Origin of the sequence: Pseudomonas sp. P7779, from assembly GCF_013386315.1 — a bacterium.
Classification (GTDB): Bacteria; Pseudomonadota; Gammaproteobacteria; order Pseudomonadales; family Pseudomonadaceae; genus Aquipseudomonas.
This window is the reverse complement of record NZ_JACARZ010000023.1, coordinates 1-56,162: the sequence shown is the minus strand read 5'-3', so window position 1 is coordinate 56,162 and position 56,162 is coordinate 1. Positions and strand designations below refer to the sequence as shown.

Sequence of the window (56,162 nt, the reverse complement as noted above, 5' to 3'; positions counted from 1 at the left end):
GTCGGCGTAGTTGGCCCAGTGCCCGGATTTCTCCCACAGGCTGCGGTCAACGACTTGCGGCGTCTTGATCTCCAGGTAGCCGTTGTCGCGCTGAACCTTGCGCATGTACTGCTCGAGCACCTGGTACAGGGTCCAGCCGTTCGGGTGCCAGAACACCATGCCCGGCGCTTCTTCCTGGAGGTGGAACAGGTTCAGGCGCTTGCCGATCTTGCGATGGTCGCGTTTTTCGGCTTCTTCGATGCGCTGGATGTAGGCCGCCAGCTGCTTCTTGTCAGCCCAGGCAGTGCCGTAGATCCGCTGCAGTTGTTCGTTCTTCGCGTCACCGCGCCAGTAGGCACCGGACAGCTTGGTCAGCTTGAACGACTTGAGGAAGCGTGTGTTCGGCACGTGCGGGCCACGGCACATGTCGACATATTCTTCGTGGTAATACAGGCCCATGGCCTGCTCGTCCGGCATGTCTTCCACCAGGCGCAGCTTGTAGTCTTCGCCGCGGGCGGTGAACACGTCGATCACTTCGGCACGCGGAGTGACTTTCTTGATGACGTCGTAATCTTTTTCGATCAGCGCGTGCATGCGCTGTTCGATAGCCGCCAGGTCGTCCGGGGTGAAAGGACGCTCGTAGGCGATGTCGTAATAGAAGCCTTCGTCGATGACCGGGCCGATGACCATCTTCGCGGTTGGGTACAGCTGCTTGACCGCATGGCCAATCAGGTGCGCGCAAGAGTGGCGAATGATCTCCAGCCCCTCTTGATCCTTGGGCGTGATGATTTGCAGGCTGGCATCGCCGGTGATCAGGTCGCTGGCGTCGACCAGCTTGCCGTCGACCTTGCCGGCCACGGTGGCCTTGGCCAGGCCGGCACCAATGGATGCGGCGACCTCGGCTACGGAAACCGAATGATCGAATGAACGTTGACTGCCGTCGGGAAGAGTAATAGTTGGCATGGCGCCTCCTCTCCTAGTGGTGACCCCTACCAAAGGTCACGTGGGTTGGGATGAGCCAGTACAAGATCCAATACCAGGCCGTTCAGTGATGAACGCCTGCCTTACAGCGGCAGGAGCCTTTCGGCCAACCGATAATCGAACCAGAGTGACTGGAGTTAAACAAAAAAGACCTTGGCAAGGCGGCATAGGGCGCGCCGGAAAATAGCCAAGCGAAAGATGCTAGCACAGATGAACGGTCATGGCGCCGAAGCCGCTTCACGAAACGAAAATTCCCGGCTTTTAAGGGCAAAAGTGAACTTGAACTGTACGGCAGCCCTCAAACACACCGAGAATCGCCGTTCGTCCACGACTCCAGGAGCATTTGATTATGCGTTTTACCTCGACTTTCGCCCTTGCTGCATCCCTGACCCTCATGTCCCTGGGTGCGCACGCCGCAGCCCCGTCGAACTGGCCTGCCGGTGCGCGGGACAGCTTCATCAAGGATTGCAGCGCAGCCGCCCAGCAAAGTGTTGATGCCAAAACCGCCAAAGACCACTGTGAATGTGGCGCGGACAAAATCAATGCCGAATTGAGCAGTGCCGAAATCAAGGAACTCATGACCAACCAGAACGCAGATCCCGCGCTCAAGACCAAAGCTGTGACGGCTATTTCGTCCTGCAAAGTCGTGAAGAAAAAGTAATTTTTACACCCTGCCAGACCGGCTGAAGGACCAGAAATCGCCATGAAAACTGCCATTTCTCACAAATTACGCAGCTTTTACGGCTTTTTTTAACAGCTGATATTTCGCCTGAAAGCCCCGTAGATCGGGGATTTCAGCCAGCCAAGGCATGAAACACAACGCGATTGATTAGCAAACAATGCCTTGGGGGGGCTCCCAAGCCGAACATTTCGACTATGATAGCTCGGTGTGCCCAGTTGGCCTGAGCAGCACAGCACTACTGAAAATATATGTTTCTTGGAGATACACCATGTCTAATCGCCAAACCGGCACCGTTAAATGGTTCAACGATGAAAAAGGCTTCGGCTTCATCACTCCTCAAGGTGGCGGTGACGACCTGTTCGTACACTTCAAAGCTATCGAAAGCGACGGTTTCAAAAGCCTGAAAGAAGGCCAAACCGTTTCCTTCGTGGCTGAGAAAGGCCAAAAGGGTATGCAAGCTGCACAGGTTCGCCCAGAGTAATTCTGCGCCGAACTAAAAAAACCCCGTCCATGTGACGGGGTTTTTTATGGCCTGGAGAAAAGCGCTGGAGCAATCAGCCGCAATTGACCCGATTGATCACAAGGCTGTCATCGGTATTGAGGTTCAGGCGATCGGAGCGGTATTCCAGCGTGACCATGTCATCTGGCTTGAGAATGCGTGCGTTCTGCGCTCCGGCGCGGCTACGGGCCTGTTCCAGCAATTGTGGCGAAGCTTTCTGGCCGATTGCGAACTCGGCAGCCTTCGCCTCACAGCGGCTATGACCAGCATCGGTCACGGCAGTGTCTTTGGCTGGCTCAGAGGTACCCGGGGTGCTGCAACCCGACAAGGCGAGCGCAGCCAACAAAGTACCGAATGATGCGAGCTTCCAAGGCATGAAGCCTCCTTTGAGAAAAAATGGACAGAGATCGTGCGACCGTGGTTTGGCCGATTGGTTTCAGAATTGTCACAATTGGCTGTGGGCCAGTCTGCCTGAGTCGACACCGGGCGCTGGCGAATCAATCGTCACCAGATATGAACGCACTCAGTAGATGTCGATGTAATCAAACGGCGGGGTTGGCCAGTTCTGCTTGAGCGCGTTGAAAATCTGCATCACCCACACCTCGTCGCTGGCTGCGACGTTGCCGACATAACCCGAACCCGCCGCCCAGGTCTCCAGGCGGAACAGAAGGCCGTCGATATCGACGCCACCCACCACGCCCGAAGAAATGTAGGCAATGCCGGCCTTGGTAACGCGCAATTGGGTATGAACGTTGTCACTGGCGGACGCAAGCAGCTGCCGCACAGCGTCCAGCGTCAGGTTGTCGGGGTTGTTCAAGTCGATCTGCACGCGGTTTGCCCTGGCAATTAAACAGGCGGACAGTGTCGCACAGCCCTCCCCTCATGCCTAAGTAGCAGTGCCAAACACGGCGCAAAATGGTTAACTCCACACGCAGAACGCACTAACCGCCTTTCAGCCTCGCGAGACACCCATGACCATCGTCACGATCCACGCCGACATCAAAGCCAAGTGGCCCCACGGGCAAAGCTCCTACAGCCCGGGCAGCCCGGAGGAGTTGGCAATCATCGGTATCGACCTGCTGGTCAAGGAACTGGGCACACAGGCCGCGCAGGCATTCATCGGCCAGGTATTCGAGAAATACCCGGCCGATCACATGGGGGCGCCAGACCCCGAGCGCGAATAAGACCCGGCCGACGAACGTCGACCGGCAGGCTGTTTACTTCAGGCGACCAAGGCGTTCGGTCAGCAGATCGAAGAAGCCCTGGGCATCGCCATTTTCAACCCAGAACGCGTTCTTCGGTTGTTTCAGGCCATCGTACCAGTCGACGATGGTCTGGCCGAAGGTCGGGCCTTCACGGCTGTCCACCACCACGTTGACCTCACGGCCGCTGAACAGCGCAGGCTTGAGCAGGTAGGCAATGACGGTAGCGTCATGCACCGGGCCGCCCGGGATGCCGTAGTGCTCCATGTCGCCCTTGACGTATTCATTGAGAATATCGCCCACCACCTTGCTCGCGTTGTTGTTCAGCGCAGCGATTTGCTTCAGGCGTGCGTCGCTGGTCAGGACCTTGTGGGTCACGTCCAGCGGCAGGTAGGTCAGCTTGACGCCGCTCTTGAGCACGATCTCGGCCGCAATCGGGTCGGCGAACAGGTTGAACTCGGCCACCGGCGTGATATTGCCGCCGTTGAAGTGCGCGCCGCCCATCACCACCACTTCCTTGATGCCTTGAGTGATCTCCGGCGCCTGGGTCAATGCCAGCGCCAGGTTGGTCTGCGGACCGAGCATGGCGATGGTGATGCTGTGGGGCTTGGCGGTGCTGAGGGTCTTGATCAGGTAATCAACGGCATTGCCTTCGGCCAGGCCTTTTTTCGGCTCATGCACGGTGACGCCGGAGATACCTTCCTTGCCATGGATGTTTTCAGCGTAGATCGGCGTGCGCAGCATCGGTTTCGGTGCACCGGCATATACCGGGATGTCCTCGCGCCCTGCCCATTCGCGGGCCAGGCGTGCGTTGCGGGAGGTCTTGTCGAGGCGCACGTTACCGGCAACGGTGGTCAGCGCGCGGATCTGCAGTTCATCGGGCGAAGCCATGGCGAACAGCAAGGCAACCACGTCGTCGGCACCGGGATCGGTGTCGATGATCAGGTCGATTTTTTCCGCCGCGTGGGCGCTTGCAGCAGTTAGCACGGACAAAAGCAGCACACTCCGGAACAGGTGTCGCAGGGTTTGGGTACCACGTTGCATGACGCACTCCTTGTCGTTGGGGAATTCTAGAACGTTACGCCGGAAACCAGCGCGATATTGCAGTAGGGCTGGCACTCGCCGGTGCGCACCACCGCCCTCGCCTTGCGGCTGAGCTGCTTGAACTCTTCATGGCTGACCAGGCGGCGCTCGCCGAGGGCGGCCTGTTCGGCCAGGGTATTGAGATCCGCCAGGGCCGGCGGTTGCTTGAGCAGGATTTCTTCCGCGAGCACGTGGCTTTCCACCTGCATCTCGCTGAGGACGATGCGCAAGGTACTGACGAAATCCGGAATGCCTTTGGTCAGCGCCAGGTCGATCAGCTCGACACCCGGCGGCACCGGCAAGCCGGCATCACCGATCACCAGAATGTCGCCATGGCCAAGGGACGCGATCACCCGCGACAGCGCGATATTGAGCAAGGGAGTCTTTTTCATGAGGGCACAAAACCTTGGACGTCATGCAATGTGGGAATAGAGGGTTGCGCACCCGCGCGGGTCACGGACAGCGCGGCGGCTACCTGGCCGAAACGAATGGCCTCGGCCTCGCTCCTGCCGTTGGCCAGCGCGGCTGCGAAACCGCCGACGAAGGTGTCACCGGCAGCCGTGGTATCGACCGCCTTGACCTTGGGCGCGACCAGGTGCTCGAAGCCTTGGCCATCGGCAAACAACGCGCCTTCGGAGCCGAGGGTAATGATCACTTTGCCAGCACCGGCCTTGATCAGGCGTGTGGCGGCGGCCTTGGCGCTGTCCAGCGAGTCGACCACCACGCCGCTCAAGGCCGAGGCTTCGCTTTCATTGGGAATCAGGTAGTCGATGGCGGCGTACCAATCCTCGGGCAGCGGACCACTGGCCGGCGCCGGGTTCAGGATCACCGTCTTGCCCAGCTCGCGACCGCGCTTGAGGGCATGGCCGACAGTCTCCATCGGCGTTTCCAGCTGGCAGACGATCACGTCGGCAGCCTGCAGCACACTGTCAAATGCCTGTAATTTGGCTGGGGTCAGCTCGCCATTGCTACCGGCGACAATAACGATCGCATTCTGGCTGCTGTCATCCACCACGATCAGCGCCACGCCGCTGGAACCGTCGACGGTGCTGACGGCCTGGCAATCAATGCCCTCCACCAGCAACGCGTCGCGCAATTGCGCGCCATAGGCATCGGTGCCCACGCAGCCGACCATGGCGACCTCAGCCCCGAGGCGCGCCGAAGCGACCGCCTGGTTCGCGCCCTTGCCGCCGGGAACGGTGGAAAACGATTGGCCGATCAGGGTTTCACCGGCGCGGGGCAGCCGGCTGGCCCGGGTGACCAGGTCCATGTTCAGGCTGCCTATTACCACTACTTTTGCTGGCATACATCAGTACTCATCAATTCGGTTCAGCGGTATTGGGCAAACACACCGGCCAACGGCGCCGTCGACTCGCGCAGGACAATACTCGGCGTCACGATGCGTTGATCGATCGGCAATTGGGGTGTCGCAATTCGTCGCAGTAAAAGCTCGGCCGCCATCTCTCCCAACTGCAGGATCGACTGGCCCACGGTGGTCAGCGCCGGGTACACGTACTGGCTCATCTGGATATCATCAAACCCGATCACCGACAGCTCACCGGGCACCCGGATATTACGTTCGGCAGCGGCACGCAAGACGCCGAAGCCAATCATGTCGTTGCCGGCAAAAATCGCGCTGGGGGGATTATCCGCCAGCAATTGCGCCGCGGCCGCGTAACCACCGGTACTGGTGAAATCACTTTCCAGCACACGGCCGGCCGGCACTTCGAGCCCCGCCTCGGCCAAGGCGCGGTAGTAGCCCGCCATCCGCATTTGCGCCACGCGGGTATGACTCGGGCCACCAATGCAGGCAATGTCGCGATGACCCAGATCGAGCAAGTGCCGGGTCGCCAGGTAAGCACCCTGTTCGTGGTCGATGCGCACCAGGTCGACATCGATCCCGTCCAGTGCACGGTCGACGATGACCATCGGCGTGCGCACCGCCTTGAGGCCTGTCGCCAGGCCGCTGTCGTCGCCGCCCACCGAGGTCACGATCAAGCCGTCGATGCGTTTTTCCAGCAGCACCCTCAGGTAGCTGCGCTGCTTTTCGGCATTATCGTCGGAGTTGCAGAGGATCACGCAATAGCCGTTACGCTCGCAGTAATCCTCGATGCCCCGGGCCAGTTCCGCAAAATACGGGTTGAGGCTGTTGGGCACCAACAGGCCGATGGTAGCTGTGGTCTTGGCCTTCAGCGAGCGCGCGACCGCACTGGGTACATAGTCGAGCTGCTTGATGGCCGCCTCGACCTTGATCCGTACCGGCTCGCTGACCGGGCGCGTCTTGTTCACCACATGAGACACCGTGGTGTAGGAAATCCCCGCCAGCGCGGCCACATCCTTGATCGTTGCCATGGCTCAGGCTCGCCGACTGGCGCGCTGGCTGCGGTAAGTATCGAGCACCACCGCGATCACGATCACGGCACCGGTGATGATACGTTTGGTCGGCTCGGTGGCGCCAATCTGCGCCAGCCCTGCCGCCAATACCGAGATGATCAGCACGCCGAAGAAGGTACTGATGACCGAGCCACGCCCGCCCATCAGGCTGGTGCCGCCGATCACTACCGCAGCGATCACTTGCAGCTCCAGGCCGGAACCGGCGTTGGGATCGGCCGCTTCCAGGCGCGAAATCTGGAACAGCGCCGCCACACCCGCCAGCAGGCCCATCAGGCTGAACACCAGGATCTTGTAGGGCTTGGGATTGATACCCGCCAGGCGCACGGCCTCTTCGTTGGTGCCAATGCCGATCAGGTAGCGACCGAACACGGTACGGGTCAGCACCAGCTGCGCGGCGATGATCACCAGCAACGCGATGATGAACGAAGGTGAAATGCCGAACGCCACCGGGTTGGACAGCCAGGCAAACGAATCACCGATGTATGCGGTACGCGAGCCGGTCATCTGGTACGCCACGCCGCGCGCCATTTCCAGCACGCCGAGGGACACGATGAACGACGGGATCCGCCAGGCCACTGTGATCGAACCGGTAATGGTCCCGGCCAACGCGGCGCAGCCCATGCCCAGCACGGCTGCCGGCAACACACTCCAGCCCCAGCCGAGAATCGCCACGCTGACGGCCGATGCGGCCAGGGCCAGCACGGAGCCTACCGACAGATCGATGCCGCCGATGATCAGCACGAAGGTCATGCCGACTGCCAACACCATCAGGTCGGGAATCTGGTTGGCCAGGGTGCTGAAGGTGTCGTACGAGAGGAAGTGGTCGCTCAGGAACGAGAACAGCGCAATCATCGCCAGCAAGGCGCCGGCCAGGCCCAGGTAGGTGCCCAGGCCATAGAAGTTGCCGCCACGTTTTGCGGGGGAGGAAGTGGTTTTCATGGGGTATTCCTAGGCGCTGCGTCGTTGAGCAGCGCATCACGTTTCTGATAGCCGGCAAAAGCAGCGGCAAGCAATTCGTCCTGGGTCCAGCTGTCGCGCTCGAAGGTCTCGATCAGGCGCCCGGCGGAAAGTACGCCGATGCGGTCGCAGATCAGCATCAACTCACGCAGGTCGCTGGACACCACCACCAGCGCCTTGCCCTGGCGGGTCAGGTCGCCGAGCAACGCATAGATATCGAATTTGGCGCCGACGTCGATGCCTCGGGTCGGTTCATCGAACAGCATCACCGCGCAATCGCGCTCCAGCCAGCGGCCAATCACCACCTTCTGCTGGTTGCCACCCGACAGCTCGGACACCAGCTGCGCCGGACTGGAACTGCGGATACGCATGGCGTCCACCTGGCGCTTGGCCAAGGCCGTTTCGTCACGACTGTTCACCAGGCCACCGCTGGACACCTTCGGCATGTTGCCCAAGGCAATGTTGGCGCCGATGGATTGGGTCAGCAGCAGGCCTTCGCCCTTGCGGTCTTCGGTGATCAGGGCGATGCCATGGCCAACCGCGTCGACGGGCGAGCGAATGCTGACGACTTGCGCAGGTGTGCCCAGGGCCACGGTGCCGCTGTCGGCCAGGTCGGCGCCGAAGATCAGGCGCAGCAACTCCGTACGGCCCGCACCGATCAGGCCGGAGATGCCGTAGATTTCGCCGGCACGCACTTCAAACGACACGTCGCGGACCTTGTCCGAGCGGGTCAGGCCTTTTACCGTCAACAGCGGCGCGCCGATGGTGCGCGGGCCCAGGTCGATTTTCTCGCCCAGTTCGCGGCCCACCATCAGCGTGACCAGTTGCTCACTGTTGTAGTTGGCCATCGGCTCGACACACACCAGCTTGCCGTCGCGCAGCACCGCAATGCGCTGGGCAACCCGGGCCAGTTCTTCGAGCCGGTGGGAAATATAGATAATCGCCACGCCCCGGGCCTGCAGGCGGGTGATTTGTTCGAACAGCATCTCGACTTCACGGGCGGTCAGCATCGCCGTGGGTTCGTCGAGGATCAGTACGTGGCAATCGCCAATCAGGTTGCGGGCGATCTCGACCATCTGTTGGTGGCCGATGCCGAGGCTGCCGACCAGGGTGTCCGGGTCGATAGCGTCCAGGCCGACCTGGGCCATGGCTTCAATGGCGGCCTTGCGCAGTTGCTTGCGGCTGATCCAGCCACCGTGGCTGGGCAGGTTATCGAGGAACAGGTTTTCAGCGACCGTCAGGGTTGGCAGCAGGTTAAGCTCCTGCATGACCATGCGGATGCCCTGCTCTTCAGCCTGGGTCCGGCTGCCTGGCGTGTAGGCCTGGCCATTGAACTGCATCTGGCCGTCGGTCGGGGTGACCAGCCCGCCGATGATTTTCGACAGGGTGCTTTTCCCCGCGCCATTCTCACCGGTAAGCGCCAACACTTCCCCACGATTGAGCGTCAGGGTGATGTCGGACAGAACCGGTTGGGCATAGGTCTTGCCGATACCGCTGACCGAGAGGACAGCGTTCGGTGCGGAAGATGACATAGGAACGTCTCCAGGCGTCCGCTCGGGTGAGCGGACGCTGTTTTGTGCTGCCGGGGAATTACTTCTTGAGGATGAGTTCGACCGGGGTTTCGATCATGCCATCCACGGCATCGACTTTTTCACCCTTGACCAGCTTCAGAGCGTTCTGGATACCGAAAACGGCTTGCTGGGCAGCAGCCTGGTCGGCGGTGGCCAGGACACGGCCGTCCTGCAGCATCGGCTTGATGGCCTCGATGTTGTCGTAGCCTACGACCAGCACCTTGCCAGCCTTGCCGGCGCCACGTACGGCGGATACTGCGCCCAGTGCCATGTTGTCGTTACCGGCCAGCAGTGCCTTGATGTTCGGGTTTGCCTGGAGCATGGCAGCGGCAATCGCGTTGCCCTTGTCGATTTCCCACTCACCGGATTGGGTGGAGACGATCTTCATGCCGGCGGCATCCATCGCGTCCTTGAAGCCAGCGGTACGCTGCTGGGCGTTGGTGGTGGTGGACACACCTTCGATGATGCCAACCTGGTCACCCTTGGTGAGGTGCTTGGCCAGTTCTTCACCGACCAGGCGCGCGCCCTTGCGGTTGTCTGGACCTACGAACGGGATATCAAGGTTTTTGCTTTTCAGTACATCCACATCAAGACGGTTGTCGATGTTGACGATCTTGATGCCTTTGTCGGAGGCCTTTTTCAGCACGGTGACCAGGGCTTTCGAATCGGCGGGAGCAATGACGATCGCGTCAACCTTGGACAGGATCATCTGATTGACGATATCGATCTGCGCACTGGTATCGGTTTCGTTCTTGATCCCGTTGGTGATCATGTCGAAGTCGGCGGCGTGGGCTTTCTGGTATTCCTTGGCACCGTCCTGCATGGTGACGAAGAATTCGTTGGCGAGGGATTTCATGACCAGGCCGACCTTGGGTTTGGCGGCGGTCTCGGCAGCAAATGCAGAGGAAAGAGGCAGGGCAGCGGATGCGGCAGCAAGCACAGCGACAGCAAGAAGACGTCCAGCAAATGGCAGCTTCATGGGTTCACTCCGATCTTATGATTATTGTGAGCAACGCTTGCACCGAAGAACGCTTCGGCAGCCAACCCACCCGGGCGGCTGATACGAGCTTTCACGACACTCGAGGAGCACCCCGTGAAACATCTCGCAAACGTTTGCGTTAGGTCAAACTATGAGAAGCTTGTCGAGATTTGTCAACGGGAGAAAACAGCCTTTTGGTGAATCCGCTTTACGTCCTGCCCTCGAAGCCATCCGGTACCCCCTTTAAACATCCGCGTTGCTGGATCGTTCTCTGAAACGACAGGTCGCGGCGTGCCTCCTGCGTTTAAAACCAAACTTTTCCGTCATCCTTTTCGGACAACCGAACACCCGTGCACCGCTTTGTTCGGAAAGCCGGACAGAAGACCAAGCCATTTACTTACAAATCAAACAAATATAGATATAAATCAATAGGTTAAATTCTATTGCCAAACAAAATCCCGCTGGTACAAATCCTGCTCTTACTCAGCACCTCGTGGCGCTCAGAACCGCCCGGGTGTTTCTAGATGAACCTGCATCAGCACTCATCAAAACTAGAGAGAAGAATAATGAAATCTGCGTTGAAAACTTTCGTACCGGGCGCGTTAGCCCTCCTGCTGTTGTTCCCCGTTGCCGCTCAGGCAAAAGAAGCTGAAACCCAGCAAAAACTGTCCAACGTGGTGATCCTTGCCACCGGCGGCACCATCGCCGGCGCCGGCGCCAGCGCGGCCAACAGTGCGACCTACCAGGCCGCCAAGGTCGGCATCGAACAATTGATCGCCGGTGTTCCTGAGCTTAGCCAGATCGCCAATGTCCGCGGCGAACAAGTATTGCAAATTGCCTCCGAAAGCATCACCAACGAAAACCTCCTGCAACTGGGTCGTCGTGTCGCCGAACTGGCCGACAGCAAGGACGTCGACGGCATCGTGATCACCCACGGTACCGACACCCTGGAAGAGACTGCCTACTTCCTCAACCTGGTGGAAAAGACCGACAAGCCAATCGTCGTGGTCGGCTCGATGCGCCCAGGCACCGCCATGTCGGCTGATGGCATGCTCAACCTGTACAACGCCGTTGCCGTCGCCGGCAGCAAGGACGCCCGCGGCAAAGGCGTACTGGTGACCATGAACGACGAGATCCAGTCGGGTCGCGACGTCAGCAAGATGATCAACATCAAGACTGAAGCGTTCAAGAGCCCATGGGGCCCGCTGGGCATGGTGGTAGAAGGCAAATCCTACTGGTTCCGCCTGCCAGCCAAGCGTCACACCATGAACTCGGAATTCGACATCAAGACCATCAAAAGCCTGCCGGACGTCGAAATCGCCTATTCCTATGGCAACGTAAGCGACACCGCCTACAAGGCTCTGGCCCAGGCCGGCGCGAAAGCCATCATCCACGCCGGTACCGGCAATGGTTCGGTGTCGTCCAAGGTGGTGCCTGCCCTGCAGGAACTGCGCAAGCAAGGCGTACAGATCATTCGCTCTTCCCACGTGAATGCCGGTGGTTTCGTTCTGCGTAACGCCGAACAACCAGACGACAAATACGACTGGGTAGTTGCCCATGACCTGAACCCGCAGAAAGCCCGCATCCTGGCCATGGTCGCCCTGACCAAGACCCAGGACAGCAAGGAACTGCAACGGATGTTCTGGGAATATTGATCGCTCCCGGGCCCGGCCGGCAACGGTTGGGCCATCCCGCTCGTGGCGTACCGCGAGCGGGTCTGATTTCCCCCGCTTTATCCCCCGCGCAAAAAAACCTTTGAAAAACAAAGCGTTCCTACACCAAATCGGCAAAACCACTGTCAGAAGAACTTCTTGAATTTTAAGCAGTTGCGAAATTGCCCACAGTTAAATACTGTATGCACGTACAGCCTAATAAGGAATACTCCGTGGCAAAGCCTTCTTCCGCAGCACCCGCAGCGCCTGACGCCTATCAACGCCTGGCCGTTCGCGTGCAAAAAATCATCAATTCCACCAACGCCCAGAAGAACAAGGCGGCGTTGATCTTCCGTTTGCCGGAGGAACCGGAAGACGAGTGGGCACGACTACTGGAGGAGATAGCAGAAAACGATAACGTCACCCTCGCTTATCGCGATGACGGCGGCGTGCAGATTTTCTGGGTTGTGCCGAAGGAAGATTGAGTCAATGAGTGTCCGTTTTATCAGTGTGTTGTTCGTGTTTTTTGCTGTCACCGCTCACGCCCAAGCCCCCAGGACGTTCAGCGAAGCCAAGAAAATCGCCTGGAAACTTTATGAACCGCAATCCACGGAGTTCTATTGCGGCTGCAAATACAACGGCAACCGGGTAGACCTGAAAGCCTGCGGCTATATCCCGCGCAAAAACGCCAACCGGGCGGCACGTATTGAATGGGAACACATTGTTCCGGCCTGGCAGATCGGCCATCAGCGCCAGTGCTGGCAGGATGGCGGGCGCAAGAACTGCACCCGCAAGGACGCGGTCTACAAGCGGGCCGAAGCCGACCTGCACAACCTGGTGCCGAGCATCGGCGAGGTGAATGGCGACCGAAACAATTTCAGTTTTGGCTGGCTGCCGGTACAAAGCGGCCAATATGGATCATGCCTGACCCAGGTGGACTTCAAGGCCAAGAAGGTCATGCCCCGCCCTTCCATTCGCGGCATGATCGCCCGAACGTATTTCTATATGAGCAAGCAGTATGGCCTGCGCCTGTCGAAACAGGATCGCCAGCTGTATGAAGCCTGGAACAAGACCTACCCGGTACAGCCCTGGGAACGCCAGCGCAATCAAACCGTGGCGTGCGTGATGGGGCGCGGCAATGAATTTGTCGGCCCGGTGAACTTGAAAGCCTGCGGCTGAACGAAAAAAGCGGGAGCGCCATGGCCTCCCGCTTGTCGACTCTTTACTGCGCAACCTTGTGTTCGATGACCTCGGACACCGTGTCATTCTTCTTCGCAGTCGCCAGTTTCTCGGTCAACTGCGCTTGTTTCGCCTCGGCCTCGGCCCTGGTGCTGAATGGGCCCAGCAGCACCTGGTCCTTACCGTCTTCCTTCGCCAGATAGAAACTGAAACCGTGTTCCAGCAACCACGCGGTCAGGTCAGTCATCGCCTGCAGCTTGTGATCCGGCGGCCCCACCCATACATCCCATTCTTGAGAGGCGATCGCGCCGACCGCAGGTTGCGCCTGGGCGGGCGCCTCGGCAACGGCAGGCCTGGCCTTGGGGGCGTCGACACTTTTACCTTCACCGCAACCGGCCAATGCCAACACCGCAATTGCCATCGCTACTTTACGCACTACCCTGCTCCTTAGAGGATCAAAGAGGCGACTTTATCATTCACTGTCTATTCTGGCCGTCATAAACGTTGGCTTAAACAATGCGAATGATGTATCGCAGACCTGTATGATGGCGGCATGGGAATTAATGCCGCCTCTATGCGTCCTAAAAGAGGCAGCCACAGGGAAGCGCTTCGCAGTAAGCTCCACACATCCGACATCTGCCCTGTCTGAAACATGTGTCCTTCAAAGCAATCAAGGAGAAGTCCATGCTGATACTCACCCGCAAAGTCGGTGAAAGCATAAACATCGGTGATGACATCACGATCACCATCCTGGGCGTTAGCGGCCAGCAAGTAAGAATCGGCATCAATGCTCCAAAGGACGTTGCCGTGCATCGCGAGGAGATCTACCAACGTATCCAGGCGGGCCTGACGGCTCCGGATAAAAACCAGACACCTTGAAGCGCCTCCAGTAGCCAGCCCTTTCGTTCACTGTAACGGCTGGCGAAAACCTCTTTCAGCCTGTTCGCGGCTTCCCGCGGCCAGCGCGCCCTATTCCCTTGTTCCAGCGTCAGGCCAGCGTCATCCCAGGCCGACACCGCGTGCCATGCCACTCGCTGCAATCATCATCAGCACCAGCAGTAACGCCTGCACATGGCTGATGCGCGCAAAAAGACCTGCCTTGTGCAAATCGAGGCGCGTGCCACGCGCCAACGCGATGCGCCATTTGATAAAGCGAATCATCGGCGCGAGCTCCAGTAACAAAATTAATACAAGCAGCGTCATCTTCACGTGAAACAACGGCTGGTGCAGGTAATAATCACTGCCCTTTTCGTAGCCGCCGAAGGCCCGCAGGCCACCGGTTACCAATAACAACAGGGCACTGATTCCCCAGATGTTGTCCGCGATCAATACGCGGCGCAGGGTGGATGGGTCACTATCAGATACACCGCGCAATGCCTTGCCACGCGCAAGCACGGCCGACAATGCCATGGCGAATGCCAGTAAATGGACTGCTGCAAGAAACCACTGAACCAACATAAGGCGTACTCCCTTTTGTATGACACATGGCAGGAACACTTCTCAGTAATAGTCGCTGGCTGCGTTCAACGCATGAAACAGCCTGCAAACAAAGGGAACTTGTGGAGTTTTCCAGGGCCGAATCTCGTGACAAATCCCCCACAGTCTGCAGCGCGCCAAGGAGCACGTTGATGAGGCGTACCGTTAAACAGCCTTACTTATCCAAGTCTTGGTTGATTGTCACGCTGATCAGCGTGGCGTTTGTGGCGCTGGAGTATGGCCTCAAGTTCGAAATCGAAGGTTCCTCCGACAAAGCCTACTCATGGCTGGACCTGACGCTGTTCCTGAGCGCGTACTTGTTTTTCTTCTGCCTCAAGCCCATTCAGGTCGCCGTCCATCGCAGACTGTGCCGGCGCGCGCCTTACAGTGATCGCCGCAAAGCCTCATCCTGACGGCTTTGGGTTTCATCTTGAAGTTCGTTGCCCCAGCGCGGTGTATCCCGCAAGCGGGTTGAAACCGCCGCCGCAGTTGCTATCAGATCGCCGGTATTTACAGCTGCGCGACACAACCTATGCTTGGGCATGCACAGTCGGTGAAAGGTTGTAGCGCTGATGGACACACTGAGTAAAAGCGAAATCGAATCAGCACTGGCAGCGCGCCTGCCGAGCTACAAAATCGTCTGCACCCTGCATGCCGATGGCACGCTTTCCGCGATTCTCAGCGGCCCGGAAGCTGATCACTTTGCAGTGACCGGCATCGTCCGCGCCCACCATCGAGGGCCGGAGGCGATTGCCAGGCTTGCCAGCGAAATCCTCAAGGAAATGGTCTTGTCCCGCCAGGGGCTCAAGGGCAACCGCCTGCAGACGCTGACTGGAAACAGCTCCAACGTTGAACCGCCCCTTTACGAAGAAGGCCGAACCGGGTAACCGGGTCGGCCTTTTTTTACGCCAGGCGCTGTAGATGCAACAGCCCGGCTTCGTCCCGCTGAACCTGTAGACGCTCATACCCGTCAATCGACGGATGCGCGGTGACCATGGGCACAAGGTGGGTCGACGTCACCACCATCACATCGGCCCCCGCCGCCTCGCCGGCGCGAATCCCGACGCTGGCATCCTCAAACACCAGGCAGTCCTGTACCGGTACTCCCAGCCGTTGCGCACCGAGCACATAACAGGCCGGATCCGGCTTGCCGCTGGCGACATCCTCCGCGGTGACCAGCACCGCCGGCGGGTTGATCCCGGCCGCCTGCATACGGCGCAGAGCCAGTGCCTTGGGGGCAGACGTAACCAGCGCCCATTGATCGCCGGGCAATGCGTTGAGGAATTCCACCGCGCCCGCAATCGCCACCACCCCTTCCACATCCTCAAGTTCAGCCTCGGTAATCCACTGCGCCTCAGCCTGCGCGTCCACACCGGGCAACGCCTGGCGGGTGATGGTATCGATGGCCCGGGCACCATGGATGGTCTTCAGAAAAGCCTCGACATCCAGCCCATGGCGTTCAGCCCAGGTGGCCCATACGCGCTCGGCGGCGGCAATGGAGTTCAGGAGTGTGCCATCCATATCGAACAGAAAGGCGCGGTAACGGTGGGCGAATACAGCTGAATCGCGGGTGGACACTGCTCGGCTTCCTCTTGCTTTCGTCACCCGGTCTTGGGCGCTGACGAACCACTTGCCTGGTGCAATCTACGGATCGGCCCAAACGCTGTAAACCTTCCCGTGGTTTGTATCGGACTGTATGGGAACCCCGCCTGGATACGCGAACCCGCATTTCGCCACGCCTGGGCACACATGGCAGATACACCCCGGCGATTAACTACGACCACCAGCCAATCCGGCTGACTCACGCGTAGGAGCCTCATCATGTTCAATCTCTCGAAAGCTTCGTCCCTGGTACTCGGCCTGACTGTCATCGCGGGCCTCGGGCTGTCATCCATGGCGTCGGCCGACACCGACGCTGGCGCGGTCAAAGACCAGTCATCCCACCTGCTCGCCGAGGGCGGCGCAGATCGCCTGCACGAACGCGGCCTGGCGGAAGGCGGCGCTGAACGCCTGCAAGCAACCCGTACTGTCTGATGGGTCACCGTCCAACCAGGGCAGCCTTCCGGCTGCCCATTGCATTACAAACTTGTCATCAAGCTGTCAGTGTTGCCCTCACCCTCACTTCATACAGTGAAGTCGTCAGTCACCCACAGCGGGTGACCCAACTTCCCACTGAAAATGAAGCGAGCCCGCCCATGAAACCTGCAAGCAAACTCTGCCTGATCGCCGCCAGCCTGTTGATGCTGGGGACCGGCGCCGCCGTGGCCGGCCCGATTGCACCGGTGAAAGCCAATAACGTAGTGCTGGTACACGGCTCCTGGGCCGACGGTTCCAGCTGGTCCGAAGTGATTACCCGCCTGCAGGCCGCCGGCTTGCATGTAACCGCCGTGCAAAACCCGCTGACCTCGGTGGCGGATGACGTCGCTGCCACCAATCGCGTACTCGATCAACAGGACGGTCCTACCGTGCTGGTCGGCCATTCCTACGCCGGCACCGTGGTCAGCGACGCCGGGGTCAACCCCAAGGTCAGCTCCCTGGTATACGTCGCCGCCCGCGCTCCGGACGCCAACGAAGACTTCGTCGCCCTGTCCGCCAAGTACCCAAGCACACCCGTGCGGGCCGGTGTGGTGGAGCACGACGGTTACCTGACCCTGAACCAGGACGCCTTCCTCAAGTACTTTGCCGCCGATGTACCCCACGCCAAGGCCATGGAGCTGTACGCCGTGCAACAACCGATCGCCAAGACCCTGTTCAGCGGTCGCACCGTCAACGCCGCGTGGCACACCAAGCCGTCCTGGTATGCGGTGTCCAGCAATGACCAGACCATCAACCCGGACCTGGAACGCTTTCTCGCCAAGCGCATGAACGCCACCACCATCGAGGTGCCATCGAGCCACTTGTCCCTGGTTTCCCACGCCAAGGAAATCACCGACCTGATCCTCGAAGCGTCCGGCCGCCAGCCTTAAGCCCTTCATTACGATCTTGTCATCATCCTGTTGGCTGGCTGTTTGTGTCGCCTGGTTACTGTGAACTCACTGCCGGATACCGGCAGCCAACCCTTAAAGAGAGATACCGCCATGAAACTGTTTATCCTCGGCTTTGCTGCCCTCCTCGCCACCGGCTCGGCCTTTGCCGATACCACCGCCACCACCTCGGTGATCCATGACACCCCCGGCTTCTTCATGCACATGGACGTGGCCAAAGTACTGTCGAGCACCGATACCTACGGCCAGTGCGGCATTGTCCCTGCGCGCCTCGACTACCTCGACAGCCAGGGCCGCGAACACGTGCTGGACTATCAAGTACAGGGCATCGGCTGCCCCAATGACAATTGATCGGGCTACACTTGCGCCACGCAAGAACTGCACATCACCAGGGCGAATCCCATGAATATCCTCGTAGTCGAAGACGAGCCCAAGGCGGGCAACTACCTGCTTAACGGCCTGCAGGAACTGGGTTACTCCGTGAGCCTTGCCCGCGATGGCGTGGACGGTTTGCACCAGGCCCTGGAAACCCCGTTCGACGTGATCGTGCTGGACGTGATGATGCCGAAGATGGACGGCTGGGAAGTGCTGCGTCGCCTGCGCAAGGAAGCCGACACGCCGGTGCTGTTCCTGACCGCCCGGGACGATATTGCCGACCGCATCAAGGGCCTGGAACTGGGCGCCGACGATTACCTGATCAAGCCGTTTTCCTTCGCCGAACTGGTGGCGCGCCTGCGCACCCTGACCCGGCGCGGGCCAAGCCGTGAAGAAGAACACTTGCAGATCGCCGACCTGCAGATCGACGTGCTCAAGCGCCGCGTCAGCCGTGGCGGCGTGCGCATCACCCTGACCAACAAGGAGTTCGCCTTGTTGCACTTGTTCGCCACCCATCAGGACCAGGTACTCTCGCGCTCGCTGATCGCCTCAAGGGTGTGGGACATGAATTTCGACAGCGACACCAATGTGGTCGACGTGGCCGTGCGCCGCCTGCGCCTGAAAATCGACGACCCGTTCCAGCTCAAGCTGATCCATAGCGTGCGCGGCATCGGCTATCGCTTCGATACGCAACCATGAGCAAGCCCCGGCATTACTCCCTGACGCTGCGCCTGGCGCTGATCTTCGCCCTGCTGGCGTTCGCCCTGCTGGCAACCCTCGGCGTGGCGCTGTACCGCGACCTTGAGCGCGAACTGATCCACCGTGACGACGCTGCGCTGATCTACCGCGTCGACCAACTGCGCAACCTGCTGAACGACAGCAACACCCTGGACCTGATCAAGACCAAGCCCGAACTGTTCCAGAACATGCTGGGCAACCGCGAATCGGTGCTGAGCATCGCCGCACCCGGGCAGAAACCGCTGCTGGAAGTGAACCCCGGCAACATCGACATGCCCGACGTTGCACCGGTGCCCCGGGACCACGCCCTGGAATTCGCCGACGTGCAGCATTTACCCGGCGTCAATGGCGTCCCCTTCTCCACCCTCGCCGCCACCATCGATTCAGGCGACCTGGGCAGCCTGCAAGTCACTACCGGGCGGTTGATGACCGAGCGCACCGCAGTGCTCGCCAGCTACCGGCTGAGTGTCTATATCCTCGCCAGCATCGCGGCATTGGTACTGGCGGTGGTCGGTTACCTGATGGTGCATCGCGGCCTGCTGCCATTGCGGCGCCTGGCCGTGCATGCCCAGGGCATCGGCGTCGGCAACCTCGCCGCGCGCCTCGACAGCCACGGCGCCCCCAAAGAACTGCTGCCGATGATTGATTCGTTCAACACCATGCTCGAACGCCTGGCCAAGGGTTTTGTGCAACTGGGCCAGGTCTCCACCGACATGGCCCACGAACTGCGCACGCCGATCAATAACTTGCTCGGGGAAACCCAGGTGGCGCTGCAGCAACACCGTAGCATCGAAGCCTACCAGCAACTGCTGGCCTCCAACGTCGAAGAACTCGAACGCCTGGCGCGCATGCTCGACAACATGCTGTTCCTGGCCCGCACCGACCCGGCCAGTGCGCTGCGCCAGCGCCAGGAACTGGACGCGGCCGACGAAGTGGAACGCATGGCCGACTACTTCGAAGGCCTGGCGGGCGATGTCGATATCAGCATCCTCGCCCAGGGCGCCGGTGTGATCTGGGCCGAGCCGATGCTGCTGCGCCGTGCCCTGGCCAACCTGTGCGCCAACGCCATCAAATATGGTGCACCCGCCTCTGAACTGCTGATCCAGGCCACACCCTGCGCCGAAGGCATCAACCTGACGGTGACCAACCACGGCGCGACCATCCCGGCGGAGCACTTGCCCAGGTTGTTCGAGCGGTTTTATCGCGTGGATGAATCACGGGAGCGTTCGGCGCATTCCAATGGATTGGGGCTGTCGATTGTCGCGACCATCATGCAGTTGCATAACGGCCGATACAGCGTGAGCAGCGAGAACGGTGTGACCTGCTTCGCGTTGTTTTTCCCGGGACGCGAAGCCGAAAACCTCAGCTGACTTGCCCACCCGTTTCACTGATATCCACCAAGGTATTCCAGGCCGTCAGCAACGCAATCCGCAAGCCCTCGACCTGCATCGGCAATGCCATCGAGGCCGGCTCGGGTATTCGGCCCGCCACCTGCTCGGGCAGCCACGGCACATGGATGAAACCGCTGCGTACCCCTGACCCGGCGAGCGCGTGCTGCAACAGATAGAACACCTGGTTGCACACGAAAGTGCCGGCGGTTTGCGACACGCTGGCCCCAATGCCGGCCTCGCGCACGGCCCTTACCATGGCCTTGCTCGGCAAGGTGCCGAAGTAAGCCGCAGGGCCGCCGGGCAGCACTTCCGTGTCGACAGGTTGCTCACCCAGGTTGTCCGGGATCCGCGCGTCGTTGAGGTTGATCGCGACCCGCTCGATGGAAATATCACTGCGCCCGGGGCCCAGCCCGACAGCAATGACCATCTGCGGGCGGTGTTCGGCCAACAGCTGAGCCAGGCGCTCGCCCGCCGTGGCAAAGGCACAGGGTAACTGCCGCGCGACAATCCGCACATCAGCGCCCAACTGCACACCCTCCAACAGGCGTACCGCCTCCCAGGACGGGTTGACAAGGTCTTGGTCAAACGGTTCGAAACCCGTCAGCAATACAGTGCGCATTTCAGCCTCACATCAGCAGGTAGAGCAGGACAATATTGACCACCAGCATCATCAACGCGGTCGGCATCTGTGCCTTGATGACCGCGTTTTTATCCGGCAGCTCCAGCAACGCTGCCGGGACAATATTGAAGTTGGCCGCCATGGGTGTCATCAGCGTACCGCAGTAACCGGAGAACATGCCGATGGCAGCCATCACCGCCGGGTTGCCGCCGTAGATGCCCACCAGCACCGGTACGCCAACGCCGCCGGTCATCACCGGGAAGGCGGCAAAGCCATTGCCCATGATCACGGTAAACAGTGCCATGCCCAACACATACACCATCACCGCTACCAGCTTGTAATCCAGGTTGATATAGGTGGTGGTGATGTGCGCCACCGCTGTGCCCACGCCCGCTTCGTTGAACAACAGCCCGAGCATCGCCAGCATCTGCGGCAGCACCATCGCCCAGCCCAGTGCTTCGGTGAGGCGCCGGGATTCGCGAAGGGCTTGCACCGGGGTGTCCCGCGTCAGCCAGCAGGCCAGTGCCAGTGCAATCAGGCAGCCGATACCCAGGGAAACAAAGGTGGTGTTCTTCGGGTCCAGCAGCGGCACGCCGCCGATCTCGGTGTGTTTGAGCAATACCGAGCCGATCACCGTGGTCAACGGAATGGCCAATGCCGGGATAAACAATTTATGCCCCAGGCGACCAGCGCTGGCCCGTGCGGCCTTGTCATGCAACTGGGCATGCGCGCCGCGGCCTACGCCGCCCAGGCCCGCGATGAGTGCCATCACCACCACGCCCACGCCGACCACCACCGAGGGCAGGCGCTCCCCCACCAGGAACGGAATGGCAAACAGCAGCCAGAACAACGAACTCGACCAGCGCCTGGGGTGGGTGCGATCCATCAGGATCATCCCGGCGGTGATCACCAGCAGAACGCCGGCCAGCCAGTACAGGTATTGAATGGAAATGATCATTGCGCCGCCTCCGCTGTGTTGGCCGGCAACAGCTCTCGGGTCAGCATTCGGTCAAAGCGGTGCAAGCGGATGGCGTGAATGATGAAGGCGCAGATCGCCGTCGGGATGCCCCAGACCGCAATGTGCAGAGGCTCGACATCAATCCCCGAACCCAGCAGGAAGGTGTGCATCAACGCAATCGCACCAAAGGCGACGAAGATATCCTCGCCAAAAAACAGCCCCACGTTGTCGGTCGCGGCACACATGGCCAGGACCTTGTGGCGAAGCTTGTCGGGGAGTTTGCCATAGCGTTTTTCCGCCGCGCCTTCCGCCATCGGCGCCAGCAACGGGCGCACCATCTGCGGGTGCCCGCCCAGGCTCGTCAGGCCCATGGCCGCTGTGGATTCACGCACAAACAGATAGATGATCAGCAAGCGCCCAACCGTGGCCCGCTCAAAGCGCGCGATCCAGTTTTGCGCATGCAGGCGCAAGCCATGGCGCTCCAGCAAGCCGATGACAGCCAGGGGCAACAACAGGATCAATTGCAAGGCGCGAGTCTGGAGGAAGCCGTCGCCCATGGTGGCGAGGATCTTTTCCAGTGGAAAGTGGGCGGCAAACCCGGTGGCAATCGCTGCCGCCGTGACGACCAGCAGCGGATTGAAGCGCAACACAAAGCCGACCACGATGACGAGTACGCCAATCAGCGGCCATAGGTTCACAACAGTTTGCATGGTGGTGAGGTCCTTAAGTGCGCGCTGCGGCGCCAGTAAAGCAGGTAGTGAACAAAGGGTTCACTGCAAGAAAACGGCGTGCAGCCCGGCTCGATTTTTTATTGTTGACCTGGAAGGTCGAGCGTCAGTGGCCGCATCTTTGCTGCTTGGGGAGGGAGGTGTCCAACAAGAAAAATTGTTGCTGCAATCCAATAAAGTTTGTGGGTGTTTGAAGCGTTAGAGGGCATTTGTCGGCCCGTTTGAAGAGAAGGCCCAGGCGCAGAACGTGCTCAGGTACTTGAAGTCCGATAAAGGGCTGGACGGCTTGGTCACGTGGCGGTCGGTGACCCGCTAGCCCTCAGCCCAGGTGCTTCTGGAAAAAGTGGCGCGTGTGCCCTGGCGGGTACTCGGCAATATGCCCGAACTCGCTGAAACCCAGCTTCCGGTAGAACCCGGGCGCCTGGAAGCTGAAGGTGTCCAACCAGATCCCCGCACAGCCCTTCTCTCGTGCCAGCTCCTCAGCCGCGCGCATCAGCCGCGACCCCATGCCTTGAGTGCGCATTGACTCAGGCACGCTCAACAGCTCAATGAACATCCAGCCATAGGAAGTTTTTCCGTACAGGCCGCCCACCACTTCCTGGCTGGCGGGATCACGCAGTAACAGCCCAAACGTTTCGAACGGGTTCTCGCCGCATTGGCTGATGTTGTATGCCCTCAGCGGCTGAAGGATGGCCTGGCGCTCTTGCTCCGTAACTTCAAAAGACAACTCTATCGCTGATGCCATCTCAATCTTCCTGATGTGAATGCCCAATTCTGCGGACACTACCAGCGATAGCCACCTGTCGCATACAGGACAGTCTTTGCGCCCTCAGCTACACACAGGTCGCAACCGCCCGCGGGCATGCACTTCATCGCCAGTACTCTTGGAGCACCACCCGGGAGATTTCCAATGACTCTACGCGCTTGCTTGGCCGCTCTATTGGTACTGACCGCCTCCACCGCCTTTGGCGCTCCCCGCTACGATCACCTCTATGCGTTCGGCGATAGCTACTCCGATAACGGTGCGGGTGAACGCTTCACCAAGACCCTGGCCACTCTGAAGGTCAAGGATGCCCAGGAACTGCCCGGCTCGTTGTACTGGAAGGGCCGCTGGAGCAATGGCCCGACTGCCGTCGAGAACCTGGCCCACGCCTTGAAAACACCCTTGACCGACTACGCAGTGGGCGGCGCCAAGAGTGGCAATGGCAACTACTACGCCTGGATGGAGCCCGCCCGCGACACCGGCGTTTCAGGCCAGATCGCTGACTACCTGAAGTCCGCCAAGGCACACAAAGCCGACCCGAAGGCGCTGTTTTTCATTTTCATCTCGGCCAACGACTTTTTTGAATGGGCCGACTTCTCGCACACCGAGTCGGTTGCCGTACTCAGCCAGAACAGCGTGGCAAATATTCAGAAAGCCACCGAGACACTGATTACAGCGGGCGCAAAACACGTGATGGTAGTGGGCACCACGGATTTGAGTCATGTGCCAGCCGTGGTGCAGGGCAATCAAGTCGAGAACGCGAAAAACTACCAGCAGGTACTGGAACAAAAACTGCCGGTTGTGCTGAGCACATTGGCTAAGGCGCATCAGGTCAGCATCAGCTACTTCGACCACGTGGCGTTCAGCGACAAGCTGCGCGCAGCTCCCCAGGTGGCGGGGTTGAAAGACCTGGATACGCCCTGCCAACACACCTATCCGGACGTGAAGCCGGTGTGTGAAAACCCGGATGCGCATTACTACTGGGATGAATGGCATCCGACGCGCAAGGTGCATGCGCTGGCAGCACAGGCGATGCTTGAAACGTTGAAGGCCGGCCAGTGATTACCCAGGTGACGCCGTCCTACTGAGTCAAGGCGAACACCCACCGATAACCGCTTCTCTTCTGAACGAATCGGGAGAGCCCCCGGTGCTTTTGTCGGTGACATCCACCACGCAGCCACTCACCGGCACGGACTGGATGACTTGATAAGTCGCACCAACGGCAGGGATAAAACTGACCAGGTTTGCGCAACTGCGAAGAGCGTTGGCGCCCTCCTTGTTGGCGCCACCGCTGCTCATGACATTCACGTAGATCCAATTAGACATCACCGCACACTGGTCGCCTGCCGATACTGGCGCGGCGTAAACCCGGTCAACGCCTTGAACTGCCGGGTAAACGCACTGTGGTCGGTATACCCGCACTGCAACGCCACCTCAGTGATCGGCAGCTCGGTATGCAGCAGCCGGTGCGCATGTTCCAGGCGTACCTTCTGGATCATCTGGCGCGGTGTCAGGTGGAACACGCGCTTGCAGTAGCGCTCCAGTTGCGCCACGGAAATCCCGGCGATCCGCGTCAGTTCACCCAACGTGACCCGCCGATTGAAATGCGCCCGGATGTGCTCGTCCACCGCCGCCAGCCGTTGATAGGCCGGGTGGGTTTCGCTGGCGGTTTGCAGGTCGACCGAGATGCCCGCCAGGCCGATGATTGCAGCGTCGCGGCTGTACAGCGGCCATTTGTGGGTCAGGCACCAACCCGGCTCGCGGGTACCGTAGAGGTGCAGTTCCAACTGGTCTTCGAGGACAAATCCCTGCTCCAGCACCCGCCGATCCTGCTCGGTATAGCCGGGCCCCAACTGCGCGGGAAATACCTCGGCGCTGGTTTTTCCCAACAGCGGTTGCAAGTCCTTCAAGCCGCAACGCTGCACCAGGGTGCGGTTGGCCAATACGTAGCGCGCCTGCACGTCCTTGATAAAGATCGCGGCATTGGGAATCACGTCCAGCATCGGCAACAGCAACCCCACGCCGGCCAGTAATTCTTCGATGGTCTGTGGACGATTCGACTCGCTCCCTTGGCATAGGGTCGCGAACGCGCTCTGCATCATGACGCTCTCTCCTGCATTTTGCGGACAGGCCAGGCGCCCGGCGGGCGGTGCCTGGCGAGCAGATTGCCGCATGGCGGTGGCCCTGTCGAGCACTCGCAATTGTGCTGATTTCGTCATCGCAGCCTGCGCAAAACATCAATCGCGGCGCCGTTGATGGGTTCACTGTATGGCCACTGCATGCCTATCCAATAACCCACAAGAAGGCGCCGCCATGTCAGCCCAAGGCAAGTTCAAGAAACAGCTTTCATTGATCGACCTCACCTTTATCGGACTGGGAGCGATCTTCGGTTCGGGCTGGCTGTTCGCGGCCAGTCACGTCTCCGCCATCGCCGGGCCGGCGGGGATTTTTTCCTGGTTGCTGGGCGGCTTCGCCGTGTTGCTGCTGGGCATTGTGTATTGCGAACTGGGGGCGGCATTGCCCCGCGCCGGCGGCGTGGTGCGCTACCCGGTCTATTCCCACGGCCCGCTGCTGGGCTACCTGATGGGCTTTATCACGCTGATCGCGTTTTCAAGCCTGGTGGCAATTGAAGTGGTCGCCTCGCGCCAATACGCCGCGGCGTGGTTTCCCGAGTTGACGCAGGCGGGTTCCAGCAACCCCACCGTCCTCGGCTGGTTCGTGCAGTTTGCGCTGCTCTCGCTGTTTTTCGCCCTCAACTACCGCAGCGTGAAGACCTTCGCCATGGCCAATAACCTGGTCAGCGTGTTCAAGTTCATCGTGCCGCTGCTGGTGATCGGCGTGCTGTTCACCTTTTTCAAGCCGGAGAATTTCCACGCCCAGGGCTTCGCGCCGTTCGGCCTGTCGGGGATTGAAATGGCCGTGTCTGCCGGCGGGGTGATTTTCGCCTACCTGGGTCTGACGCCGATCATCTCGGTGGCCAGCGAAGTGAAGAACCCGCAACGCACCATTCCAATTGCACTGATCCTGTCGGTGCTGCTCTCCACTGCAATCTACGTGCTGTTGCAGACCGCTTTCCTCGGCGGCATTCCCACCGAAATGCTCGCCAACGGCTGGGCCGGCGTCGCCAAGGAACTGGCCCTGCCGTACCGCGACATCGCGCTCGCCCTGGGTGTGGGCTGGCTGGCGTACCTGGTAGTCGCCGACGCCGTGATCTCCCCCAGCGGCTGCGGCAATATCTACATGAACGCCACGCCACGGGTGATCTACGGCTGGGCGCAAACCGGAACCTTCTTCAAGATCTTCACCCGCATCGATGAAAAGTCCGGCATCCCGCGCCCGGCGCTGTGGCTGACCTTTGGCCTGTCGGTGTTCTGGACCCTGCCCTTCCCGTCGTGGGAAGCGCTGATCAACGTGGTGTCCGCCGCGCTGGTGTTGAGCTACGCCGTGGCGCCGGTATCCGTGGCCGCCCTGCGCCGCAATGCGCCTGACCTGCCGCGCCCGTTCAGGGTCAAGTGGATGGGCTTGCTCGGCCCGCTGTCGTTCATCATCGCCGCGCTGATCGTCTACTGGTCCGGCTGGAGCACCGTGTCATGGCTGCTCGGCCTGCAAATCCTGATGTTCGTGGTGTACCTGCTGTGCGGCCGTTTTGTGCCGACCCTGCACCTGAGCCTGGGCCGCCAGGTTCGCTCCTCCGCCTGGCTGATCGGCTTCTACGCCGTGACCATCATCCTGTCGAAACTCGGCAGCTTCGGTGGCCTGGGCATCCTCGGCCATCCCTTCGACACCGTGGTCGTCGCCGCTTGCGCGCTGGGGATTTATTACTGGGGCGCGGCCACCGGCGTGCCGGCGCACCTGGTTCGCCTGGAAACCGAAGACGACGAAAGCGAAGCCCCTGAGCCCGATATCGGCCGGGCACAGCTGGCTTCCTGAGCCTCAGCCAACCACTGGATGGATTGTTCTATGAAACGAGTGCACATCATTGATTCCCACACCGGCGGCGAGCCCACGCGCCTGGTGATGACGGGGTTTCCCACGCTGGCCGGCGAGACCATGGTCGACAAGCTCGACGACCTGCGCACCCGGCATGACCAATGGCGCAGGGCGTGCCTGCTGGAGCCCCGTGGCAACGATGTTCTGGTGGGCGCGCTGTATTGCGCGCCGGTCTCGGCCGATGCCACCTGCGGCGTGATTTTCTTCAATAACGCCGGCTACCTCGGCATGTGCGGCCACGGCACCATCGGCCTGGTTGCCTCGTTGCACCACTTGGGGCAGATCGCGCCGGGGGTGCACAAGATCGACACGCCGGTCGGCCCGGTCAGCGCCACGTTGCACGCCGACGGCGCGGTCACGTTGCGCAATGTGCCCGCCTATCGCTATCGCCAGCATGTCTCGGTGCAAGTGCCTGGACATGGCTTGGTCTACGGCGATATCGCCTGGGGCGGCAATTGGTTCTTCCTGGTTTCCGATCATGGCCAAGCGCTGGAAATGAACAACGTCGAAGCCCTGACCGACTACACCTGGACAATGCTCAAGGCCCTCGAAGCCCAGGGCATCCACGGCGAAGACGGCGCCCTGATCGACCATATCGAACTGTTCGCCGACGACCCCCAGGCCGACAGCCGCAACTTTGTCATGTGCCCAGGCAAGGCCTACGACCGCTCGCCCTGCGGCACCGGCACCAGCGCCAAGCTCGCATGCCTGGCGGCCGACGGGAAACTCGCCGCCGGTGAGCCGTGGATACAAGCCAGCATCACCGGCAGCCAATTCGAAGGCAGCTATGAATGGGAGGGCGAACGTGTGCGCCCTTCCATCACCGGCCGCGCCTACATGACCGCCGACAGCACCTTGCTGATCGACGAACAGGACCCCTTCGCGTGGGGCATCTGAACCGCCCCCGCCCCTTCAATCAAACTGGAGCTGAAACAATGAATACCACTATCTTCACCGGTTGCATCCCTGCATTGATGACGCCGTGCACCGCCCAGCGCAAACCGGACTTTGACGCACTGGTCGCCAAGGGCCGCGAACTGATCGATATCGGCATGAGCGCGGTGGTGTACTGCGGCTCCATGGGCGACTGGCCGTTGCTGACCGAGGCCGAGCGCCAGGAAGGCGTGGCGCGCCTGGTGGCCGCCGGTGTGCCGACCATCGTCGGCACCGGCGCGGTCAACAGCCGTGAAGCCGTGGCCCATGCAGCGCACGCGGCGAAGGTCGGCGCCCATGGTTTGATGGTCATCCCGCGGGTGCTGTCCCGTGGTGCATCGGCGACGGCGCAAAAGGATCACTTTGCAGCCATCCTCAAGGCGGCGCCAAACCTGCCGGCGGTGATCTACAACAGCCCTTACTACGGCTTCGCCACCCGCGCCGACCTGTTCTTCGAACTGCGTCGCGAGTACCCGAACCTGATCGGCTTCAAGGAATTCGGCGGTGCTGCAGACCTGCGCTACGCGGCCGAACACATCACCTCCAAGGACGATGACGTGACCTTGATGGTCGGCGTGGATACCCAAGTGGTGCACGGCTTCGTCAACTGCAACGCCACCGGCGCAATCACCGGCATCGGCAATGCACTGCCACGGGAAGTCCTGCAACTGGTGGCCTTGAGCAAGAAAGCCGCCAAGGGCGACGCCACTGCACGTCGCCATGCGCGGGAGTTGGAGTCGGCGCTGGCGGTGCTGTCGTCCTTCGACGAAGGCTGCGACCTGGTGCTGTTCTACAAGCATCTGATGGTGCTCAACGGCGACAAGGAATACACCCTGCACTTCAACGAGACCGATGCCCTCAGCGATGCCCAGCGTCGTTATGCAGAGAACCAGTACGCGCTGTTCCGCCAGTGGTACGCCAACTGGTCGGCCGAGCAGAACGTCGCTTAACACTATTCAAGGCAGCAAAAATCAAATGTGGGAGCTGTCGAGCTCCGGCGAGGCTGCGATGGGATCACTGCGGTGTACCTGCCAGACCGCAGCGCCTGCATCGCAGCCTCGCTGGGGCTCGACAACTCCCACAGTGGATTCTCTTCGCCAAGCCCATCTTTACTTTCCAGGACTACGCCATGACTCTGACGGGCACCATGCTGATTGGTCAGCACTCCATTCCAGGCAGCCGCGAGGCCATCCGGGCGATCAATCCTGCCACCAACCTTGCGTTGGAACCCGCCTACGCCGGCGGCACCGCCGAACATGTCGAACACGCCTGTGCGTTGGCCTGGAGCGCCTTCGATAGCTATCGCGAAACGCCATTGGCCGCTCGCGCCGAATTCCTTGAAACCATCGCCAACGAAATCGAAGCCCTGGGCGATGAACTGATTCAACGGGCGATGGCCGAGACCGGCCTGCCGCGCCCACGCATCCAGGGCGAACGCGGGCGCACCTGCCAGCAATTGCGCACCTTTGCCCGCACCGTGCGCGCGGGTGAATGGCTGGATGTGCGGGTGGATACTGCACAACCGGAACGCCAGCCGCTGCCTCGCTCGGACCTGCGTCAACGCCACGTACCGCTGGGGCCGGTGGCCGTGTTCGGCGCGAGCAATTTTCCGCTGGCATTCTCGGTGGCGGGCGGTGATACAGCGTCGGCACTGGCGGCCGGTTGCCCGGTGATCGTGAAGGCACACGGCGCGCATCCTGGCACCAGCGAACTGGTGGGCCGCGCGGTGGCCCGGGCCGTTCAGCAATGTGGCCTGCCTGAGGGTGTGTTTTCGCTGTTGTATGGCTCGGGCCGCGAGGTCGGTATCGCGCTGGTCTGCGATCCGCGCATCAAGGCCGTGGGTTTCACCGGCTCGCGCAGCGGCGGTATTGCCTTGTGCCAGGCGGCCCAGGCGCGCCCCGAGCCGATCCCGGTGTATGCAGAGATGAGCTCGATCAATCCGAGTTACCTGTTTCCCGCTGCGTTGAGCGCACGCGGTGAAGCATTGGCACAAGGTTTTGTCGCGTCCCTGACCCAGGGTGCCGGCCAGTTCTGCACCAACCCCGGGGTGGTGATTGCCGTTGCAGGGCAAGCGCTGGACCACTTCGTCGGCACGGCTGCCAACCTGCTTCAACACAGCACTGCCCAAACCATGCTGACACCGGGGATCTTCAAGGCTTACGAAGACGGCGTCAGCGCCCTGACCCGGCATGCTCAGCTCGCAGGTACCGGTCTGCCGGCAGAAGGGCCGAACCAGGGCCAGGCCCATTTGTTCGTGACCCAGGCCCGGGACTTTCTCGCCAATCACAGCCTGCAAGCCGAGATATTCGGCGCCACGTCATTGATCGTGCAATGTGCCAACGTCGATGAGGTCCGCCAGGTCAGCGAACACCTGGAGGGCCAACTGACCGCAACCCTGCATCTGGATGACGACGACCTGGCAACTGCCCGCGCGCTGCTGCCGACCCTGGAACGCAAGGCCGGCCGCCTGCTGGTCAACGGCTGGCCGACCGGCGTTGAAGTGTGTGATGCGATGGTGCACGGAGGACCATTCCCGGCCACCTCGGACTCACGCACCACCTCGGTGGGCACCGCCGCGATCCTGCGATTCCTGCGGCCGGTGTGCTACCAGGATTTCCCGGATAGCTTGCTGCCGACGGCCCTGCAACACGGCAACCCATTGCTGCTGCGGCGCTTGCTCGACGGTCAGAGGGAAGCCTAGAACATGTCCGATAACGTCATGCCAGACGTCGCCGTAGTGGGCGCCGGCATCATCGGCGTCGCCTGCGCGCTGCAACTGGCGCGTCAGGGCCGGCGGGTGGTCATCATCGATCAGCAGGAACCCGGCCACGGCGCCTCGTTCGGCAATGCCGGCCACCTGGCGACCGAGCAAGTGTTCCCCATCGCGGATGCGTCGATCCTGACGCGTTTGCCCGCCATGCTCATGGACCCGATGGGCCCGCTGCGCCTGGACTGGAAATACCTGCCGCGTGCACTGCCGTGGTTTACCCGGCTGCTGCTGAACCTGCGCCCGGCGCCCTTCCAGCGCACCGTCGCCGGGATCCGCGCGCTCAATGAAGGCAGCCTGGGCGCCTGGCACCGGCTGCTGGGCAGCATCGAGCGCCCGCACCTGATGCGCGAAGACGGCTCGTTGCTGGTCTTCGAGCGCGCCGAGTCGCGACAGGCCATTGATGCATTGCAGGCACGCATGAGTCAGCAGGAAGTGCCGGTGGACCACTGGCACGCCAGCGGGGTGCAGGACGCGGCGCCACAACTCAGCAAAGGGATTCAGGGCGGGTTGTTCTTTCCTCGCACCGGGCATTTTCTCGATCCCTATGGGGTGGTTTGCGAGCTGATGGAAGCGGCCAAAGCCAGCGGGGTGCAATTTCTCAAGCGCCAGGTCGTGGGCGGGAAGCTGGACGAGCACGGTGTTTCATTGCGGACCGACCAAGGCACCGTGGCCGCGCGCCAGGTGTTGATCGCATGCGGTGCGCACTCAGCCAGCCTGACCGGCGCACTGACTGGCAAAAAGGTCCCGCTGGATACAGAGCGCGGCTATCACCTGATGTTGCCCCATGAGCATGGACGGTTGCCGTTTGCGGTCACGTCATTGGAGCGAAAGTTCATCATGACGCCCATGGACGGCGGATTGCGGCTGGCAGGTACCGTGGAGTTCGCCGGCCTTGATCGCCCACCGAACATGGAACGCGCGTGGCAGTTGCATCGGCTGAGCCAGGGGCTGTTTCGTCGTGACTTGAGTGCCGAGGACGCGACGCCGTGGATGGGGTTTCGCCCTTCCCTGCCGGACTCGCTGCCGATTATCGACAAGGTGTGCAAGGGCAAGGTGCTGCTTGCCTTTGGGCATCAGCATCTGGGCCTGACGCAGGCTGCGGTGACGGCGGAGTTGATTGCACGGCTGGCATCGCCTGCGGCCGCGTCCAACGGGCTGCCGGCGCTTGAGCCCTACCGGCTGGATCGTTTCTGAGATCATCGGAAACGTCTTGCTACTGTTTCGCACTTTCGGCGATACAAGGCAGGTCATTATCGTGCATGACCTTACGGTTACGCTCCGTTGAGAACCTGCCTTGAACAACCACACCTGTATGCAGCCCCGTCCATCGATGCGCAGAACGCTCCGAAGCGTTGCATGCGGCATGCTCGCCCTATTGCTCTGCACGACAGCCCTCGCAGAACCGGGCATGCCGCTTGGCCAGAAATCATTCGAAGCGTATCGCGCCGCTACCTTGCAATGGCTGCGGGACCATCGTGATTTCCAGGGCACCGACAAGGATGCCGAACTCAACTGGAACGCCCCGCAGGAATGGCGCCCGGCGGGTGCCCCCAAGCGCGGGATCATTCTGGTGCATGGCCTGGGCGACTCACCCTGGTCTTTCCACGATATCGGCAGCGCACTGGCCGCCCGCGGCTTCCTGGTCAGGACCGTGCTGCTGCCCGGCCACGGCACGCAACCGGCCGACATGCTGCAGGTGCGCATGGAAGACTGGCGCCGGGTGGTGGACGAACAGGCTGCGATCCTTCGCGCAGAGGTGGGAGAAATCTACCTCGGCGGCTTTTCCACCGGCGCCAACCTGGTACTCGACTACGCCTACAAACACGACGACGTCGCGGGGCTGCTGCTGTTCTCTCCCGCGTTCCAGTCCAGCATGACCTACGACTGGCTGACACCCCTGATCAGTTGGGCGCGCCCCTGGCTGCTGGCGCCAGACGCCAGCCGGCCACAACAGAGCCTGGTGCGCTACATGACAGTGCCCACCAACGGTTTTGCCCAGTTCTACCGCAGCAGCCGGCTAGCCCGCCAGGACCTGGAGCGGCGCCCCTATGACAAGCCGGTATTCATTGCCGTCGCAGCCCACGACTCAGTACTCGATACGCACTACGTGCTGGAGACCTTCCAGCAACGCTTCAGCAACCCCCATAGCCGCCTCGCCTGGTACGGCACATTGCCAGAGAGCGCCTGGGATACCCGCCGTGTAAAAGCGCGTACCGACTACCTGCCGGAGTTAAGGATCAGCCAGTTCTCCCACATGGGGTTGCTGTTCTCACCCGACAACGCTCTGTATGGCGAACAGGGCAGCCTGCGGTTTTGCTGGAACGGCCAGACGGACGACGCAACCCGCGCCTGCGAACAGGGGGCCGACGTGTGGTATTCGGACTGGGGCTACCGTGAGCCGGGCAAGATGCACGCGCGGTTGACGTTCAATCCGTATTTCACCTGGCAGCTTGGGGTGATTGACGAGGTCCTGGGCAAGCAGGACCTGGCGAGTCATTAAACGGCAAATCCGGTAAACCGCGTTTATCCCGCGACGCCCAGGAACGGCAGCGCCAGGTACAACTTGATCACGATCGCATTGGTGATATCGATGAAAAAGGCGCCCACCATCGGCACCACCAGAAATGCAATCTGCGATGGCCCGAAACGCTGGGTCACCGCCTGCATGTTCGCAATGGCAGTTGGCGTGGCACCGAGCCCGAAACCGCAGTGCCCCGCCGCCAGGACCGCCGCGTCATAGTTGCTCCCCATCACCCGGAACGTCACGAAAATCGCAAACAGCGCCATCATCAACGCCTGCGCAGCCAGCAGGATGAAAATCGGCAGGGCCAGCGTGGCGAGGTCCCAGAGCTTGAGCGACATCAATGCAATTGCCAGGAACAACGACAGGCTGACATTCCCTAGCACTGAGACTTCGCGCTCGAATACCTGGTGCCAGCCCAGCGCCGACAGGCCATTACGCAACACCACACCGACAAACAAGACACACACAAACGTCGGCAGCTCAAAGGCCGTGCCCTGGATAAAACCGCTGAGGAACGTGCCCACTTGCAGGCTGATGGCGAGCAGCGCCAGGGTCTCGATAAACGAGAAGGAGGTGATCATGCGCTCTTGATTCGGCTGCTCGAATCCTTTTGGCCCTCGCGGTTGTACCGGCGCCAGGGCGGGCGTCTGGACGCGCTTGATCAGCAGGCGAGCGACCGGGCCGCCAATCAGGCCGCCGAGCACCAGGCCAAAGGTCGCGGAAGCAATGGCCAGTTCGGACGCCGACGCCACGCCATACTTCTCGCTGAACACCGCGCCCCAGGCCGCGCCGGTCCCGTGCCCACCCGACAGCGTAATGGAGCCCGCCAACAACCCCATCAACGGATCGAGCCCCAGCGCCTTGGCCAGCGCAATCCCCATCGCGTTCTGGACCACTAGGAGCGCCGTCACCACCAGCAGGAAAATCCCCAGCACCCGCCCGCCTTTCTTCAGGCTGGCGAAATCCGCATTCAAACCAATGGTGGCAAAGAAAGCCAACATCAGTGGCGTCTGCAGCGACGAATCAAACCGGACCTCAATGCCAGCGAGCATACGCAGGACCAGGAGCAGCACCGCCACCACTAAACCGCCGGCCACCGGCTCCGGAATATTGTAAGTGCGCAGGAAACCGACTCGAGCGACCAGCCCGCGCCCGAGTAAAAGCACCAGGGAGGCGGCGACCAGCGTTGAATAGAAGTCGAGTTGAAGCATGGGGCAGCTCTCTGTAGTTATTTATGACGAATCGGGGCAGGCCTATCGATCCTTCGGAACAACACAGGAAGAGTAGTAGTACGACGCCATCTTTAACCTCGGAAAAGTCCTAACGTTGCCGAACGGAATCCCCAAGACGTTCAGGCGAAAGACTTGCGAAGCGCAATCTGAAGGGGCACGACGAGAAAATCGAGTGCATGACAATGGCTGCAGAACTGCGTCTGGACGGGCGCTTTACAGGTTCCGCGGCATCCTGCCGACTCAGCGCCCATTCGAATCTGCCCTACCTGGCCGTGCTTCTGTGTTGGCCAATGATTACCAAGGGACAATTGCGGCCGCTCTGTTGCTGGGCGTCGCAACGGCGCTGGCCGCGAACCTATACCCTGGGAATAAATATTCCCAATAAAAAAGCCCGCTCAATGCGGGCCTTTTTTTCCATGATTATCCGGAAAAAGGTATGGGTTCAACCATATAGCAATCAACGCAGTCTGAAGTGATGACGTTATCCAGGATCAGAGGGGATTCGGTCGCAGGTCGAAGGAACCCCGTACGAATGGATGCGGTATAGACCCCAACGTTTACTGTATTGAGGCGAGCCCTTGCGTTAATCGACACACAATCAATGCTGTAATTCATCCCCATCCCCAAGCCGCAATTTTCACCACCTGAATTAATCACGCGGGTAGAGTCCTGCCCCTCGATGACGACACCCCAGGCGGTCTGTTCAGGATCGACACCTGGCTCTGTAGCCGTGCAATAACTATCAAGAATGGTGTTGTACTCACCACCGTTGTCCAGCAGCAGCATGCAGCGCCCAGTCCAGTCGACCGACGTGATGTTCTCGATCACACAGTGTTGTGCGTAGTGCAGATGCAGCCCTACCGCAGCGTCCCCGGTGAATTCAAGGTTGCGGATGTACACGTTTTTAATCGGGTCACATAAAGCCACGATTGCGCCCTGGGGATGATCACGTTTGATTACGCGATTAACAATCAATGAGTTAGCCAGCACATAAATAACCTGGCGAACCTCCAGCGGGCCGTCGAGTGGCATCGGGTAGGTTGCAAAATCGGTTGAAGCATCCGAGATGACGATCCAGGAACCGTTTGTGTACGGAGTGGTATCAGCCACGGAGATTTCGGTCGTATTGACGTAGGCCGGCGCGGTCAGATAACTGCCCGGGCGAACATTACCCTGGTAGTCGATGGCGGCATAACTCGGATCTGTTGGGTCCAGCGGGTTACGACCGATCCCTGAAACGTCGATAGTGACCTTATCGATCCCTGGTGCTGGCTCGATGATCTGCCCACTGTAGGGCCAATTGTCATCACGGTTTAGCAGGACTGTTGTCCCGATTGGGCAGTCAGTGCCATTGATTTGAATCCAGCGGTATCCGGCCTTCATCACCGACTGGAGTTGAGGGCCGTTATCCGCAGAGGGATCCGGCGTAAAAACATAAGGGGTATCGCTGTAAATTGACATATGACTTCTCCTGATTTCCCATGGCCATTTTTTGGCGAAACAACTGTACATGCATACAGCTAAAAATTCTACGAAAGCAGCACCCTCTAGCTATTGCCCACCGACGCCGACATACGCATCACGCGTATCGGGCGCGTGATCTACGTTGTGGCGTTCATGGAGGCTCATGGGAGACGGGAAAAGAAGATGCCGAAGCATGCTCGAAAGAAGCACAACGGGATAAATCGACAAGCCAGGAAGGGACGCCGAATTGTCATTTTGAGGAGGTAGGTTGCAAAGGCTTCGCAAATCGCAACAAAAAGGGCGCACCTTTCGGTGAGCCCTTCCAGACCGCCCAGCAAAGCGGATTCTGTTTGGTCGGCGCGATAGGACTCGAGCCAGCGCCCCCCACCATTTGAAGGTGATCCCGAGAAATCTGCAACCGATTGATCCATAGGGGAAAATTCGCCCTTTGAAAGGCTACGAATTTCCCGTTTAACCTTATAAGAATCATTAACTTAGCGTTGTCTATTCCTACAGTAATCAACCATTCACAGTGTCCTGCCGAACCGAGCAACTCGAAATCCTCTCACTACACCGAAACACGTCTACAATTTCAGCAATTCGAACGGATCTTCGATTACCGCGATACAAAGGAACCATCATGCCACTTATCAATTTTCGAACACGTTTCGCGCTTTCGGCAAGCTTGCCATGACAAGTTGACTATTCTGGCGCGCAGATGAGCGGCATGACGCTGCCTCAAAAGGCGCTCAAGACAATAAATAATGCATGAAGTGTGCTTTTTTAAGTTTTGTTACTACAGGGATAGTCGAACATGCTTTTATTTTTATCAGCTGTTTTACTGTGCATTCCACTAAGAATATTCGTGCCTGCTCTCGGCGTTGAAATTGCCCCATCTGACTTGCTATGCCTACTTATCCTCCCTTACATACTAATCATTCACCACAAGATAAATAAGTGGCTGCTACTCAGCATAATTTTCTCTTTCATCTCACTAATATACATACAATTATCTATCCAGCCGGGAAACATCGCCAGATCTATTTTCTCCATAGCGTTTTTCTTCAAGCCATACCTGGTCTATTTGCTGGGTAGAAACATTGGAGAGTCAAGCATTCACCCTGACAGGTTCAACAAGACATTGATTTATCTACTCACGGCAACCGCGCTTGCAGCAACGGTTGACGCGATTTTCATGAAGGGCCACGTTACTATATTTACTGAATTTGAGCGTATCCCAGGCGAAGTCATTTACGGTGCCGTCTTCGACCCTACATTTTTCGGTATGAAATTTCATGGTAGCAATGGGATAAATGGAATAGCTGTATTTTTTTCGACGGCATTCATGATTTGTCTAGCGCTAGGCGTAATCATGAAACCCAAAAAAAGCATACGGATTATTTCGTACACTGGAATGTTGTGCAGCTTAATACTCGTCCTAGGCAGTGGATCTAGACAAGCTGCATTTGGTTTAATCGTTAGTTGCTTATGTTGCTTCTTCGCGGGAAAAATGACAGTCGGCAGGATATTTAGAGCTGCTCTATACATCACGCTTGCCATCGTTACATCTGCAACCATAATAGCGATTTTTTCAGACTACTTTATTGAATTATTCGCCAAAATACTTTTGATGACAGACAACATCTACTCTGGAAATTGGGATGGGGTTTCATCAGGAAGATTAGGCCTGTACATGATAATTATTGATGACTTAATAAGCAGCCCGATATTTGGTACTGGCTTTGGTGGCTATGGGCTTTTTAACTCTGAGCTTGGCTACTTCGATAACGATGTGAGCACATCAGGTTATACGCCACACAATCAATATTTAGGTGCCATTTGGAAAATGGGAGGTCTTGCTGGATTGTTCTATCTGATATTCCTGTGGAGCATCGTAAAACCTTTCTTCAAAATCCCTCAAAGCGATGAATTTCAAAAGAGATTTTACATTGCAATGATGGCAATGGTCATACCATTCTTTACTGTATTCAATGTATTTCAAGATGGTCTGTCTTCCCCATCTACAGGCCCTATATTTCTGCTGATACTGGGTTTCTACTGGCGACGCGCATTCGACTTAAGCTCCAAAAATAATTCAACAATGCCTGCCCAACCTCACGCTGCACTCCATCCGTTAAATTAAAATAAAAGCATAAGCGGTACTATGCGAACGTATAGTCTTTTTAGAGGGCCTCGCGAAACGTTATGACTGCCAGTCTTAGGCAGCCTTCGGGTCGGGGGAAAGAGAAAGCCATTCAGGGGTTATTTTTTGAGAGAAGAAGGCCAAGACTCGGCCTTCTTCGCACTACCTCTTAAATGACATTGAAGCATTGAGAGGCGAACAAACTCATAACACAGCTAGAGCTTATGATAAACCCCGCTTGCTAAAGATAAAGCAATCAACGTTCTCTGGACTCTCGTATGTGTCAAGAATTAGAGGACGTTCCGTTCTCGGCCGGATATAACCACTTCGGATAGAGTGGGTATATACGCCGACATTTACATTATTCCTGCGTGCTCTTGCATCGACAGCTACGCTATCAATACAGTAATTCATTGCACTGCCATTACCGCAAAATTCACCGCCGCTATTCACCATCCGGGATGAATCCTGACCTTCCATGACTACACCCCAGGCATTTTGTGTTGGCCCACCACCAGCCTCTGTCCCGGTACAGTAGCAATCAATGACTGAGTTATTGCTACCGCCGTTATCAATGAGAACAAGCGACCGCCCAGTCCAGTTAACAGAGGTAATATCTTGAATAGTGCAATGCTGGCCGTAGTGAATATGAACTCCGACAGCAGAGTTCCCAGTGAACTCCAGGCCTCGAATTATAACGTTACGAATCGGCACGCACGTAGCAACAATGGCTCCATCCGGATGTCCTTTTTTGAGAACATTGTTGATCACCAGCGACCCGCTGAATACTCGAATAACCTGCCGAACTTCCATAGGACCATCAAGTGGAAGCGGCTGCTTATGGAAGTCTGTTGAAGCATCGGAAATTACAATCCAGTCCCCAGCTACATATTTTGTCGGATCATCGACAAAAATTTCATTCTGATTCAGAAAAGCTTCCCGCGTTAAAAAACTTGCAGGCCGGACCTTCCCTTGATAATCAAACGCTGCATAGCTCGGATCGGTAGGTACTTCCGGATTTCGACCAATTCCGCTTGAGTCAATAAGCACCTTCTCGATGCCTGGTGCGGGCTCAATGACCAGACCGTGAACCGGGGTTAGGTCGGCCTTATTCAAGGGCACGGTAGTCTTGATCGGGCATACGTCGCGGTTAATTTGAATCCAGCGATATCCGGCTTGAATAATTGATCTGAGCTGAGGCCCATTGTCGAGCGTGGCGCTTGGCGTGAATACATATGGTGTCGCGTAGTACATAGACATTACTTCTCCTGATTAGTGGCTATCCTTAACCACTGGATATACTGTACATACATACAGCACAAAATCAAAGCAAAGCAGCCATATTTTTGTTTCGAGATTTCTCTGGCGTACGCATGACAAGCCCGCAGCGCGATCACGACGCTCCCCCATTCGTGGGTGATGGCGATAATTCGTTGAGCATGAGCTGAGTAACGTTTGGCTCTACGGACTGCATGAAATCCTGTGGTCGCTCAGGCAGAAGCGCCGCCCTCAAGATCCCGTTGACCCGCTCTGCCAAAGCATTTTGGTAGCAGTCAGTCATAGCCGCCCGTCATGGAACACCGGATGCCGTGTTTCGCGTGCTGTTCCTGGTACATTCCCAAGCGATACTGGCCGGCTCTGTCCGAGTGATGAACCAGTGGCTGCGCGGTTTGAGCCTGATTCACGGCTCGACGTAACCTGCACTACCGACTCGGTGTGCAGACTTTCATGGACCTGGTAACCACGACCTTTCGCGAAAAAGCATCCGTCACAAGTCTCAGATAGGCCACACCTTTCTGAACGGGCAGTTAGGTGATGTCAGCTACCCGGATTTTTTCCGGACCGATTGGAACAACCTGATCAGGACCCGGTTTAAGTAGGTGCGGATGGCGCAGAAAGCGATGATGACTGTCGGTCGTCTTGTGCTACGCCCGCTTGCGGACCACCAGTAAACGCCTTCGGTGCAGGATCGAAAACAGCCGATCTCGCCCCACTTGCAGTTCAAGTTGAGGCTGGCAACGCAGCAAGTGGTGCAGCTTTCGGGTACCCAAACGCGGCCGACGCTGACTTTTTTGTTGAACGAAGTCGGCAACTTTCTGATCCAGAACCAGACGAGTTGCATCGGTGCGATTGCGTTTGCAGTAAGCCTGTCGGCTTATCCCCAAGCACTGGCAAGCCCTGCTGATGCTCAGGTTCTGGATTGGTTTATGCGCGAGGAATTGCCGGGACGCTTTTTTACGACAGAGAGACCGTAGGCGTTTTTCAAGACATCCACGACCGCCTCGAAAAACTGCGCTTTCTGATTGGAAAACGCCAACTGTTCTTCAAGCATCTTTGATGCGTTGCCATGGCGTTAGTGGTCGGTTTCTGTCGGGCACAGACCCCATCCCGGCGAGCCAATCTATGTGCCGGGGCTACACTCTTGCCGACCACGCTTGCGTAACCGCGTCAGAACGGTGGTTTTGCCTTGAATCCGGTAGCGCTCTTGAGCCTATTTACAGCCCAGCTCGCCGTTTCGACTTGGTCGACGACCGACAATTTAAAGGTCAGCGTGTAGTCTCGATGACTACGCCTTTTTCCTGCCTCCATTACGCCCTCCTGGAAATAGATCAGAAGGTGTAGACCTCATTCAGGACGAAACACAGGCAACAAAAAAGGGCCCACCTTTCGGTGAGCCCTTCTAGACCGCCCAGCAGAGCGGATTTTGTTTGGTAGGCGCGATTGGACTCGAACCAACGACCCCCACCATGTCAAGGTGGTGCTCTAACCAACTGAGCTACGTGCCTGCTGTGAGGCGGCATTCTACGGAATTCCCGAGGGGTGTCAACACCTTTTTTGCAGCTAAGCCTATGAATATGCGAATTTTTTATTTGTGGCCAGCACAACGGTATTTTCCGGCGGCTGGCAGCGGATTTTCAAGTCAGGTAGGATCGGCGCACTCGTAAAAAATATAAAACAGAGGTTCCAGGATGGCGAACACCCCCTACCCCCAGTCGTATTACGCCGCGTCTGCGAATGCGGTACCTCCTCGCCCAGAGCTGCAAGGTGAAGTCGAAACCGATGTGTGCGTGATTGGCGCCGGTTATACCGGCCTGTCCAGTGCGCTGTTCCTGCTGGAAAACGGCTTTAGCGTGACAGTGCTGGAAGCTGCCAAGGTAGGCTTTGGCGCGTCGGGCCGTAATGGTGGGCAGATCGTCAACAGCTACAGCCGTGATATCGATGTGATCGAGCGCAGTGTCGGCACCCAGCAGGCGAAATTACTCGGCGACATGGCATTTGAAGGCGGCAGGATCATTCGGGAGCGGGTGGCCAAGTATCAGATCCAGTGCGATCTGAAGGACGGCGGTGTGTTCGCGGCACTGAACAGCAAGCACATGGGCCACCTGGAGTCGCAGAAGCGCCTGTGGGAGCGCTACGGCCACACCCAGCTGGAGTTGCTGGACGAGCGGCGCATTCGCGAGGTGGTCGCCTGTGACAACTATGTGGGCGGCCTGCTCGACATGAGCGGCGGGCACATTCACCCGCTGAACCTGGCGCTGGGCGAAGCGGCAGCCGTGGAGTCCCTGGGCGGCACCATTTATGAGCAGTCGGCGGCGACTCGCATCGAGCGCGGCGCCAATCCGGTGGTGCATACGGCGCACGGCAAGGTCAGGGCCAAGTTCATTATTGTCGCGGGCAACGCCTATCTGGGGAACCTGGTTCCGGAACTGGCGGCCAAGTCGATGCCGTGTGGTACGCAGGTGATTACCACCGCACCACTGGGCGATGAACTGGCGAAGACGCTGCTGCCGCAGGATTACTGCGTCGAGGACTGCAATTACCTGCTGGACTACTACCGCCTGACGAGCGACAAGCGCCTGATCTTCGGCGGTGGCGTGGTGTACGGCGCGCGTGACCCGGCGAATATCGAGGCGATCATCCGGCCGAAGATGCTCAAGGCCTTCCCGCAGCTCAAGGACGTGAAGATCGACTACGCCTGGACCGGCAATTTCCTGCTGACCTTGTCGCGCCTGCCGCAGGTCGGTCGCCTGGGGGATAACATCTACTACTCCCAGGGCTGTAGCGGCCATGGCGTGACGTATACCCACTTGGCGGGCAAGGTACTGGCGGAAGCGCTGAGGGGCCAGGCAGAACGTTTTGATGCGTTTGCCGGCCTGCCGCACTACCCCTTCCCCGGCGGACAACTGTTGCGCACGCCGTTTGCGGCGCTGGGGGCCTGGTATTACGGGTTGCGGGACAAGCTGGGATTCTGACCCCGGACCACGGGGCTGGCTTGCCGGCCCCTGTACTTGCCGCGCCGGCACCAAATCGCAGACACAAAAAACCCCGGTCTTTCGACCAGGGTCTTTGCTATCGATCCAACCAAGCCAGCGGCTTGCTTTGGCGTCTCAGGGCGTTCAGTGGGCCCTGGAACAGATATGGCGCAGCGGACGGGACTCGAACCCGCGACCCCCGGCGTGACAGGCCGGTATTCTAACCGACTGAACTACCGCTGCGTATCGCTCAGACTGCTGAAGTGTCACCTTCAACCGCCTTCAAACATCTGACTGACCAGCCTTGGCTGTTCAATCTCAAATCTGAAACATCAGACCTGGAAAATATGGCGCAGCGGACGGGACTCGAACCCGCGACCCCCGGCGTGACAGGCCGGTATTCTAACCGACTGAACTACCGCTGCGCGTCGGTGCAACCTTTAACGTTGCGTCTTGCCCTAGGGCAAAACTCTCAAGAAGTGGTGGGTGATGACGGGATCGAACCGCCGACCCTCTGCTTGTAAGGCAGATGCTCTCCCAGCTGAGCTAATCACCCTTTGCTTCGTTGAGGCCGCGAAATTTACGCAGGTAGCGGACCTAAGTCAATAGCCTGCTTGAAGTTTTTCTGAAAAAGACAAAATGGCTTCAGGACCGCGACCCGCCCTACTCGGTGTAAATCATCTTCTTGCTCATGCCGCCGTCGACGACGAACTCTTGCCCGGTGACAAACCCGGCATTGCGCGACAGCAACCACGCCACCATCGCCGCTACGTCTTCCACAGTGCCTACCCTGCCCGCCGGGTGCTGGGCGTGATCCGCATCCGTCAGCGGCTCGGCACGGCGTGCAGCCGGGTCACGGGCATCGATCCAGCCCGGGCTGACGGCATTGACCCGTACTTCCGGCCCGAGGCTGATAGCCAACGCGTGGGTCAGGGCCAGCAAACCGCCCTTGCTCGCCGCATAGGCTTCGGTGTCCGGTTCCGACTGGCGTGCCCGGGTCGACGCCAGGTTGACGATGGCGCCGCCGTGGGCCCGCAGGTAGGGCGCACAGTGCTTGGCCAGCAACATGGGACCACTGAGGTTCACCGCCAGTACACGATTCCAGTAAGCCAGGTCGAGACTTTCCAGGGTGATGTTGCGCGGGTCGGCCACAGCGGCATTGCACACCAGCGCATCCAGGCGCCCGAACTGGCCAAGTACCTCGGCCACGCCCTGGGCAACCTGCCGCTCATCGGCCACGTCCATGGTAATAAACCAGGCGTTGTCGCCGAGCACCTTGGACACCTTGGAACCGCGCTCACGGTCCAGGTCCGTCAATACCACCTGCCAGCCTTCGCTGATCAACCAGGCGGCAATCCCCAGGCCGATGCCCCGCGCCGCGCCGGTCACCAGCGCGACCCGCCCGTTACTGGCGCTCGCCGCCTCCATGGACCACTCGATCACAGGGCAGCCAACCCACGGGCCAGGTCGGCCTGCAGGTCAGCGACGTCTTCCAGGCCCACGGCAATGCGGATCAGGCTGTCACGAATCCCGGCAGCTTCACGCTCCTGCGGCGCCAGGCGACCGTGAGAGGTGGTGCTTGGGTGAGTGATAGTGGTCTTGCTGTCACCCAGGTTGGCGGTGATGGAGATCAGGCGAGTCGCATCGATAAAGCGCCAGGCGCCCTCTTTGCCGCCCTTGACCTCGAAACTCACCACGGCGCCGAAACCACGTTGCTGGCGCTGGGCCAACTCGTGTTGCGGGTGGCTCTTGAGGCCGGCGTAGTGGACTTTCTCGATGCCGTCCTGCTGCTCCAGCCACTCGGCCAGGGCCTGGGCGTTGGCACAATGGGCCTTCATCCGCAGGCTCAGGGTCTCCAGGCCTTTAAGGAAGATCCAGGCGTTGAACGGACTCAGGGTCGGGCCGGCGGTGCGCAAGAAGCCCACCACTTCCTTCATCTGCTCGCTGCGGCCGGCAACCACACCCCCCATGCAACGGCCCTGGCCGTCGATGAACTTGGTGGCCGAGTGCACAACGATGTCTGCGCCCAGCTTCAGCGGCTGCTGCAATGCAGGGGTGCAGAAGCAGTTGTCGACGATCAGCATCGCGCCCTTGGCGTGGGCCACTTCGGACAATGCGGCAATGTCCACCAGCTCGGCCAACGGATTGGACGGCGACTCGACGAACAGCAATTTGGTGTTGGCCTTGATGGCCGCGTCCCAGCCGGACAGGTCCGCCAGCGGCACGTAGTCGACTTCAATACCAAAACGCTTGAAGTACTTTTCGAACAGGCTGATGGTCGAACCAAACACGCTGCGCGATACCAGGACGTGGTCGCCGGCGCTGCACAGGCTCATGACTACCGCGAGAATCGCAGCCATGCCCGTGGCAGTGGCGACAGCCTGCTCGGCGCCTTCCAGCGCGGCGATACGCTCTTCGAACGCGCGCACGGTCGGGTTGGTGTAACGCGAATAAACGTTGCCCGGTACTTCACCGGCAAAACGCGCAGCGGCGTCGGCCGCAGTGCGGAACACATAGCTGGAGGTAAAGAACATCGGGTCACCGTGCTCACCTTCCGGGGTGCGGTGCTGGCCGGCGCGCACAGCCAGGGTATCGAAAGCTACGCCATCGAGGTCGCTGTCCAAGCGACCGGCATCCCATTCCTGACTCATGCTCTACTCCTCAACTCGAATGCTTTATCAAAGATACAAAACCGGCCCCTCAGGGCCGGTGTCTACTCAGTTGTTGTACAGGTCGATGATCGCGCTGACCGCCTGGGTCTTGATCTTCGAGGAATCGTTACGGGCCTGCTCGATCTTGTTCAGGTAGGCCTCGTCGACATCGCCGGTGACGTACTTGCCGTCGAACACCGCGCAATCGAACTCCTCGATCTTGATCTTGCCACCACCGACGGCTTCGATCAGGTCCGGCAGGTCCTGGTAGATCAGCCAGTCGGCGCCGATCAGGTCCGCAACGTCCTGGGTCGAACGGTTGTGGGCGATCAGTTCGTGGGCGCTCGGCATGTCGATGCCGTACACGTTCGGGTAACGCACGGCAGGCGCGGCGGAACAGAAGTAAACGTTCTTCGCACCGGCTTCGCGGGCCATCTGGATGATCTGCTTGCAGGTGGTGCCGCGTACGATGGAGTCATCCACCAGCATCACGTTCTTGCCGCGGAACTCCAGCTCGATCGCGTTGAGCTTCTGGCGCACCGACTTCTTGCGCGCAGCCTGGCCAGGCATGATGAAGGTACGGCCGATGTAACGGTTCTTGACGAAGCCTTCGCGGAATTTCACGCCCAGGTGGTTCGCCAACTCCAGCGCAGCGGTGCGGCTGGTGTCCGGGATCGGGATAACCACGTCGATGTCGTGATCCGGGCGCTCGCGCAGGATCTTGTCCGCCAGCTTCTCGCCCATGCGCAGGCGCGCCTTGTACACCGAAACACCGTCGATGATCGAATCCGGACGCGCCAGGTAGACGTGTTCGAAGATGCACGGGGTAAGTTTCGGGTTCAGTGCGCACTGACGGGTGTGCAGCTTGCCGTCTTCCGTGATGTAGACCGCTTCGCCCGGCGCCAGGTCGCGAATCAGGGTAAAGCCCAGCACGTCCAGGGACACGCTTTCGGAAGCGATCATGTACTCGACGCCTTCGTCGGTATGACGCTGGCCGAACACGATCGGGCGGATGCCGTGGGGGTCGCGGAAACCGACGATACCGTAGCCGGTCACCATCGCCACTACCGCATAGCCACCGACGCAGCGGTTGTGCACGTCAGTCACGGCAGCGAACACGTCTTCTTCGGTCGGCTGCAGCTTGCCGCGCTGGGCCAGCTCGTGGGCGAACACGTTCAGCAGTACTTCGGAGTCCGAGTTGGTGTTGACGTGGCGCAGGTCAGATTCGTAAATCTCCTTGGCCAGTTGTTCAACGTTGGTCAGGTTGCCGTTGTGCGCCAGGGTGATGCCATAGGGCGAGTTGACGTAGAACGGCTGGGCTTCGGCCGAGGTCGAGCTGCCCGCTGTCGGGTAGCGCACGTGGCCAATGCCCATGTGCCCGACCAGGCGCTGCATGTGGCGCTGATGGAACACGTCACGCACCAGACCATTGTCCTTGCGCAGGAATAACCGGCCGTCGTGGCTGGTCACAATACCGGCAGCATCCTGGCCGCGGTGCTGGAGGACGGTTAGCGCGTCATACAGCGCCTGATTCACGTTCGACTTACCGACGATACCGACGATGCCACACATGCGACGCAACCCCTACTTAATGAATCTTGACTGAACACAACTTACTGAGGCGTTTTGGCCGGCAAGAGGTGTTCCTTGAACGGAAGATCAGCGGGTACGCTGATCCCGCTGGCCAGCCACTGACTGCTCCACCCCAAAATGAGGTTTTTGGACCAATCTGCAACCAATAGAAATTTTGGCACGAGTACCGACTCCTGCCACCACGAATCCTGCTGTACCGGCCCCAGGCTCAACAGCCCGACCGCCACGACCACCAGCAAGCCGCCACGCGCGGCGCCGAAGGCCATGCCGAGAAATCGATCGGTCCCGGAGAGGCCGGTGACGCGTATCAATTCGCCGATAAGATAATTGACCATTGCCCCCACCAACAACGTGGCGATGAACATGATGGCGCAGCCCGCGATGACGCGAGCCGAAGGTGTCTCGATGTATCCGGCCAGGTAGACAGACAATGAACCGCCGAACATCCAGGCTACAACTCCTGCGATGATCCATGTCAGCAGCGACAATGCTTCTTTGACGAAGCCGCGGCTCAGACTGATCAAAGCGGAGATGGCGACGATTGCAACGATCGCCCAATCAACCCAGGTAAATGGCACAGTTCAGCCTACAGACGGATAAGGCGGCGCATTTTAGCAGAGCGCTGGGCTATCGGTAAGCTGTGATTGGCAGTGCATTTGAAATCAATGAGTTATAGGGGAAACCGGCCTGTTGCGGCACACCCAAAACACTTGTGGGAGCGGGCCTGCTCGCGAAGGCGGTGGGGCAGCCAATAAATCTGCTGACTGATACACCGCTTCGCGAGCAAGCCCGCTCCCACATTGACCGCATCCCAGCTTGAATCCTTGCAGCCTCAGCCTTTTTCGGGCTGGAAGCGAACCACAAAACCCTTGAGGTTCTGCTGGCGATCCAACAGGTCCCGCAAGCGATCGGCTTCAGCCCGCTCGATCAGCGGCCCGATGAATACCCGGTTCTTGCCATCGGCGCTGCGGATATAGGCGTTGTAACCCTGGGTGCGCAGCTTCTTCTGCAACGCATCAGCACTTTCGCGGTTAGCCAGGCTGGCCAGCTGGATCGACCAACTGATCGGCAAGCCATTCGGGTCAATACGGCTCTGGCCCACGTCCGGCTTGCCTGGTGCCGCAGGTTGCGGGGCCACAGGTTTTGGCGCTGGCGCCGGCGCCGCAGGCTTCGCAGCAACTGCAGGAGCAGCAGGCGCAGGCTTAACCACCGGCACGCTCGGCTGCACCGGCATCGACGGCGCTTGCTGTGCAGCCACTTCGTCATCGGTCGGCACCGGCTCTTCTTCCGGCAGCGCTTGCGGCTCGGGAACCACCACCGGCTCAACCTGAACCTGAGGCACCGCAGGCGCCTGGGGCGCAGCTGGCGCTTCAACGGTCACTTGGCGCTGCTCATCCTGACGGGAAAACAGCATCGGCAGGAAAATCACCGCCAACGCCACCAGGACCAGGGCTCCAACCATTCGCTGCTTGTATGCGCTATCCAGTAATGCCATGTGCAGCTTCCTCCGTGGAGCGCCGGGCCAACCATTCGAGCGCCTCGGCAACACAATAAAATGATCCGAACAACAGAATCTCATCCTCAGGCGTCGCAACCGCGCACTGGGCTTCCAGGGCGGCTGTCACGCTTGCATGGGACGTCACGGACGCGCCAAGGTTCTGCAAGGCAACCTGCAACTCGATGGCAGGACGACTGCGGGACGTATCCAGCGGTGCAACCGCCCAGGCCTGGACGTCACCCAACAAGGGTGCAACCACGCCGTCCAGGTCCTTGTCGGACAACAACCCGAACACCGCGAGGCGGCGACCGGCGGGCGGCGTGCGTGCCAGGCGCCTGGCCAGGTATTCAGCGGCGTGAGGGTTATGCCCCACGTCCAGCAGCAAGTTCAGGCGCTTGCCCTCCCAGTCGAACGTGCGCCGGTCAAGGCGCCCCACCACGCGAGTAGCCTGCAACGTAGCGGCAATCTGCTCGGCATGCCAGGGCAAATCCAGCAACAGGTAGGCTTGCAGCGCGAGCGCGGCGTTTTCCATCGGCAGGTTCAGCAGTGGCAAGTCGCGCAACTCGACGGTTTGACCGCGCGCGTCAAGCCCGCGCCATTGCCAGAATTGGTCGCCAATCTCGAGATTGAAATCACGCCCACGCAGGAAGAACGGGCAATCCAGCTCGCGCACCTTGTCCAGCAAGGTATGCGGCGGATCCAGGTCGCCGCACAGTGCAGGCTTGCCCTGGCGGAAGATCCCGGCTTTTTCATAGGCCACGGACTCACGGGTGTTACCCAGGTAGTCCGCATGGTCGACGCCAATACTGGTAATCAGCGCCAGGTCGGCATCCACCACGTTGACCGTGTCCAGACGCCCGCCCAGACCGACTTCCAGCACCACTACATCCAGCTGCGCACGCTCGAACAGCCAGAACGCCGCCAGGGTGCCCATCTCGAAATAGGTCAGGGAAATCTCGCCACGCCCGGCATCAAGTGCGGCGAAGGCTTCGCAGAGTTGCTCGTCAGTGGCTTCGACGCCATTGAGCTGCACCCGCTCGTTGTAGCGCAGCAGGTGCGGCGAGTTGTACACGCCGACCTTCAGGCCCTGGGCTTGCAGCAAGGCCGCGACAAAGGCGCAGGTAGAGCCCTTGCCGTTGGTGCCGGTCACCGTGATCACACGCGGCGCCGGCCGGCCCAACCCGAGGCGGGCCGCTACCTGTTGCGAGCGCTCCAGGCCCATGTCGATGGCTGACGGATGCAACTGCTCAAGGTAGGCGAGCCATTCGCCCAGGGTACGTTGGGTCATATGTTTGCAGGCACCGGTGGCACGACAATCGGCTCGATTTTAGGCGCGACGTACACAGGTGTCGGCAGGCCCATCATTTGCGCCAGCAGGCTACCCAGGCGCGGACGCAGTTCGCCGCGCGGAATGATCAGGTCGATCGCGCCGTGCTCCAGCAGGAACTCGCTGCGCTGGAAACCTTCCGGCAGTTTTTCGCGAACGGTCTGCTCGATAACACGCGGGCCGGCAAAGCCGATCAGCGCCTTCGGCTCACCGACGATCACGTCACCCAGCATCGCCAGGCTGGCGGAAACACCGCCGTAGACCGGGTCGGTCAGCACGGAGATGAACGGAATACCTTCTTCGCGCAGACGCGCCAGTACCGCGGAGGTCTTGGCCATTTGCATCAGCGAGATCAGTGCTTCCTGCATCCGCGCACCGCCGGAGGCGGCGAAGCAGATCATCGGGCAACGGTTTTCCAGCGCGTAGTTGGCGGCACGTACGAAACGCTCACCGACGATGGCGCCCATCGAGCCGCCCATGAAGGAGAATTCGAAGGCCGAAACCACCACCGGCATGCCCAGCAGCTTGCCGCTGACGGAAATCAGCGCGTCCTTTTCACCGGTCTGCTTCTGGGCCGCGGTCAGGCGGTCCTTGTACTTCTTGCCGTCGCGGAACTTCAAACGGTCAACCGGCTCCAGGTCAGCGCCCAGTTCGGAGCGACCATCGGCGTCGAGGAAAATATCAATGCGGGCGCGGGCGCCGATACGCATGTGGTGATTGCACTTGGGGCAAACGTCCAGGGTCTTTTCCAGCTCCGGGCGGTACAGCACCGCGTCGCAGGATGGGCACTTGTGCCAAAGACCTTCAGGAACCGAGCTTTTCTTCACCTCGGAACGCATGATCGAAGGGATCAGTTTGTCTACTAACCAGTTGCTCATGCTTTCTTTCTCCAGTACCGGTGGCTTGAACACAGCCCCGCGTATGCCCTTGAGCTAAATTCATATGTGGCGATGACACAAACTGGACGGGGTCAGACGTTCGACCAGCCATTTCCTGCCTGTGCCCTCAGCCTTCCAGACAACCTGCCGTGCAGAGTTGCCACTTCATTTCCGGGCCTCCCACAGGCGGCGCCGGGCTGTTTTACACAGTGGTAGTTATGGACGGCGGCAGACTGCCAGCCGTCACATCGTCCCGCTGCTGTCGCGCACGGCCTGCATGAATGCGCGAATCCTTGCGTGATCCTTGATGCCCTTGCCCTGCTCTACCCCGCCGCTGACGTCCACGGCATACGGCCGAACCTGCTGGATGGCACTGGCCACGTTGTCCGGATTCAGGCCGCCCGCGAGGATAATCGGCTTGCTCAACCCTTCGGGAATCAACGACCAGTCAAACGCCTCGCCCGTACCACCGGGAACGCCTTCGACGTAGGTGTCGAGAAGAATCCCGCGAGCCCCGCCATAGGCAGCGCATGCCGCAGCAATATCGTCCCCGGCCTTGACCCGCAGCGCCTTGATGTACGGGCGCTGGCAGCTCTCGCACTCGTCCGGACTCTCATCGCCATGGAACTGCAGCATGTCCAGTTGCACGGCGTCGAGGGTTTCATTGAGCTCGCAGCGGCTGGCGTTGACGAACAACCCCACGGTGGTCACGAACGGCGGCAACGCGGCGATGATCGCCCGCGCCTGCAACACATTCACCGCCCGCGGGCTTTTGGCATAAAACACGAAACCGATGGCATCGGCCCCCGCCTCGACCGCCGCCAACGCGTCTTCTATGCGGGTAATCCCGCAAATCTTGCTGCGAACGGCAGACATGTCGATGAAACCTCAGGGCGTGTCCGGGAAAGTCCCGGATGGTAACAAATGCTTTTGAGGGCGTCAGCCGCCAAGTTCGCTGAAACCTGTGAGGAAGTGTGGCCCGATGAATCGCTGGGGCAATTCGAACTCGTCGCGGTACTCCACATCCACCAGGTACAGGCCGAACGGATGCGCCGTGACGCCGCCGGTACGGCGAATCCGGCTTTCCAGCACTTCCCTGGCCCATTCCACCGGGCGTTCGCCGGTACCGATGGTCATCAGCACCCCGGCGATATTGCGCACCATATGGTGCAGGAAGGCGCCGGCGCGGATATCCAGCACGATCATCTTGCCGTGGCGCGTCACCCGCAGGTGGTGGACTTCCTTGATCGGCGACTTGGCCTGGCACTGCCCGGCACGGAACGCGCTGAAATCGTGGATACCTACAAGATGCTGGGCCGCCTCGGCCATGCGCTCGGCGTCCAGCGGGCGGTGGTTCCAGGTGATTTCTTCGTTGAGATGGGCCGGGCGGATCTGATCGTTGTAGATCACATAGCGATAACGCCGGGCGATGGCCTTGAAGCGCGCGTGAAAGTCCGCCGGCATCACCTTGGCCCAACTGACGCTGACGTCGTGGGGCAAGTTGATATTGGCGCCCATCACCCATGCCTTCATCGAGCGCTCGGCCTGAGTGTCAAAGTGCACCACTTGCCCGCAAGCGTGCACGCCGGCGTCAGTACGTCCGGCACACATCAGCGACACCGGTGAGTCGGCGACTTTCGACAGGGCCTTCTCCAGGGTTTCCTGCACCGTCGGCACACCGGAGGCCTGGCGTTGCCAGCCACGATAGCGCGAGCCTTTGTATTCCACGCCCAGGGCGATTCTGAAAAAGCCTGCGGCCGCCATTTCGGCGGCCGCGTTATCTATATTTGCCAAGAACTGAGAGCCTGATGAGTTGCGCAAAGGCGGCCATTATAAGGCCGCGCGCCTGGGACGCCATGGGTTTGGTGCCTGGATGGCAAAACGGCAGCCCGAAGGCTGCCGTTGTATTTACCGCGCGTATCAAGCCAGCCGGCTGAGCATTTCCTTGGCCTCGCCCTTCTGACCGTCATCGCCTTCCTTGAGCACCTCGCCAAGAATGTCCCGCGCACCGTCGGCATCGCCCATGTCGATGTAGGCCTGCGCCAGGTCGAGCTTGGTGGCCACTTCGTCGGTACCGGAGAGGAAGTCGAATTCCGGCTCATCGCCACCCAACGCCGCGTCGTCGGCGGTGAAGGACGGTTCGATTGGCGGATGCTCCAAGCTTTGCGACAGGCGATCCAGCTCGGCGTTGACATCATCAAGCTCCGACGCAAACGCGTCCGGCTTGGCCGCTGCGGGCGCCTCGGGTTCGTCGGCCAGGGACAGGTCGAAATCCTCCGGCAGGTCGAGGTCGTCCAGGTCGGCCGGCGTCAGTGTCGGCGGCTCTACCGGCGGCAGGTCCTTCATCTGGTCTTCAAGGCCGGAGAGGAAGTCGTCGTCTGACTGGGTCGACGAGGGTGGATCGAGTTGCAGGTCCAGGTCGAAATCCGAGAGGTCTTCCGCGCTGGCCTTGGCCTCGGCCTGCTGTTGCAGCACCGATTCAAAGCTCAGGTCGTCGTCCGACGTCGGGCGGACCACGGCTGGCGAAGCAGCCTCCAGATCGTCCAGGCTGAGGTCGAAGTCTGTGTCAAACGCGTCCGGCGCAGGCTCAGGTGCAGGCGGTGCCGGGTCGTCCTTGAGCAGGTCCTTGACGTATTGGGCGTCGAGAGCGGCAGCGGCAACGGCAGCGCTGACGCCTGCTGCGAACACGGCCATGGCCGGGAAGCGGCTTTTCAGCTGTTCGACCTGGGCATGGTTGTCGCCATTGGCGACCAACTGGCGCTCCTGGGTGACAAACCCGTCCTTGTTGCCCTGCAAGCCGTGGACTTCCATCAGCTTGAGACGCAGGTCACTGCGGGCGGGCTCTTGCTTGATTGCATCTTCCAGCACTTCCGCAGCCTGGTTCAGGTGGCCACGGTCGATATGCGACTGGGCTTGCGCCAGGGCGTCGGTCGGACGCTGCACAGCAACAGGTGCGACCACCGGCGCAATCACCGGGGCAACCACCGCCGCCGGAGCTGGAGCTGGAGCTGGAGCTGGAGCTGGAGCTGGAGCTGGAGCCAGCTTGACGTTCGGCGGCGGCACATCAAGACCTTCGAAACTGTCAGATGGCAGGTCGTGATCAATGTTCGGCGCAAATTCCGGCTCTTCAGCCAGGGCCCGTGCCATGCGCAGGTGCTTTTCTTCTTCAAGCCGCGCATTGCGATGACGGGCCCACAGCAGCAGAAGCAACAGCACCAGCAAACCCGCTGCGCCGCCGATCACCCCCAGCACGATCGGGTTGGTCAGCAGGTCGTTGAATTTACCTTCAGTGCTGGCAGGCGCCGCATCCGGCTTGACCGGGGTCTCGACCGGCGCAGCCGCGGGGGTTGCTGCCGGAGCTGCCGCTGCCGGCGCAGCCGCTTGTGCAGCCAGCTCGGCCGGCATCGCCGCCGTTGCAGCAGGCTGCGCCGCAGCTCCACCCGGGGTCTGCAACTTGGCCAGCTGGTTGTTCTTGAGCTCGATCAGCCGCTGCAGCTTGTCCAGCTGACTTTGCAGGTCAGCCATGCGGCTTTTCAGTTCTTCATTCTCGCGACGGGTCGAATCCAGGCTTTCCTGGGTCACCGCCAGCTTGTTGTTCAAGGCCCGGCTGTCGCCCGCCGCGCCCTTCCCGCCCTTCCTGGCCGCTTCGGCCGAGACCAGGCTCAAATTGTCCTTGGTATTGGTCTGCGACGGCGCATTACCCGCCTGGGTACGCTTGGTCGCGTCCAGCTGCGCCTTGCCGGCGAGCTGATTGCCGCCACGGCGGCCCTCGCGCCACGCCGCGTTTTGCGCCGTCACTTCAGCAATCGCCTCGGGCTGCGGCAGGCTGGTGCTTTGCCCCGAATCCGGCAGGCGCAGGACCTGGCCGGTTTTCATGCGGTTGATGTTGCCGTCGATAAAGGCGTCAGGGTTCAGCGCCTGAATGGCCAGCATGGTCTGCTGCACCGAGGCGCCATTGCGGTTTTTCGCGGCGATTTCCCACAAGGTGTCACGGGAAGTCGTGGTGTGTTCCTTGGCCTTGGTGACTGCCGGAGCCGTCGTCGCAGGCGCACTCAAGCGTGGCGCGGGTGCAGGTGCACCGGCGGCCGGGGTCGACTGGTCGAACTTGGCCGGGTCCAGCAACACGCTGTAGTCGCGCATCAGGCGACCGTTGGGCCATTGCACCTGCAGCAGGAAACGCACGTAGGAATCCGGCAGCGGCTTGCTGGAGGTGACACGCACCACACTGCGGCCGTTGGGATTGACCACCGGGGTAAAGGTCAGGTCGTTCAGGAACGCCTGGCGATCGACGCCCGCATCTACAAAGGCCTGGGACGACGCGAGGCTGGGGGTGATCTCGGAGGCGGTCAGGCCACCGACATCGAGCAACTCGATTTCCACCGACAGCGGCTGGTTCAGCTTCGACTTGAGGGTCATCTCCCCAAGCTGCAGTGCTTGCGCCATACCGGAGGACAGCGCCGAGGCGGCCGCTATTGCTAACACCAGTTTGCGAACTTGAACCATAGCCTCATCCTTTTTGAACACTCCCCGGCCGGCGAGAAGGTGGGTAACCGCTGCCATTAGGCATGGCGAGCCGATAGGTCACCGACGCGCAATTTTTCCAGCTTGGGGCCAAGCATAGCGCTTGGCTAGAATCAATCTACAAATTGCCGCCAAGTATCTTTTACACAAGGCCTTTTATCAACAACTGCGCCAGCTGTACGGCGTTCAGTGCCGCCCCTTTGCGTACGTTATCTGACGCCAGCCACATATTTAGTTCCGCAGGGTCATCAACACCGGCACGAACCCGGCCCACGTAGACCACGTCCTGACCGACCGCATCGCCCACAGCCGTGGGGTAATCGCCCTCTTCCACCAACTCGACACCCGGTGCCGAGTCCAGGGCACGGTTGACGGCAGCGAGATCCACCGCTGCCCCCAATTGCAGTGACACAGTCAGGCTATCGCCAAAAAACACCGGGGCTTGAACGCAAGTGACGGAAATCTTTAGCAAAGGCATTTCCAGCACGGCGCGCAATTCGTGCACCAGGCGTTTTTCCAGGGCGGTGTGGCCTTGCGCGTCAGGCTTGCCGACCTGGGCCAGCAGGTTAAAGGCCATTTGCCGGTCGAAGAACTTCGGCTCCAGCGGGCGCACATTCAACAACTCGGCGGTCTGCCGGGCGAGTTCGCTGACAGCCTCACGGCCCTGGGCGGAAACAGCGAGGTTGGCGGTGACGTTGACGCGCTGAATGTCCAGCAAGCCGCGCAGTGGCGCCAGCACCACGGCCAGGGCAGTGGCCGACGGGCTTGGGCTGCTGACCTGATAAGGTTTTTTCAGGCCATCGAGGATCTGCGCGTTGGCTTCCGGCACTACCTGCGGCGCCTGATCGGCCGGCAAGGCGCCGGACAAGTCGATCAGGGTGCAGCCCGCAGCGGTGGCGCGCGGGGCAAAACTCAAGGTGACCGCAGGGCCGGCGGCGAAGAACACCAGTTGGACTTTGCTGAAATCGAATTCATCGACTTCCCGCACCCGCACGTTCTTGCCACGAAACGGCACCGAATGCCCGGCCGACTCGCTGCTGGCCAACAGGTGCAGGCTGCCTACCGGGAAGTCCTGCTCTTCGAGGATCTGCACCAGGGTTTCGCCAACGGTGCCGGTGGCGCCGATCACGGCAATATCAAAGGTCTGGGTCATGGGGGCTGCCTCGGGCATTGCGGGGGGAGCGGCACTTTACCG

56 protein-coding genes, 4 tRNA genes and 1 pseudogene (1 of these 61 running past the window's edge) are annotated in these 56,162 nt (G+C 59.9%); 23 read left to right on the top strand and 38 right to left on the bottom strand.

Annotated elements, in window-relative coordinates:
* On the bottom strand, window positions 1-942 hold the 5' portion of the coding sequence (thrS, locus tag HX869_RS08530) for a threonine--tRNA ligase (protein WP_178902985.1). The gene continues 981 nt to the left of window position 1, outside the view; only the first 942 of its 1,923 coding nucleotides appear in the window; the start codon lies at window positions 940-942; its stop codon lies off the left edge, out of view.
* Between the two features lie 364 nt (window positions 943-1,306).
* On the opposite strand from thrS, the gene HX869_RS08525 reads away from it, so the two are divergent.
* Window positions 1,307-1,621 carry a hypothetical protein gene (locus tag HX869_RS08525; protein WP_080673250.1) on the top strand — a complete coding sequence of 105 codons (315 nt, stop codon included), beginning with the start codon at window positions 1,307-1,309 and terminating at the stop codon, window positions 1,619-1,621.
* Between the two features lie 289 nt (window positions 1,622-1,910).
* Window positions 1,911-2,123 carry a cold-shock protein gene (locus HX869_RS08520; protein WP_003179963.1) on the top strand — a complete coding sequence of 71 codons (213 nt, stop codon included), beginning with the start codon at window positions 1,911-1,913 and terminating at the stop codon, window positions 2,121-2,123.
* A gap of 73 nt (window positions 2,124-2,196) precedes the next feature.
* Here HX869_RS08520 and HX869_RS08515 read toward each other — a convergent pair whose 3' ends face one another.
* Complete coding sequence (locus HX869_RS08515; protein ID WP_003219948.1) at window positions 2,197-2,517, bottom strand: I78 family peptidase inhibitor; 321 nt, start codon at window positions 2,515-2,517, stop codon at window positions 2,197-2,199.
* Between the two features lie 147 nt (window positions 2,518-2,664).
* A complete protein-coding gene (locus tag HX869_RS08510) occupies window positions 2,665-2,970 on the bottom strand; it encodes a hypothetical protein (RefSeq protein ID WP_008438689.1) in 306 nt (101 codons plus the stop codon).
* Window positions 2,971-3,112: 142 nt separating this feature from the next.
* Here HX869_RS08510 and HX869_RS08505 point away from each other — a divergent pair, with 142 nt between their 5' ends.
* Window positions 3,113-3,325, top strand: a complete 213-nt coding sequence (locus tag HX869_RS08505; RefSeq protein ID WP_003219951.1) for a hypothetical protein — start codon at window positions 3,113-3,115, stop codon at window positions 3,323-3,325.
* Between the two features lie 33 nt (window positions 3,326-3,358).
* Here the strand turns inward: HX869_RS08505 and HX869_RS08500 are convergent, their stop codons facing one another.
* The 7 genes from HX869_RS08500 to HX869_RS08470 are packed head-to-tail and all read right to left on the bottom strand — an operon-like array spanning window position 3,359 to window position 10,327.
* Window positions 3,359-4,387 carry a nucleoside hydrolase gene (locus HX869_RS08500; RefSeq protein WP_003219953.1) on the bottom strand — a complete coding sequence of 343 codons (1,029 nt, stop codon included), beginning with the start codon at window positions 4,385-4,387 and terminating at the stop codon, window positions 3,359-3,361.
* Window positions 4,388-4,413: 26 nt separating this feature from the next.
* Window positions 4,414-4,818, bottom strand: a complete 405-nt coding sequence (gene rbsD, locus HX869_RS08495) for a D-ribose pyranase (protein WP_177028847.1) — start codon at window positions 4,816-4,818, stop codon at window positions 4,414-4,416.
* On the bottom strand, window positions 4,815-5,732 hold the full coding sequence (gene rbsK, locus HX869_RS08490; protein WP_008438691.1) for a ribokinase: 918 nt from the start codon (window positions 5,730-5,732) through the stop codon (window positions 4,815-4,817). The genes rbsD and rbsK overlap by 4 nt, the downstream gene beginning before the upstream one ends.
* A gap of 23 nt (window positions 5,733-5,755) precedes the next feature.
* Window positions 5,756-6,778 (bottom strand): LacI family DNA-binding transcriptional regulator, encoded by a 1,023-nt coding sequence (locus HX869_RS08485; RefSeq protein ID WP_003219958.1) that lies wholly within the window; start codon window positions 6,776-6,778, stop codon window positions 5,756-5,758.
* Window positions 6,779-6,781: 3 nt separating this feature from the next.
* Window positions 6,782-7,759: an ABC transporter permease gene (locus tag HX869_RS08480; protein ID WP_003219960.1), complete on the bottom strand. Its 978-nt coding sequence runs from the start codon at window positions 7,757-7,759 to the stop codon at window positions 6,782-6,784.
* The gene (locus HX869_RS08475) at window positions 7,756-9,309 is read right to left on the bottom strand and encodes a sugar ABC transporter ATP-binding protein (protein WP_008438693.1); all 1,554 of its coding nucleotides are present in this window, start codon (window positions 9,307-9,309) and stop codon (window positions 7,756-7,758) included. The genes HX869_RS08480 and HX869_RS08475 overlap by 4 nt, the downstream gene beginning before the upstream one ends.
* A 58-nt stretch (window positions 9,310-9,367) precedes the next feature.
* Window positions 9,368-10,327 carry a sugar ABC transporter substrate-binding protein gene (locus tag HX869_RS08470; protein ID WP_003219963.1) on the bottom strand — a complete coding sequence of 320 codons (960 nt, stop codon included), beginning with the start codon at window positions 10,325-10,327 and terminating at the stop codon, window positions 9,368-9,370.
* A 566-nt stretch (window positions 10,328-10,893) separates the two neighbouring features.
* Between HX869_RS08470 and HX869_RS08465 the strand changes: the two genes are divergently transcribed.
* From HX869_RS08465 to HX869_RS08455, 3 genes are all read left to right on the top strand, one after another.
* Window positions 10,894-11,982 carry an asparaginase gene (locus HX869_RS08465; RefSeq protein ID WP_003219965.1) on the top strand — a complete coding sequence of 363 codons (1,089 nt, stop codon included), beginning with the start codon at window positions 10,894-10,896 and terminating at the stop codon, window positions 11,980-11,982.
* A gap of 230 nt (window positions 11,983-12,212) precedes the next feature.
* Window positions 12,213-12,464, top strand: a complete 252-nt coding sequence (locus HX869_RS08460; protein WP_008438695.1) for a DUF1654 domain-containing protein — start codon at window positions 12,213-12,215, stop codon at window positions 12,462-12,464.
* Between the two features lie 4 nt (window positions 12,465-12,468).
* Window positions 12,469-13,158 carry an endonuclease gene (locus HX869_RS08455; RefSeq protein ID WP_003219970.1) on the top strand — a complete coding sequence of 230 codons (690 nt, stop codon included), beginning with the start codon at window positions 12,469-12,471 and terminating at the stop codon, window positions 13,156-13,158.
* A gap of 43 nt (window positions 13,159-13,201) precedes the next feature.
* Here the strand turns inward: HX869_RS08455 and HX869_RS08450 are convergent, their stop codons facing one another.
* Complete coding sequence (locus HX869_RS08450) at window positions 13,202-13,579, bottom strand: hypothetical protein (RefSeq protein WP_003219972.1); 378 nt, start codon at window positions 13,577-13,579, stop codon at window positions 13,202-13,204.
* A gap of 263 nt (window positions 13,580-13,842) precedes the next feature.
* On the opposite strand from HX869_RS08450, the gene csrA reads away from it, so the two are divergent.
* A complete protein-coding gene (csrA, locus tag HX869_RS08445) occupies window positions 13,843-14,037 on the top strand; it encodes a carbon storage regulator CsrA (protein WP_003192511.1) in 195 nt (64 codons plus the stop codon).
* A gap of 120 nt (window positions 14,038-14,157) precedes the next feature.
* Here the strand turns inward: csrA and HX869_RS08440 are convergent, their stop codons facing one another.
* Window positions 14,158-14,616: a DUF2214 family protein gene (locus tag HX869_RS08440; protein WP_178902984.1), complete on the bottom strand. Its 459-nt coding sequence runs from the start codon at window positions 14,614-14,616 to the stop codon at window positions 14,158-14,160.
* A gap of 170 nt (window positions 14,617-14,786) precedes the next feature.
* Here HX869_RS08440 and HX869_RS08435 point away from each other — a divergent pair, with 170 nt between their 5' ends.
* Together HX869_RS08435 and HX869_RS08430 are read left to right on the top strand one after the other, a co-directional pair.
* Window positions 14,787-15,047 (top strand): hypothetical protein, encoded by a 261-nt coding sequence (locus HX869_RS08435; RefSeq protein WP_178902983.1) that lies wholly within the window; start codon window positions 14,787-14,789, stop codon window positions 15,045-15,047.
* Between the two features lie 159 nt (window positions 15,048-15,206).
* The gene (locus HX869_RS08430; RefSeq protein ID WP_177051262.1) at window positions 15,207-15,521 is read left to right on the top strand and encodes a hypothetical protein; all 315 of its coding nucleotides are present in this window, start codon (window positions 15,207-15,209) and stop codon (window positions 15,519-15,521) included.
* 16 nt (window positions 15,522-15,537) lie between these two features.
* Here the strand turns inward: HX869_RS08430 and HX869_RS08425 are convergent, their stop codons facing one another.
* Window positions 15,538-16,212 (bottom strand): HAD-IA family hydrolase, encoded by a 675-nt coding sequence (locus HX869_RS08425; protein WP_003219982.1) that lies wholly within the window; start codon window positions 16,210-16,212, stop codon window positions 15,538-15,540.
* A gap of 243 nt (window positions 16,213-16,455) precedes the next feature.
* Here HX869_RS08425 and HX869_RS08420 point away from each other — a divergent pair, with 243 nt between their 5' ends.
* The 5 genes from HX869_RS08420 (at window position 16,456) to HX869_RS08400 (ending at window position 20,101) form a co-directional block, all read left to right on the top strand.
* The gene (locus HX869_RS08420) at window positions 16,456-16,668 is read left to right on the top strand and encodes a phage infection protein (RefSeq protein WP_177009392.1); all 213 of its coding nucleotides are present in this window, start codon (window positions 16,456-16,458) and stop codon (window positions 16,666-16,668) included.
* Between the two features lie 161 nt (window positions 16,669-16,829).
* Complete coding sequence (locus HX869_RS08415) at window positions 16,830-17,600, top strand: alpha/beta fold hydrolase (protein ID WP_102368533.1); 771 nt, start codon at window positions 16,830-16,832, stop codon at window positions 17,598-17,600.
* Between the two features lie 111 nt (window positions 17,601-17,711).
* Entirely contained in the window at window positions 17,712-17,969 is a 258-nt protein-coding gene (locus HX869_RS08410) for a DUF2790 domain-containing protein (protein WP_003219985.1), read from the top strand.
* A gap of 51 nt (window positions 17,970-18,020) precedes the next feature.
* Window positions 18,021-18,692 carry a heavy metal response regulator transcription factor gene (locus tag HX869_RS08405; RefSeq protein ID WP_003219986.1) on the top strand — a complete coding sequence of 224 codons (672 nt, stop codon included), beginning with the start codon at window positions 18,021-18,023 and terminating at the stop codon, window positions 18,690-18,692.
* Window positions 18,689-20,101, top strand: coding sequence for a heavy metal sensor histidine kinase (locus HX869_RS08400; RefSeq protein ID WP_003219987.1), 1,413 nt, complete (start codon window positions 18,689-18,691; stop codon window positions 20,099-20,101). The genes HX869_RS08405 and HX869_RS08400 overlap by 4 nt, the downstream gene beginning before the upstream one ends.
* Here HX869_RS08400 and pcp read toward each other — a convergent pair.
* The 4 genes from pcp to HX869_RS08380 form a co-directional block, all read right to left on the bottom strand.
* Window positions 20,094-20,741: a pyroglutamyl-peptidase I gene (gene pcp, locus HX869_RS08395; RefSeq protein WP_003219988.1), complete on the bottom strand. Its 648-nt coding sequence runs from the start codon at window positions 20,739-20,741 to the stop codon at window positions 20,094-20,096. The genes HX869_RS08400 and pcp overlap by 8 nt on opposite strands.
* A 7-nt stretch (window positions 20,742-20,748) precedes the next feature.
* The gene (locus tag HX869_RS08390) at window positions 20,749-21,699 is read right to left on the bottom strand and encodes a DUF979 domain-containing protein (protein ID WP_102605117.1); all 951 of its coding nucleotides are present in this window, start codon (window positions 21,697-21,699) and stop codon (window positions 20,749-20,751) included.
* The gene (locus tag HX869_RS08385) at window positions 21,696-22,409 is read right to left on the bottom strand and encodes a DUF969 domain-containing protein (RefSeq protein WP_003219990.1); all 714 of its coding nucleotides are present in this window, start codon (window positions 22,407-22,409) and stop codon (window positions 21,696-21,698) included. The genes HX869_RS08390 and HX869_RS08385 overlap by 4 nt, the downstream gene beginning before the upstream one ends.
* 337 nt (window positions 22,410-22,746) lie before the next feature.
* The gene (locus HX869_RS08380; RefSeq protein ID WP_178902982.1) at window positions 22,747-23,172 is read right to left on the bottom strand and encodes a GNAT family N-acetyltransferase; all 426 of its coding nucleotides are present in this window, start codon (window positions 23,170-23,172) and stop codon (window positions 22,747-22,749) included.
* A 165-nt stretch (window positions 23,173-23,337) separates the two neighbouring features.
* Here HX869_RS08380 and HX869_RS08375 point away from each other — a divergent pair, with 165 nt between their 5' ends.
* On the top strand, window positions 23,338-24,252 hold the full coding sequence (locus tag HX869_RS08375; protein ID WP_177080688.1) for an SGNH/GDSL hydrolase family protein: 915 nt from the start codon (window positions 23,338-23,340) through the stop codon (window positions 24,250-24,252).
* A 27-nt stretch (window positions 24,253-24,279) separates the two neighbouring features.
* Here the strand turns inward: HX869_RS08375 and HX869_RS08370 are convergent, their stop codons facing one another.
* Both HX869_RS08370 and HX869_RS08365 read right to left on the bottom strand, forming a co-directional pair.
* Window positions 24,280-24,516 (bottom strand): hypothetical protein, encoded by a 237-nt coding sequence (locus HX869_RS08370; protein ID WP_177116933.1) that lies wholly within the window; start codon window positions 24,514-24,516, stop codon window positions 24,280-24,282.
* The gene (locus tag HX869_RS08365) at window positions 24,516-25,292 is read right to left on the bottom strand and encodes an AraC family transcriptional regulator (RefSeq protein ID WP_174717779.1); all 777 of its coding nucleotides are present in this window, start codon (window positions 25,290-25,292) and stop codon (window positions 24,516-24,518) included. The genes HX869_RS08370 and HX869_RS08365 overlap by 1 nt, the downstream gene beginning before the upstream one ends.
* Window positions 25,293-25,503: 211 nt before the next feature.
* On the opposite strand from HX869_RS08365, the gene HX869_RS08360 reads away from it, so the two are divergent.
* From HX869_RS08360 to HX869_RS08335, 6 genes are all read left to right on the top strand, one after another.
* Window positions 25,504-27,120, top strand: a complete 1,617-nt coding sequence (locus HX869_RS08360) for an APC family permease (RefSeq protein WP_102605124.1) — start codon at window positions 25,504-25,506, stop codon at window positions 27,118-27,120.
* A gap of 30 nt (window positions 27,121-27,150) precedes the next feature.
* Window positions 27,151-28,077, top strand: coding sequence for a 4-hydroxyproline epimerase (locus HX869_RS08355; protein ID WP_102605125.1), 927 nt, complete (start codon window positions 27,151-27,153; stop codon window positions 28,075-28,077).
* Window positions 28,078-28,115: 38 nt separating this feature from the next.
* Entirely contained in the window at window positions 28,116-29,063 is a 948-nt protein-coding gene (locus HX869_RS08350) for a dihydrodipicolinate synthase family protein (protein WP_178902981.1), read from the top strand.
* 179 nt (window positions 29,064-29,242) lie between these two features.
* Entirely contained in the window at window positions 29,243-30,814 is a 1,572-nt protein-coding gene (locus HX869_RS08345) for an aldehyde dehydrogenase (NADP(+)) (protein WP_178902980.1), read from the top strand.
* A gap of 3 nt (window positions 30,815-30,817) precedes the next feature.
* Window positions 30,818-32,077: an FAD-binding oxidoreductase gene (locus HX869_RS08340; RefSeq protein WP_178902979.1), complete on the top strand. Its 1,260-nt coding sequence runs from the start codon at window positions 30,818-30,820 to the stop codon at window positions 32,075-32,077.
* A 214-nt stretch (window positions 32,078-32,291) separates the two neighbouring features.
* Window positions 32,292-33,383, top strand: coding sequence for a carboxylesterase (locus HX869_RS08335; RefSeq protein ID WP_250884727.1), 1,092 nt, complete (start codon window positions 32,292-32,294; stop codon window positions 33,381-33,383).
* A gap of 23 nt (window positions 33,384-33,406) precedes the next feature.
* Here the strand turns inward: HX869_RS08335 and gltS are convergent, their stop codons facing one another.
* Together gltS and HX869_RS08325 are read right to left on the bottom strand one after the other, a co-directional pair.
* Window positions 33,407-34,618, bottom strand: coding sequence for a sodium/glutamate symporter (gene gltS / locus HX869_RS08330; RefSeq protein WP_178902978.1), 1,212 nt, complete (start codon window positions 34,616-34,618; stop codon window positions 33,407-33,409).
* Window positions 34,619-35,059: 441 nt separating this feature from the next.
* Entirely contained in the window at window positions 35,060-36,100 is a 1,041-nt protein-coding gene (locus HX869_RS08325) for a hypothetical protein (RefSeq protein ID WP_177009384.1), read from the bottom strand.
* 817 nt (window positions 36,101-36,917) lie between these two features.
* Here HX869_RS08325 and HX869_RS08320 point away from each other — a divergent pair.
* On the top strand, window positions 36,918-38,246 hold the full coding sequence (locus HX869_RS08320; RefSeq protein WP_177035803.1) for an O-antigen ligase: 1,329 nt from the start codon (window positions 36,918-36,920) through the stop codon (window positions 38,244-38,246).
* Window positions 38,247-38,468: 222 nt separating this feature from the next.
* Here the strand turns inward: HX869_RS08320 and HX869_RS08315 are convergent, their stop codons facing one another.
* From HX869_RS08315 to HX869_RS08305, 3 genes and pseudogenes are all read right to left on the bottom strand, one after another.
* Window positions 38,469-39,506, bottom strand: coding sequence for a right-handed parallel beta-helix repeat-containing protein (locus HX869_RS08315; RefSeq protein WP_177020880.1), 1,038 nt, complete (start codon window positions 39,504-39,506; stop codon window positions 38,469-38,471).
* 205 nt (window positions 39,507-39,711) lie between these two features.
* Window positions 39,712-40,835 (bottom strand): annotated as a pseudogene (locus tag HX869_RS31520) (IS3 family transposase); the annotation flags it as partial.
* Window positions 40,836-40,955: 120 nt separating this feature from the next.
* Window positions 40,956-41,032, bottom strand: a tRNA-Val gene (locus tag HX869_RS08305).
* Window positions 41,033-41,215: 183 nt separating this feature from the next.
* Between HX869_RS08305 and HX869_RS08300 the strand changes: the two genes are divergently transcribed.
* A complete protein-coding gene (locus tag HX869_RS08300; RefSeq protein ID WP_178902977.1) occupies window positions 41,216-42,499 on the top strand; it encodes an FAD-binding oxidoreductase in 1,284 nt (427 codons plus the stop codon).
* 166 nt (window positions 42,500-42,665) lie between these two features.
* Here HX869_RS08300 and HX869_RS08295 read toward each other — a convergent pair.
* The 14 genes from HX869_RS08295 to HX869_RS08230 form a co-directional block, all read right to left on the bottom strand.
* Window positions 42,666-42,742: transfer RNA gene (locus tag HX869_RS08295), tRNA-Asp, on the bottom strand.
* A gap of 105 nt (window positions 42,743-42,847) precedes the next feature.
* Window positions 42,848-42,924, bottom strand: a tRNA-Asp gene (locus HX869_RS08290).
* A gap of 55 nt (window positions 42,925-42,979) precedes the next feature.
* Window positions 42,980-43,055: transfer RNA gene (locus HX869_RS08285), tRNA-Val, on the bottom strand.
* Between the two features lie 107 nt (window positions 43,056-43,162).
* Entirely contained in the window at window positions 43,163-43,927 is a 765-nt protein-coding gene (locus HX869_RS08280) for an SDR family oxidoreductase (RefSeq protein ID WP_003212687.1), read from the bottom strand.
* Window positions 43,928-43,938: 11 nt separating this feature from the next.
* On the bottom strand, window positions 43,939-45,150 hold the full coding sequence (locus HX869_RS08275; RefSeq protein WP_008438742.1) for an O-succinylhomoserine sulfhydrylase: 1,212 nt from the start codon (window positions 45,148-45,150) through the stop codon (window positions 43,939-43,941).
* A gap of 66 nt (window positions 45,151-45,216) precedes the next feature.
* Complete coding sequence (purF, locus tag HX869_RS08270) at window positions 45,217-46,722, bottom strand: amidophosphoribosyltransferase (RefSeq protein WP_003212683.1); 1,506 nt, start codon at window positions 46,720-46,722, stop codon at window positions 45,217-45,219.
* A 41-nt stretch (window positions 46,723-46,763) separates the two neighbouring features.
* The gene (locus HX869_RS08265; RefSeq protein ID WP_003212681.1) at window positions 46,764-47,321 is read right to left on the bottom strand and encodes a CvpA family protein; all 558 of its coding nucleotides are present in this window, start codon (window positions 47,319-47,321) and stop codon (window positions 46,764-46,766) included.
* Window positions 47,322-47,575: 254 nt separating this feature from the next.
* A complete protein-coding gene (locus HX869_RS08260) occupies window positions 47,576-48,238 on the bottom strand; it encodes an SPOR domain-containing protein (RefSeq protein WP_087693954.1) in 663 nt (220 codons plus the stop codon).
* Window positions 48,222-49,529: a bifunctional tetrahydrofolate synthase/dihydrofolate synthase gene (gene folC, locus HX869_RS08255; protein WP_008438745.1), complete on the bottom strand. Its 1,308-nt coding sequence runs from the start codon at window positions 49,527-49,529 to the stop codon at window positions 48,222-48,224. Before folC ends, HX869_RS08260 begins: the two co-directional genes overlap by 17 nt.
* Window positions 49,526-50,446, bottom strand: coding sequence for an acetyl-CoA carboxylase, carboxyltransferase subunit beta (accD, locus tag HX869_RS08250; protein WP_003212675.1), 921 nt, complete (start codon window positions 50,444-50,446; stop codon window positions 49,526-49,528). Before accD ends, folC begins: the two co-directional genes overlap by 4 nt.
* A gap of 243 nt (window positions 50,447-50,689) precedes the next feature.
* Window positions 50,690-51,322, bottom strand: coding sequence for a phosphoribosylanthranilate isomerase (locus HX869_RS08245; RefSeq protein ID WP_178902976.1), 633 nt, complete (start codon window positions 51,320-51,322; stop codon window positions 50,690-50,692).
* 63 nt (window positions 51,323-51,385) lie between these two features.
* Window positions 51,386-52,210, bottom strand: coding sequence for a tRNA pseudouridine(38-40) synthase TruA (gene truA / locus HX869_RS08240; protein ID WP_003212671.1), 825 nt, complete (start codon window positions 52,208-52,210; stop codon window positions 51,386-51,388).
* A gap of 156 nt (window positions 52,211-52,366) precedes the next feature.
* On the bottom strand, window positions 52,367-54,949 hold the full coding sequence (locus tag HX869_RS08235) for a FimV family protein (protein ID WP_178902975.1): 2,583 nt from the start codon (window positions 54,947-54,949) through the stop codon (window positions 52,367-52,369).
* Window positions 54,950-55,109: 160 nt separating this feature from the next.
* Entirely contained in the window at window positions 55,110-56,120 is a 1,011-nt protein-coding gene (locus HX869_RS08230; RefSeq protein WP_003212668.1) for an aspartate-semialdehyde dehydrogenase, read from the bottom strand.
* Window positions 56,121-56,162 lie beyond the last annotated feature (42 nt).

Bases quoted from the DNA above. Each gene is read 5' to 3' on its own strand.
- HX869_RS08520 (WP_003179963.1), top strand. From the start codon at position 1,911: ATGTCTAATCGCCAAACCGGCACCGTTAAATGGTTCAACGATGAAAAA.
- HX869_RS08515 (WP_003219948.1), bottom strand. From the start codon at position 2,517: ATGCCTTGGAAGCTCGCATCATTCGGTACTTTGTTGGCTGCGCTCGCC.
- HX869_RS08505 (WP_003219951.1), top strand. From the start codon at position 3,113: ATGACCATCGTCACGATCCACGCCGACATCAAAGCCAAGTGGCCCCAC.
- HX869_RS08500 (WP_003219953.1), bottom strand. From the start codon at position 4,387: ATGCAACGTGGTACCCAAACCCTGCGACACCTGTTCCGGAGTGTGCTG.
- rbsD (WP_177028847.1), bottom strand. From the start codon at position 4,818: ATGAAAAAGACTCCCTTGCTCAATATCGCGCTGTCGCGGGTGATCGCG.
- rbsK (WP_008438691.1), bottom strand. From the start codon at position 5,732: ATGCCAGCAAAAGTAGTGGTAATAGGCAGCCTGAACATGGACCTGGTC.
- HX869_RS08485 (WP_003219958.1), bottom strand. From the start codon at position 6,778: ATGGCAACGATCAAGGATGTGGCCGCGCTGGCGGGGATTTCCTACACC.
- HX869_RS08480 (WP_003219960.1), bottom strand. From the start codon at position 7,759: ATGAAAACCACTTCCTCCCCCGCAAAACGTGGCGGCAACTTCTATGGC.
- HX869_RS08475 (WP_008438693.1), bottom strand. From the start codon at position 9,309: ATGTCATCTTCCGCACCGAACGCTGTCCTCTCGGTCAGCGGTATCGGC.
- HX869_RS08470 (WP_003219963.1), bottom strand. From the start codon at position 10,327: ATGAAGCTGCCATTTGCTGGACGTCTTCTTGCTGTCGCTGTGCTTGCT.
- HX869_RS08465 (WP_003219965.1), top strand. From the start codon at position 10,894: ATGAAATCTGCGTTGAAAACTTTCGTACCGGGCGCGTTAGCCCTCCTG.
- HX869_RS08455 (WP_003219970.1), top strand. From the start codon at position 12,469: ATGAGTGTCCGTTTTATCAGTGTGTTGTTCGTGTTTTTTGCTGTCACC.
- HX869_RS08450 (WP_003219972.1), bottom strand. From the start codon at position 13,579: ATGGCAATTGCGGTGTTGGCATTGGCCGGTTGCGGTGAAGGTAAAAGT.
- csrA (WP_003192511.1), top strand. From the start codon at position 13,843: ATGCTGATACTCACCCGCAAAGTCGGTGAAAGCATAAACATCGGTGAT.
- HX869_RS08440 (WP_178902984.1), bottom strand. From the start codon at position 14,616: ATGTTGGTTCAGTGGTTTCTTGCAGCAGTCCATTTACTGGCATTCGCC.
- HX869_RS08435 (WP_178902983.1), top strand. From the start codon at position 14,787: ATGAGGCGTACCGTTAAACAGCCTTACTTATCCAAGTCTTGGTTGATT.
- HX869_RS08430 (WP_177051262.1), top strand. From the start codon at position 15,207: ATGGACACACTGAGTAAAAGCGAAATCGAATCAGCACTGGCAGCGCGC.
- HX869_RS08420 (WP_177009392.1), top strand. From the start codon at position 16,456: ATGTTCAATCTCTCGAAAGCTTCGTCCCTGGTACTCGGCCTGACTGTC.
- HX869_RS08415 (WP_102368533.1), top strand. From the start codon at position 16,830: ATGAAACCTGCAAGCAAACTCTGCCTGATCGCCGCCAGCCTGTTGATG.
- HX869_RS08410 (WP_003219985.1), top strand. From the start codon at position 17,712: ATGAAACTGTTTATCCTCGGCTTTGCTGCCCTCCTCGCCACCGGCTCG.
- HX869_RS08405 (WP_003219986.1), top strand. From the start codon at position 18,021: ATGAATATCCTCGTAGTCGAAGACGAGCCCAAGGCGGGCAACTACCTG.
- HX869_RS08400 (WP_003219987.1), top strand. From the start codon at position 18,689: ATGAGCAAGCCCCGGCATTACTCCCTGACGCTGCGCCTGGCGCTGATC.
- pcp (WP_003219988.1), bottom strand. From the start codon at position 20,741: ATGCGCACTGTATTGCTGACGGGTTTCGAACCGTTTGACCAAGACCTT.
- HX869_RS08390 (WP_102605117.1), bottom strand. From the start codon at position 21,699: ATGATCATTTCCATTCAATACCTGTACTGGCTGGCCGGCGTTCTGCTG.
- HX869_RS08385 (WP_003219990.1), bottom strand. From the start codon at position 22,409: ATGCAAACTGTTGTGAACCTATGGCCGCTGATTGGCGTACTCGTCATC.
- HX869_RS08380 (WP_178902982.1), bottom strand. From the start codon at position 23,172: ATGGCATCAGCGATAGAGTTGTCTTTTGAAGTTACGGAGCAAGAGCGC.
- HX869_RS08375 (WP_177080688.1), top strand. From the start codon at position 23,338: ATGACTCTACGCGCTTGCTTGGCCGCTCTATTGGTACTGACCGCCTCC.
- HX869_RS08370 (WP_177116933.1), bottom strand. From the start codon at position 24,516: ATGTCTAATTGGATCTACGTGAATGTCATGAGCAGCGGTGGCGCCAAC.
- HX869_RS08365 (WP_174717779.1), bottom strand. From the start codon at position 25,292: ATGATGCAGAGCGCGTTCGCGACCCTATGCCAAGGGAGCGAGTCGAAT.
- HX869_RS08360 (WP_102605124.1), top strand. From the start codon at position 25,504: ATGTCAGCCCAAGGCAAGTTCAAGAAACAGCTTTCATTGATCGACCTC.
- HX869_RS08355 (WP_102605125.1), top strand. From the start codon at position 27,151: ATGAAACGAGTGCACATCATTGATTCCCACACCGGCGGCGAGCCCACG.
- HX869_RS08350 (WP_178902981.1), top strand. From the start codon at position 28,116: ATGAATACCACTATCTTCACCGGTTGCATCCCTGCATTGATGACGCCG.
- HX869_RS08345 (WP_178902980.1), top strand. From the start codon at position 29,243: ATGACTCTGACGGGCACCATGCTGATTGGTCAGCACTCCATTCCAGGC.
- HX869_RS08340 (WP_178902979.1), top strand. From the start codon at position 30,818: ATGTCCGATAACGTCATGCCAGACGTCGCCGTAGTGGGCGCCGGCATC.
- HX869_RS08335 (WP_250884727.1), top strand. From the start codon at position 32,292: ATGCCGCTTGGCCAGAAATCATTCGAAGCGTATCGCGCCGCTACCTTG.
- gltS (WP_178902978.1), bottom strand. From the start codon at position 34,618: ATGCTTCAACTCGACTTCTATTCAACGCTGGTCGCCGCCTCCCTGGTG.
- HX869_RS08325 (WP_177009384.1), bottom strand. From the start codon at position 36,100: ATGTCAATTTACAGCGATACCCCTTATGTTTTTACGCCGGATCCCTCT.
- HX869_RS08320 (WP_177035803.1), top strand. From the start codon at position 36,918: ATGCTTTTATTTTTATCAGCTGTTTTACTGTGCATTCCACTAAGAATA.
- HX869_RS08315 (WP_177020880.1), bottom strand. From the start codon at position 39,506: ATGTCTATGTACTACGCGACACCATATGTATTCACGCCAAGCGCCACG.
- HX869_RS08300 (WP_178902977.1), top strand. From the start codon at position 41,216: ATGGCGAACACCCCCTACCCCCAGTCGTATTACGCCGCGTCTGCGAAT.
- HX869_RS08280 (WP_003212687.1), bottom strand. From the start codon at position 43,927: ATGGAGGCGGCGAGCGCCAGTAACGGGCGGGTCGCGCTGGTGACCGGC.
- HX869_RS08275 (WP_008438742.1), bottom strand. From the start codon at position 45,150: ATGAGTCAGGAATGGGATGCCGGTCGCTTGGACAGCGACCTCGATGGC.
- purF (WP_003212683.1), bottom strand. From the start codon at position 46,722: ATGTGTGGCATCGTCGGTATCGTCGGTAAGTCGAACGTGAATCAGGCG.
- HX869_RS08260 (WP_087693954.1), bottom strand. From the start codon at position 48,238: ATGGCATTACTGGATAGCGCATACAAGCAGCGAATGGTTGGAGCCCTG.
- folC (WP_008438745.1), bottom strand. From the start codon at position 49,529: ATGACCCAACGTACCCTGGGCGAATGGCTCGCCTACCTTGAGCAGTTG.
- accD (WP_003212675.1), bottom strand. From the start codon at position 50,446: ATGAGCAACTGGTTAGTAGACAAACTGATCCCTTCGATCATGCGTTCC.
- HX869_RS08245 (WP_178902976.1), bottom strand. From the start codon at position 51,322: ATGTCTGCCGTTCGCAGCAAGATTTGCGGGATTACCCGCATAGAAGAC.
- truA (WP_003212671.1), bottom strand. From the start codon at position 52,210: ATGGCGGCCGCAGGCTTTTTCAGAATCGCCCTGGGCGTGGAATACAAA.
- HX869_RS08235 (WP_178902975.1), bottom strand. From the start codon at position 54,949: ATGGTTCAAGTTCGCAAACTGGTGTTAGCAATAGCGGCCGCCTCGGCG.
- HX869_RS08230 (WP_003212668.1), bottom strand. From the start codon at position 56,120: ATGACCCAGACCTTTGATATTGCCGTGATCGGCGCCACCGGCACCGTT.